A 55147-nucleotide genomic window follows, 5' to 3' on the forward strand; every position below is an offset into this window, starting at 1 on the left:
CTCGAGCAGCCGCGACATCGTGGTCGACTCGCCACCGGGCAGCACCAGACCGTCCACTTCGGACAGTTCCGCGGCGCGGCGCACGGGCACGGCCCGCGCCCCCGCTTCGGCCAGCATCGCGACGTGCTCGCGCACGGCACCCTGCATGGCGAGCACACCGACGACCGGTTCCGACACCCGACCTCCCGAAAGACCTTCCCACCAGCCTAGACGTACGGGCTCCCCGCCTCCACGGCAGGTCAGCCCCGGTCCGCGAACGTCATGAAAGGGTCGTTCACCGCGTCCGGTGACAGGAAAGAGTCGTTCACGTCATAGCTGCGCGGCTCAGGGGATCCCGGCCAGCCTCAGCAGCGCCGCCGTCGCCGCGGCCGCGACGACCACCAGCGCGAACGGCGCCTTCCGCCACGCCAGCACGCCCGCCACCAGCACCCCGGCCGGCCGCGCGAAGCCCGCGAAGCCGTGCCCCTCGGTCAGCGCGCTGACCGCGACGAGCGCCGCCAGCAGCACCACCGCGGCCAGCGCCATCAGCCGCTGGGCCTTCGGCGACAGCTTCACCCGGCTGCGCAGCACCGGGCCGGCGAACCGGAAGGCGAACGTCCCCAGCGCCAGCACCACCGTGCCGGCCAGCAGCTCCACGCCGTCCATCAGCGCGCCTCCTGCAGCTCGGGCTCTTTGGCCGCGACGCCCACCAGGACCCCCGCGAGCGCCAGCAGCACCGGCAGCCCGGCGGGCAGGAACGGCGTCGCGGCCAGCGCGACCACCACCCCGGTCAGCACCGGCAGCCGCGCCGCCCGGTCGCGCAACGCCGGAAGCACCAGCGCCAGCAGCACCGCCGGGAACGCCGCGTCGAGGCCGAAGACGTCGGTGTCGCTGATCGCCTGACCAGCGAAGGCCCCCGCGACGACGCCGACGTTCCAGCAGGCGAACAGGCCGATTCCGCAGGCCCAGTACGCCGCGCGGCGCTGGTGCGCCTCGCGCTGGGCCAGCGCGAACGCGACCGATTCGTCGATCATCAGGTGGCTGCCGATCAGCCGGGAGGGCCACCGCTTGCCCAGGACGTCACCGATCGCGAACCCGAACGGCAGGTGCCGCGCGTTGGCCAGCAGCCCGGCGAGCACGGCGGCGAAGGGGTTGCCGCCGGCCGCCACGATCCCGACGAACATGAATTGGGACGCGCCGGCGAACACCAGCAGCGACATCAGCATGGGCAGCCACAAGGGGAACCCGGAACTCACCGCGATGGCACCGTAGGACACACCCACGAGACAATCGGCGGCACAAACCAGGCCGATGTCCCGGGCGAGGCCCCGATCGAGTGTTCGCCAGATCGAACGCATGTGTTCTATAGTGAACACCCGGACCGGCGTTCGTCAAGGCGAACAAAAAGACCGATGGAGCGAACGGAATGGCACCACCCCCCACGGGCGCACCCCTCGACATCATCGCGGCGTCGCTGCGCCGCGAACGCACCCGCGCCGGCCTCTCCCTGACCGAGGTGGCGAAGCGCGCGGGCTTGGCGAAGTCGACGCTGTCGCAACTCGAGTCCGGCACGGGCAACCCGAGCGTCGAGACGCTGTGGGCCCTCGGCGTCGCCCTCGACGTCCCGTTTTCACGACTGGTCGAGCCGGAGCGGCCGAAGGTCCGAGTGGTCCGCGCGGGCAAGGGCCCGACGGTCTTCGCCGAACACGCCGACTACGCGTGCACCCTGCTGTCGGCGTGCCCGACGGGCGCCCGTCGCGACATCTACATCGTCCGCGGCGAGCCGGGCACCCCGCGCCGCTCCGACCCGCACATGACGGGGGTGGTCGAGCACATCGTCCTCTGCGCGGGCCGGGCGCGGGTGGGCGTTTTGGACGAGCCGGAGGAGCTGCTGCCCGGGGACTACATCTCTTATCCGGGCGATGTGCCGCACATCTTCGAGGCCCTGGAGCCGGGTACTTACGGGGTGGAGATTTCGGAGTACGTCTGAGCCGTCACCGGCCCCGCTCGGCAAGCCGGTACACCTCCGCCAAGACCGAAAACCGAGGGTCCTTGATGCCGAAGCCTGCCGAACGCCCACCCGGGCTGCACCCGGCCCTATCCCTGCGCCAAGGGTTCGCCCTCCTCGAGGAAGCGGAATCGGCGCGCAACCTGATGCGCGACTCGATCCACGCGATCAGGAACATTCGGTACGTGCGCACCGACGGCGACGCCGTCTTCTCGCTCGGGAGCATCCGCACCGAAAAGACGATGAAGGTCATGCTCGGGTGCAAAGCGGTCGAGGACACCGGAAAATGGCCTACCAAGCAGCAGCTCAGGGACTGGGGCCACGACATCGAGAAGCTGAACGCGCGCGTGCTGGCCGCGGTCGGCGACGACGTGGATCGAACGACGGCCACTGGGTACGCCACTCAGCTCGGGAAGCACATCGCCGAGAGCACGGTCATCCCTCTCGTCTTCGCGGCGTTCGCCCGGTACGGGAAGTCCGGGCGCTTCCACCACCTGGACATCCTCGCGACCGACGAGCCCGGAGAGCTCGACCAGCCGTACGACTACTGGGAACGAGTGGAATTGCACGTCAGGGAGACCTCACCTGAGTTCCGAGAGATCCCGTACGGCGACAACGGCGAGCTCGACGCCTACAAAGAGCGGCTTCGCGGGTTCATCGCGGACGAGCTGGACGCCTGGTGGTTCTGCGTCCACCGGCTTGGCGTCCAGGGCTGCTTCGGCGAGCTGGGAAAGACGATCGGGCGGGAGGTCTGGGAGCCTGGACGGCCCGAACCGAGCGCCGTGAAATACCAAGTCATCTAGTCTCAGTAACGAGACTTCTCCATCGTCTGAGCTCACGCCGCCGAACATCGGCGGCGTGAGCCCGAATCATCTCGTTTACCAGCGTCTACCAGCCGCGCTCGGCCAGGCGATGCGGCTCCGCCAGTTCCTCCACGTTGATCCCCACCATCGCCTCGCCCAGTCCGCGCGAAACCTTCGCCAGCACGTCCGGGTCGTCGTAGAACGTCGTCGCCTTCACGATCGCCTCCGCGCGCTGGGCCGGGTTGCCGGACTTGAAGATCCCCGAGCCGACGAACACGCCCTCCGCGCCCAGCTGCATCATCATCGCCGCGTCGGCCGGGGTCGCGATCCCGCCCGCCGTGAACAGCACCACCGGGAGCTTGCCCGCCTGTGCCACCTCCCGGACCAGCTCGAACGGGGCCTGCAGCTCCTTCGCCGCGACGAACAGCTCGTCCTCCGGCAGGGACTGGAGACGACGGAGCTCGCCGCGGATCTTGCGCATGTGGGTGGTCGCGTTGGAGACGTCGCCGGTGCCCGCCTCGCCCTTGGAGCGGATCATCGCCGCGCCCTCGGTGATGCGGCGCAGGGCCTCGCCGAGGTTGGTCGCGCCGCAGACGAAGGGGACCGTGAAAGCCCATTTGTCGATGTGGTTCGCGTAGTCGGCCGGGGTGAGGACCTCGGACTCGTCGATGTAGTCGACGCCCAGGGACTGCAGGACCTGCGCCTCGACGAAGTGGCCGATGCGGGCCTTCGCCATGACCGGGATCGAGACGGCCTCGATGATGCCGTCGATCAGGTCGGGGTCGCTCATCCGGGCGACGCCGCCCTGGGCGCGGATGTCGGCGGGCACGCGCTCGAGGGCCATCACCGCGACCGCGCCGGCGTCTTCGGCGATCTTGGCCTGGTCGGCGGTGACCACGTCCATGATCACGCCGCCCTTGAGCATCTCGGCCATGCCGCGCTTCACCTTGGCGGTGCCGGTGACGGACTGGACGGTGGTCTGCTGCTCGGACACGACTGCGCCTTTCCACAAGAAGAACAGAGGGTGACGAATCCGAGGGTAGGTCGGCGGTGGACCCTTCAGGCAGGCCAGTGCGCGGCTATCTCAGCAGTCCACTTCCGGCACGCCGCCGACCAGGACTTCCGCCGCCCGGGTGCGTGCGTAGAGCACGTGACGTCCGGCACGGTGCCCGCTGACCAGGCCCGCGGCCTTCAACGCGCTTAGGTGCTGCGACACCGCGCCGGCGGTCAGCCCGGTCCGGCGGGCCAGTTCCGCGGTGGACGCCGGCGCGGCGAGCTCGGTCAGCAGCATCGCCCGGCCGCGGCCCACGACCCGGGCCAGCGCCGCGGGCGCGGCGGCCGTGCCGGTCTCCCACAGCGTCGCGATCCCCCGTGGCGGGTAGCGCAGCACCGGCTGCCAGCGCGGGTCGGTCTTGGAGAACACCCGCGGCCAGACGAACGCCGACGGCACGAGCACCAGACCGCGCCCGTCCAGCGGCACCGCGGCGTGCAGGTGCCGGTGCGCGACCGTGAGCGTGCCGCCCTCCCAGCGGACCAGCGGGGTGAGGTCGTTGAACAGCTCGGCGGCCCCGCCCTGGGCGAGCAGCCGCGACCGGTGCAGCACGTCGGCCTCGAGCAGCGCCCGGATCCGCGGCCAGTCGGGTGCCAGCACGAGGTCCCAGTACCGCTCCATCACCGTCGCGAGCCGCTCGAGGCCGGCTTCGGGGTCGCGGTGGAAGCGGTTCAGCGCCGTCGACCGCGGCCCGGCCATCGCGTCCAGCTCGCGCCGGACGAGGCGGGCGGGGACGTCGCGCAGGTCGGCGAGCTCGTCGGCCAGCTCGGGCAGGGGCGTCGCCGGCGTGCCGGCCAGGAAGCCGGGCAGGTGCCGCAGCGGGACGAGGTCGCGCAGCAGCCCGATGTCCAGCCCGGCCTCGTCGAGCGCCGCGGTGGCGCGCTTGACCCACGGCAGGTGCAGCGCGTGCGCGCCCGGCTGGTTGAGGACGCGGACGCTCGCGACGATCTCCCACGCCGGGGAGAACGCGAACCGGGTGTGCGCCAGGTCCTCAGTGGAGAATGCCAGATCGAGCACGCGCTGCCTCTCTGCCGAAATTCCGCGCGGTGAGGCTTGTTCAGCCGTCGCCTCAGTCTAAGTCGCTCCGATGTGGACGGTCGAGCGGGGCTCCGAAAGTCCTTGCGGGAAAGCGAAAATTCCTCGCGGGTCGTACTTCCGGGCGACGGTGCGCAGCCTGGGCAGGTTCACCCCGTAGTACGCCTCGGCCCAGTCCGGCAGCTCCGGGTCGAGGTAGTTGACGTACCCGGTGGTGCCGAACTCCGGCCCGAGCCCGTCGCGCACCGCGGCGAGCGCCCGCCGCGCTCCCGCTTCGCCGCCGTCGGCGGGCGCCGCGCCGTGCAGGAACTGGAAGCTGGCCAGTGCGCAGCGGTGCGGGAACGCCGTCTCGCGCGCGCCGACGCGGGCGATCGCGCCCCCGGCGGAGTCGATGAGCGTGCCCACCTTCGGGTCGGCGACCAGCAGCTCGACGACCGCGGCCGGATCGGTGGCCGGCCGCAGCAGCATCCGCGACGTCCCGACGTACGCCGCCCGCACCGCGGCCGCCCCCGGCCGGGCTTCCGGCTCGTCGAACGACCGCATCGCGCTCACGTGGTCGAGCACGCGCGCGCCCCGCTCGGCGGGTGGCGTGCCGACGCGGCTGACCAGGTCGTCGAGCAGCTCCTTCAGCCGGGCTTCGGTGCCGAGGAACGTGCCGCTCGCGTTCGCGGTGACCGCGTCGATGTTGACCCCGCACCACAGCTCGTCCGGCTGCGCGGGCAGCCAGTCCTGCCACGCGGCGAACAGCGCGGTCTGCGTGCCGTCCGGGAAGGTGAGCTCGAAGGTGGCGACGTCGGCGATCGGGACGGTCCGGAAGGTGAACCCGGTGACGATCCCGAAGTTGCCGCCGCCCCCGCCGCGCAGCGCCCAGAACAGATCCGGCTCCGCCGAGCGCGACACCGTGCGCGCCCGGCCGTCGGCGGTGACGATCCGCGCGGCCTCCAGGTGGTCGCACGTCAGCCCGTACGCGCGGTCGAGCAGGCCGACGCCGCCGCCGAGGGCGAGCCCGGCGATGCCCACCGTGTCGCAGCTGCCCGCCGGGAGCACCCGCCCGGCCGCGGCGAGCGTCGTGGCGATCGGGCCCAGCCGGGCACCGGCGCCGATCACCGCGCGGCCGTCCGGGCGCACCTCGACGCCCGAAAACCGGCTCAGGTCCACGACGATCCCGCCGTCCACTGTGGAATAGCCGGGGTAGCTGTGCCCGCCGCCGCGGGCCGCGACCGGCAGCCCGTGCCGCGCCGCGAAACCGAGAGCCGCCTGGACGTCTTCGACGCGCGCGGCCCCCACCACCGCGGCGGGCATCCGGTCGTCGTACATCGTGAAGAAACCCTGCCTGGCCTCGGTGTACCCCGGGTCGGCCTGCCGGAACAACGGCCCCGAGAGCCGCTTGCGCAGCCGCTCCCAGTCGTCCGGCGGCGGCCACCCGGCCAGCCCCGCCACCGGTACCGCTCCGGAAACCCGCAAGAAAGTCCGCCTGTCCACGTCACTCCCCCTGCCCCGTGTCCCCCCGGGCATTCGGCTGGTCCCGGGAGCCCTGCCTTGCCGTGACCAGGGTAGCGGGTGTGTGATCGAGGACACATCCCGTACACCAGCCGTTCGCCGAGGAGTCGTCATGGCAGACAGACAAGCCAAGAACGCCGACACCGGGGCCGCCGTCGCTGTGGACGACCCCGCGAAGGTCCGCAACGTCGTGCTCGTCGGCCCGTCCGGCTCGGGGAAGACGACCCTCACCGAGGCCCTGCTCGCCGCCTCCGGCACGGTGCCGCGCGCGGGTTCGGTCGTCGACGGGACCACGGTGTGCGACCACGACCCCGCGGCGGTCCGCCAGCAGCGCTCGGTCGGCCTCTCGGTGGCCCCGGTGCTGCACCAGGGCCACAAGATCAACCTGATCGACACGCCGGGGTACGCGGACTTCGTCGGGGAGCTGCGGGCCGGGCTGCGCGCGGCCGACGCGGCGCTGTTCGTCGTCTGCGCCGCCGAAGGGGTGGACGCGGCGACGGTCGCGGTGTGGGAGGAGTGCGCCGCGGTCGGGATGCCGCGCGCGGTCGTCGTCTCCCGGCTCGACCACCACCGGGCCGACGCGATGGCCGAGATCGCCGCCTGCCGGGCCGCGTTCGGCGACGGCGTGCTGCCGCTCTACTTGCCCGCGGGCAACGGCCTGGTCGGGCTGATCACCCAGCGGTACTTCGACTACACCGGCGGGCCGCCGCCGAAGCCCGGCGAGCCCGACCCGGCCGAGCTCGAGCGGATGGCCGAGGCCCGCAACGAGCTCATCGAAGGGATCATCGCCGAGAGCGAGGACGAGTCCTTGATGGACCGCTACCTCGCCGGGGAGGAGATCTCCGAGGACGTCCTGATCTCCGACCTCGAAACCGCCGTCGCGCGCGGCTCCTTCCACCCCGTCATCCCGGTCTGCTCGACCAGCGGGATCGGCCTGACCGAGGTGCTCGACGGGATCGTCCGCGCGTTCCCCTCGCCGCTGGAGCACAAGCCGCCCGACGTCACCACGCCGGACGGCGGGACGCACGCCGCCCTCTCCGCCGACCCCGCGGGCCCCCTCGCCGCGGAGGTCGTCCGGACGGCGGTCGACTCCTACGTCGGCCGGGTGTCGCTGGTCCGGGTGTTCTCCGGGACGCTGCGCCCCGAGCGTCCGGTGCACGTGTCCGGGCACGGTCTCGCCGAACGCGGCCACGAGGACCACGACGCCGACGAGCGCGTCGCGCACCTCTACTCCCCGCTCGGCGCGAACCTGCGGGAAGTGCCCTTCTGCGTCGCGGGCGACCTGTGCGCGCTGACGAAGGTCGGCTCGGCCGAGACCGGGGACACCGTCTCCTCCCCGGACGACCCGCTGCTGATGGAGCCGTGGGCGATGCCGGAGCCGCTGCTGCCGGTGGCGGTGGTCGCGAAGACCCGCAGCGACGAGGACACCCTCGCCCGCAACCTCTCCCGGCTGGTCGCCGGCGACCCGACGCTGCGGCTGGACCGCAACGCCGAAACCGCCCAGCTGGTGCTGTGGTGCATGGGCGAGGCCCACGCCGACGTCGTGCTCTCCCGGCTGCGCGCGGGCGGCGCGGACGTCGACACCGAACCGGTGAAGGTCAGCCTGCGCGCGACGTTCGCCAAGCCGGCCAAGGGACACGGGCGGCACGTCAAGCAGTCCGGCGGGCACGGCCAGTTCGCCGTCTGCGACATCGAGGTCGAGCCGCTCCCCCGCGGCGGCGGGTTCCAGTTCGTCGACAAGGTCGTGGGTGGTTCGGTGCCCCACCAGTTCATCCCGAGCGTGGAGAAGGGCGTGCGGGCCCAGCTGCAGCGCGGGCTGGCCGACGGGCACCCGGTGGTCGACGTCAAGGTGACGCTGGTCGACGGCAAGGCGCACAGCGTCGACTCCTCGGACGCGGCGTTCCAGACGGCCGGCGCGCTGGCCCTGCGGGAGGCCGCCGCGAACGGGCACATCACGATGCTCGAGCCGCTGGAGGAGGTGGCGATCCGGCTCCCGGACGAGCACCTCGGCACGGTGCTGGGCGACCTGTCGTCCCGGCGCGGCCGGGTGCTGGGCACCGAAGCCTGCGACGGCGGCCGGACGGTGATCCGGGCCGAAGTCCCGGCGACGGAACTGCTGCGGTACCTGATCGACCTGCGCTCGATGACGTCGGGCACGGCGTCGTTCACCCGCCGCCACGCCCGCTTCGAGCCGATGCCGGAAGGGATGGCGGTCCACTGAACGCCGCGCCCCGGGTCGTGAGTGTTCAGGGCGGTTCTAACCGCCCTGAACACTCACGACGGCCGGGGCACGTCAGAAGTCGAAGCCGCCTGGGCGGTTGTTGCGGTCGGCCAGCAGGCCGGCGAGCGTGGCGATGGCGATCTCCGGCGGCGTGCGCGAGCCGATGTTCAGCCCGACCGGCCGGTGCACGCGGGCGATGTCGGCCTCGGGTACGCCCAGCCCCTGCAGCGCCGCCACGTGCGGGCCCGGGTGCCGCGGGTTGCCGAGCACGCCGATCCAGCGCGGCTCGCCCGCCAGCGCGGCCTTCAGCACCTCGCCGAGCTCGGGCCGGTGGTGGTCGGTGACCACGACGTCGGCGGTGCCGTCCAGTGGCGGCAACGTCGTGTCCGCCTCGACGCCCTCGGGCCCGTCGGTCGCCCGCGCGGGGTTGGGTTCGTACAGCGCGACGTGGTAGCCGAGCTCGCGCGCGAACACCAGCAGGTGCCGCGAAACCGGCGACGCGAACACCGCCACCAGGGTCCGCACGGCGGGGTCGGCGGGCGCCGCGCCGTGCGCGACGTCGCAGGTCTCACTCATGCGCCCAGTCTGTCAGCCGCCGGCCTGCTCGCCCACCGTCACGCGGAACTGCCACACGTCGGTCTTGCCCTTGACCAGCACCAGGTACCCGTCGGTCACGCGCAGCACGACCCGCTTCTGCGGTGACGACGGCCGCGGCGGCCGGTGCTGCTTGGCCAGCAGGTGCGCCTCGTCGAACGCGGTTTCGCGGTCCGCGTACCCCGCCGCGTCGGCGACGCCCCAGCCCCGGCCGTCGCCCATGCCGCCCTGCTCTTCGATGACCACCCACCACGTACTCATGCCGCTCCGACGCGGCCGCGGGCGAGCCGGTTTCAGATCTCTTCGAGCACGCTCAGCCGGAAGTGGAACGTCGAGGTCCGGCCATCGACGATCACCAGGTACCCGCCGACGCCCCGCAGCACCTTCCGCGACCTCGGCGACCACGGGTAGACCGGCTGGTACTCCCGCGCGAGCCGCTCGGCCTCGGCTTCGGCGGTCGCCTGGTCGGCGTAGGAGAAGGTCTCCGACAACGACCAGCTCCGGCTGTCACCGGCGCCGCGTTGCTCCTCGACGACCACCCACCAGCTCATGCCGGGGCTGCCACGGTCTCGCCGAGCGTCACGCGGAAGTGGAACGTCGCGGTCCGGCCGGTCGCGATGACCAGGTAGCCGTCGCCGACCCGCAGCACCTTCCGCTCCTTGACCGCCGACGGGTGGACGGGTTCGTGCTCGAACGCGAGCCGCCGCGCCACCTCGTCGGCGTGCTCCCGGTCCCCGCCCGCCGGCTTCGTCTTGGTGACGTTCCAGTGGCGCCCGTCCCCGCCGCCGCGCTGCTCCTCGACGACCACCCACCACATCGTCAGACCTCCGGCTCGGCGAACTCGAAGTACTCCGGCAGCGGCGCCGTGCCCGCCAGCTTGAAGTACCGGACCTTGCGCCGCCGCCGCAGGCGCAGGGTGTCGCGGACGGCGTCGTTGTGGACGCGGCGGGCGATCACCACCCGGTGCTCGGCGTCGGTGAGCTCCTCGGCCAGCTCGGCGGGCAGGCCCGCCCGGTCGACGCGGCTCAGCTGCAGCGTCAGCTCGTTCTCCTCGGCCTCGCGCTCGGCCCGCGGCGCCGTCTCGGCCCGCTCGGCCAGGGTGCGCAGGCCGGTGTCGTGCAGCAGCACCGCGACCGCGCGCGCCACCACCGCCCGCCGCGCCAGCGCTGCGTCGAGGGCGGCCCAGCCCGCGTCGGTCCGGACGTGCAGCCGGTCGAGCCGGTTCGCCGTCGCCACCAGGAACAGCCCGCCCGCCACGACGACCAGGGCCAGCAGCGGCAGCAGCCACTCGAACACCGTCACCGGGCGAACTCCCGCTCCGGCGCCGCGACCCGCCGGGGGTCGGCGGCGATCGCCGTCTCGTAGACGCGCAGCACCTGGGTGGCCACGACCGACCAGTCGAACACCGTCACGTGCTCCCCCGCCGCCGCGGCCAGCGACGCCCGGCGCGCCGGGTCGCCGAGCAGCTCGCGCAGCCCGTCCGCGAGCGCCGCGGGGTCACCGGTCGCCGTGAGCATCCCGGCGTGGCCGTCGTCGAGCACCCGCCGGAACGAGTCCAGGTCGCTGGCCAGCACCGCCGTGCCCGCCGCCATCGCCTCGGTCAGGATCATCCCGAAGCTTTCGCCGCCGGTGTTGGGCGCGCAGTAGACGTCGACGCTGCGCAGGGCCTGCGCCTTGACGAAGTCGTCGGCCTGGCCGAGCAGTTCGAGGTGCGGCGCCAGCTCCGGGCCGGCGTCGCGGCGGAGCTGGTCCTCGTCCCCGCGGCCGACGACGACCAGCCGCAGGTCTTCGAACTCCGGGAGGATCCGCCGCAGCGCCTCCAGCAGCACGCCCATCCCCTTGCGCGGCTCGCCGAAGCGGCCGACGAACCCGACCGTCCCACCGGCCCGCGGGTAGCCCGGCAACGGCGTCGCGGAGGAGAAGAACTCGACGTCGACGCCGTTCGGGATCTCGACGGCGTCGCCGCCCGCGTGCTCGACCTGGACCCGGCGGGCGAGCGCGGACACCGCGATCCGCGCGGTGATCTTCTCCAGCAGCGGCCGCAGCACCGGCTGGAAGGCCGACAGCGTGCGCGAGCGCGTGGTCGCGGTGTGGAACGTCGCCACGATCGGGCCGTCGGCGATGAGCAGCGCCAGCAGCGAAAGGCTGGGCGCGGCCGGCTCGTGCAGGTGCAGGACGTCGAAGTCGCCCTCGCGGATCCAGCGCCGCACGCGGGCGTAGGACACCGGGCCGAACTGCAGCCGCGCGACCGAGCCGTTGTACCGGATGCCGAGTGCCTTGCCCGCCGGGTGCACGAACTCCGGCAGGTCGGCGTCGTCGTCGGCGGGCGCGAGCACGGAGACCTGGTGCCCGCGGGAGAGCAGCGCCTTCGTCAGGTCGATCACGTGGCCCTGGACCCCGCCGGGCACGTCGAACGAGTAGGGGCAGACGATCCCGACCCGCATCGGGCGCGCGGCCACGCTCAGCTCGCTTCTTCGAGGGGGGTCTGCTCGCCGGCCTCGAGGTCGGCGGGCCAGAACTTCTGCAGCATGTGCCAGTCGGCCGGGTGCGCGGCGATGTCGCCGGCGAAGATGTCGGCCAGCGCCTGCGTGGCGGCCGGGACCTCGGCGCGCGCGGTGACGCGGATGCGCGGGTGCAGCCGGATCTGCCAGCCGTCCTCGGTGAACCAGCAGCCGGCCGGGATCAGCGCCGCGCCGGTGGTGGCGGCCAGCCGCGCCGGGCCGCCCGGGAAGCGGGCCTGCTCGCCGAAGAACTTCACCGGGATACCGCTGGTGGTCAGGTCGCGGTCGCCGACCAGGCAGACCGCCTTGTTCTCGCGCAGCCGCTTCAGCAGCACGCGCATCGCGGAGCTGTCGCCGGTCAGCGGCACGATCTCGAAGCCGAGCGACTCCCGGTACTCGACGAACCGCCGGTACAGCGACTCGGGCTTGAGGCGTTCGGCGACGGTGGTGAATCCGCCGAGGTAGCCGGCCAGCCAGACGCCGGCGATGTCCCAGTTGCCACTGTGCGGCAGCGCCATCACCGCGCCGTTGCCCTCGGCGAGCGCCGCGTCGAGATTCTCGACGCCGGTGATGGAGGCCGCGACCTTGTCGCTGACCTCCTTCTGGTCCATCGACGGCAGCCGGAACGTCTCGTGCCAGTAGCGGGCGTACGAGCGCATCGCGCGCCGGGTCAGCTCGTCCATCTCGACCGGGTCGGCCTGCGGGACGACGCGGGCGAGGTTGGCGCGCAGCTGCCGCACACCGCCGCCGTCGCGCTTGACGGCGAGGTCGGCGCCGAGCGAGAAGACCGTGCCGCCGAACCCGGCGGGCAGCCAGCCGGCCAGCCGCCAGCCCGCCGCGTAGCCGAAAGCGCTCAGCCGCTCGGTCAGGTCGCTCATGCCGGCTGCTCCCCGGCGGCGGCCTCGCGTGCCGCTTTGGCCACGGCGGCGAAGCGCTGCAGCAGGGTGATGACCGACAGCACGGCCAGCAGCCAGAGCGAGACGTCCACGGTGTACGGGACGCCCAAGCCGTGCAGGCCGGTGCCGACCAGTGCGATGATCAGCCGCTCGGCGCGCTCGACGAGCCCGCCGTCGACCGGCAGGCCGGACGCGTCGGCGCGGGCCTTGACGTAGGAGATGACCTGGGCGAGCACCAGGCACAGCAGCGCCGCGGCGGCGGCCGGGTGGTTGTCGTCGACGACGAAGCACCACCAGGCGATGGCGGCGAACAGCGCGCCGTCGACCAGCCGGTCGCAGGTGGCGTCGAGCACCGCGCCGAACGGGGTGCCGTAGCCGCGGGCGCGGGCCATCGCGCCGTCCAGCAGGTCGAGCATGGCGAAGCCCCACACCGTGAAGGTGCCCCAGAGCAGGTAGCCGTTCGGGAAGAAGGCCAGGGCGCAGACGACGGCGCCGGCGGTGCCGAGCACGGTCATCACGTTCGGGGTCAGCCCGACGCGGACCAGCGCCTGGCCGATCGGATCGGTGACGCGGGAAACGGAGGCACGCGCGAAGATATTGAGCATCGTTTCGTCAGAGGCACCTGGCTACGAGGGTCGGGTGGGCGAATGCAGCCTATCCACCCGGCACGACGGCACCGACGCGCCGCCCCGCGTCAGCCCGATTTCGAGAGCTCGCCCTCGCGTTCCCGCGCCTCTTCCGCGGCCTGCGCGGCGGCGCACTTCGGCGAGAGGCGCTGCCGGATCGCGGCACTGATCTCCCCGAGCGCGGCGACCTGCTCCGGCGTCAGCGGGTCGAAGAGGCTCTCGCGGACGGCCTCGACGTGGCCGGGCGCGGCCGCTTCGAGCGCGGCGAAGCCCTCCTTCGTGAGGACGGCCCAGGCCCCGCGCTTGTCGGTCGGGCAGGCCTCCCGGCGCACCCAGCCGTTGGCTTCCAGCCGGGCGACGGCGTGCGAGAGCCGGCTGCGCGACGCCTGGCGGGCGTCGGCGAGCTCGCTCATCCGCAGCCGGCGGCCTTCGGCCTCGGAAAGCGCCACGAGGACTTCGTAGTAGGTGTGCGGCATGCCCGAGTCGTGCTGCAGCTGGCCTTCGAGGTGCGCGCTGAGCATGCGGGTGGCCGCGTTGAACTCACGCCAGACGCGCTGCTCGTCGTCGCTGAGCCATCGGGTTTCGGACATACGTCCATCATACCCTCGGTTGAACACTCAATCACGGTTTGCCGGTTACGGCGTTCGAGCGTTTTCCGAACGGTTCACCACGCGTCGGCGAGCAGGTCCCGCGTTTCGCTCAGCAATTGCGGGAGCACCTTCGTCTGCCCGATCACCGGCATGAAGTTCGCGTCCCCGCCCCACCGCGGCACCAGGTGCTGGTGCAGGTGCGCGGCGATCCCCGCGCCCCCGACCACGCCCTGGTTCAGGCCGATGTTGAAGCCGTGCGCGCCGGAGACTGCGCGGATCACCTTCATCGCGTGCTGCGTGTATTCGGCGACCTCCAGCGTCTCTTCCACCGTCAGCTCGGTGTAGTCCGCGACGTGCCGGTACGGCACCACCATCAGGTGCCCGGGGTTGTACGGGTACAGGTTCAGCACCGCGAACACGACGGTGCCGCGGGCGACGATCAACCCCGTTTTGTCGTCCAGGGAAGGGATGCGGCAGAACGGGCAGCCGGTGTCTTCGTCGCCGTCCGGCTTGTCCTGGCCCTTGATGTAGGCCATCCGGTGCGGGGTCCAGAGGCGCTGGAACGCGTCCTGGACCCCGACGCCCTGCTGCTCGACGAGTTCGGGCGGCTCACTCACCGAACGACCGTCTCCAGCGCCTCGGCCGACGGCGACGCGTTCTCGCGGCGCCCGACCCACTCCGCGATCGCCTCGACCGCCTTCTCCACCGGCACGCCGTTGATCTGGCCGCCGTCGCGGAAGCGGAACGACACCGCGCCCGCCTCGACGTCCTTCGCGCCGGCCAGCAGCATGAACGGCACCTTCTGCGTGGTGTGCGTGCGGATCTTCTTCTGCATCCGGTCGTCGCTCGCGTCGACCTCGGCGCGGATGCCCTTGGCGCGCAACGCCTTCTCGATGCCCTGCAGGTGCTCGACCTGGTCGGCGGTGATCGGGATGCCGACCACCTGCACCGGCGCGAGCCACGCCGGGAACGCGCCCGCGTAGTGCTCGGTCAGCACACCGAAGAAGCGCTCGATCGAGCCGAAGAGCGCGCGGTGGATCATCACCGGCGTCTGGCGCGAGCCGTCGGGTGCGGTGTACTCGAGCTCGAACCGCTTGTTCTGGTTGAAGTCCAGCTGGATGGTCGACATCTGCCAGGTGCGGCCGATGGCGTCCTTCGCCTGCACGGAGATCTTGGGGCCGTAGAAGGCCGCGCCGCCCGGGTCCGGGACCAGCTCGAGACCGGAGTCGACGGCGGCCTGCCGCAGCGTCTCGGTGGCCTCCTCCCACTCCCAGTCCTCGCCGATGAACTTGTCCGAGTCGCCGCGGGTGGACAGCTCGAGGTAGAAGTCGGCGAGGCCGTAGTCGGCGAGCAGGTCGAGGACGAACTTCAGCAGCGACCGGAGCTCGCCCGGCATCTGCTCCTTGGTGCAGTAGATGTGCGAGTCGTCCATCGTCAGCCCGCGTACGCGGGTGAGGCCGTGCACCACGCCCGACTTCTCGTAGCGGTAGACGGTGCCGAACTCGAACAACCGCAGCGGCAGCTCGCGGTAGGACCGCCCGCGCGAGCGGAAGATCAGGTTGTGCATCGGGCAGTTCATGGCCTTGAGGTAGTAGTTCTCCTCGTCGAACTGCACCGGCGGGAACATCGTGTCCGCGTAGTACGGCAGGTGGCCGGAGGTGTGGAACAGCTCGCCCTTGCTGATGTGCGGGGTGTTCACGAACTCGTAGCCGGCCTCTTCGTGGCGGCGGCGCGAGTAGTTCTCCAGCTCGCGGCGGATGATGCCGCCCTTGGGGTGGAACACCGGCAGGCCGGAGCCGATCTCCTCGGGGAAGGAGAACAGGTCCAGCTCGGCACCGAGCTTGCGGTGGTCGCGGCGCTCGGCCTCGGCGATGCGCTCCAGGTAGGCGTCCTGCGCTTCGGCCGACTCCCACGCGGTGCCGTAGATCCGCTGCAGCTGCGGGTTCTTCTCGCTCCCCCGCCAGTACGCGGCGGCGACGCGGGTCAGCTTGAACGCCGGGATGAACTTCGTGGTCGGCACGTGCGGACCGCGGCAGAGGTCACTCCAGACACGTTCCTTGGTGCGCGGGTCGAGATTGTCGTAGATGGTGAGCTCGCCCTCGCCCACCTCCATCACCTCGGCGGTGTCCACTTCGGACTTGAGGTCGACCAGTTCGAGCTTGAACGGCTCGTCGGCGAGCTCTTTCTTGGCCTCGTCGACGGAGTCGAAAACGCGCCGGGAGAACTGCTGGGCGCCCTTCACGATCTGCTTCATGCGCTTTTCGAGCGCCTGCAGGTCCTCCGGGGTGAACGGAGTGTCGACCGCGAAGTCGTAGTAGAAGCCGTCTTTCACCGGCGGGCCGATGCCGAGCTTGGCGTCCGGGAACTGCTGCTGGACGGCCTGGGCGAGCACGTGGGCCGCCGAATGGCGGATGACGCTGCGCCCGTCCTCGGTGTTCGCGGCGACCGGCTCGACCTCGGCGTCAGCCTCGGGGGCCCAGGCGAGGTCGCGCAGCTTCCCCTCGGCGTCGCGCACGACGACGATCGTGTCCTCGCCCTTGGTCGGCAGGCCGGCTTCGCGGACCGCCGCGCCCGCCGTAGTGCCCGCCGGTACCGCCACACGGGAGGCGGCCACGGGGGAAACGGGGGGCGACTGGGACACGATCGGCTCCTCAAGCTGGAGTGACAAAGACGACCCCGTCGATGCTAGTCGGCGGCTCGCGCGCGCCTCACCCGCGTCCGGGAACGCGGAACGGGCCGCCCCGGGTGCCCGGAGCGGCCCCTCCCGAGAGCGTCAGAGGGTCTCGACGACCTGGTCGAAGTCGAGGCGCGGCAGGCGGTCGAACCACGGGTTCTCGCCCGGCTTGCCGACGTTCACCACGACCAGCGAGCGCCACTTCTTGCCCGCGAAGAACTCGTCGTCGACGCCCTGGGCGTCGAAGCCGGTCATCGGGCCGGCGGCCAGGCCGGCGGCGCGGACGCCGATGATGAAGTAGCCGACCTGCAGCAGCGAGTTGAGCTTGGCGAACTCGACGCGGCCCTGCTCGTCGGAGAAGTTGTCCTTGACCCCCGGGTTGTGCGGGAAGACCTGCGGGATGTTTTCGTGGAAGTCGACGTCCGCGGCGAGCACGACGGTCAGCGGCGCGGCTTCGGTCTTGTCCCGGTTGCCCGGGGCCAGGTGCGGGAGCAGGCGGGCCTTCGCCTCGGCGGTGCGCAGCACCAGCGCGCGCAGCGGCTGGGTGTTCATCGACGTCGGGGCCCACTTGACGAGGTCGTAGATCGCGCGGACCTGCTCCTCGGTCACCGGCTCGGAGCTGAAACTGTTGGCCGTGCGGGCCTCGCGGAAGAGGAGGTTCTGGACGTCCGCGGGGACCTGGAGGCCTTCGGTCTGCTCGGCAAAGGTGGTCATGGGGCTGGGTTCCTTCCGTTGGTCGGTACCCGGTGCAACTAGGTTGAGCGTTGAACTATTTCGCGTTCAACCAGTTGCGTGGATCACAGCGGGGAGCGAGCAACGGTCACCCGATCGGGTCGCGGGCGCTTCGGCCCCGGAACGAGCACGGCCGCCGACCCCCTCCAGCGGGGTCGGCGGCCGTGGTGCGAAGCGCGCGGTCGGTCGGCTCAGTAGGCGCCCTGGCCGCCCATCACCGCGCGGAAGGTCTTCCAGAGGATCACCAGGTCCAGCGCCAGGGACCAGTCCTCGACGTAGCGCAGGTCGAGCCGGATGCTCTCGGCCCACGTGAGGTCGCTGCGGCCGCTCACCTGCCACAGGCCAGTCAGGCCGGGCTTCACCAGCAGGCGGCGTCGGGCGTCGGGCGCGTACTGCGCCGTTTCCTCCGGCAGCGGCGGGCGCGGACCGACGAGCGACATCTTCCCGGCCACGACGTTGAACAGCTGGGGCACCTCGTCGAGCGAATACCGGCGCAGGAAACCACCCACGCGGGTGATCCGCGGATCGCGCTTCATCTTGAACAGCGGCCCCGCGCCTTCGTTGTCCGCGGCCAGCGTCTGCTTGATCTGATCGGCGTCGGTGACCATCGTGCGGAACTTGAGCATGGTGAAGACGGCGCCGTCGCGGCCGACGCGGCGCTGGCGGTAGATCACCGGGCCCCGGTCGTTCAGCTTGATCGCGAGCGCGATCACCAGCAGCAGGGGCGAGAGCACGGTCAGCAGCAGCGCCGAGCCGCAGCGGTCGACGATCTCCTTCACCACCCGGCGCCCGCCGGTGAACATCGGCGCCGTGACGCGCAGCAGGGGCATCCCGAGCACGCCGGTGACGTTGAGCCGCGGGCCGGCGACCTCCATCAGCACCGGCGCGACGACCATCTCCGCACCGGTCCCCTCCATGTCCCAGGCCAGCCGCTGCAGGCGCTTCGGCGTCCAGTACTGGTCCGCGGTGATGGCCACGACCCGGTAGCCGCCGCGGCGCACGTGGCGGGACAGCTCCTCGAGCCGTCCCACGACCGGGACGCCGTCGATCTCGCCGCTGTCGCGCTCTTCGCCGTGGCCGCTGAAGGTGCAGACGGCCTCGACGCGCCAGCCGACGTGCACTTCCGAGCGGGTGCGGGCGATCAGGTCGGCGACGGTCTCCGGGCTGCCCGCGGCCATGACCGGCAGCAGGCAGAGCCCCTTGGCGCGCTTGCGGTGCAGCACCTGGCGCAGCAGGTACCGCTGCGGGAACGCGACGAGCGCGATGGCCGGCACGACGACGAACACCCAGACCTGGACCTCGAGCGCGCCGAACAGCAGGCCGCCCAGCGCGACCAGGACGGCGGCGGTGATGAAGCCCCGGCCCAGCGTCCGGTACTCCTCCGCGCCTTCGCCGAGCACGCGCGGGCTCCAGGCCCGGCTGACCGGCAGCGAGACGAAGATCGCCAGCATCGTGCCGAAGGCGTGCATGTCGTGCGGGGCAACGCGATCGATGACGAACGCGCTGATCGCGATCACCAGCAGCGTGATGAACACGTCGCTGCCGATGACCCAGGCTCTGTATCTCGCTTCCCAGGCCGCCGGCAACGCCTTGGGGGACGGTGTCGCCGTGGGGCGCTCGTCCTTCTTGGCGGGACGCGGGATGGCCTGGAGGTCGATGTGCGGCGGTGGCTGGCTCACCGTGTACGAAGGCCGCACCGACTCTTCCATCTGACCTCCCGTGAACAGGGTCCGGTTGATCTCACAGGCACGCTGCGTCACCGACGGTGATTTCGGAGAGTCATCGAGACTCAGCTGTCGCGCAGTGCCCGGAGAGGCTTCACACGGCAAGGTATCGGCGACTCTCTCAGCATCGTTACAAGGATTTCCAGCCACATGCTGCGCGTCTTCCCCGCCAGAAAATCGCCGCAAGATAACAAGATGATGACGATGGGTAATAGGGCGTATCCCCACGAATATTACAATCCGTAGTCGCAACCGGCGTTGCCCGCACCCGGGTGGACCACGCGCTGCCGAACGGCCGAACGGGACCCCGGAAATCTACTGTGGACACTGCGTCCCCGTCGACGTCCACAGTGGACCAGGCCGCGGCGCGGACGGCGGCGCGAGGACGGCTCATGCGCGGACGGTGACGTTCTTCGTCACACCGTCACACGCGCCGGTTTTTGTCGCACGTGGCCCGCCGCACCGGCCACCCGCGCGTGCCGAGGATCACATGAGCCCTCCCACGGGGTCCGGTTCGACAGAAGTCCGCCGCGGCGGCAAGTTCCCGAGGCGGTTCCGGCAGCCCCTCCCGGCGGGGGCGCGAACCGCTCTACCGAACAGATACGGCCGGCCCGAACGGACCGTTCACTCCGGTTCGGCCGGGCCGCGCGCGCGGCCCGGAAAGCCGAGCCGACCTGGGGGCGGGTGAAAACGCCGAAGGCCCCGGACGGATTCGTCCGGGGCCTTCGGCGTCGAGCTTCGGTGGGCGATACTGGGATCGAACCAGTGACCTCTTCGGTGTGAACGAAGCGCTCTCCCCCTGAGCTAATCGCCCGCTCGCGGTGGTACGGAAACTTTAGCGTACGACTTCCGGGCGCCTGCAAACGGGTGGTCCTCGCCGACCACACTCCGCTTACCGGCGAGTACGGAACGAACAACCCCGAGCTAGCCGGGGTTGTCGCGGCCGGGGGCCGCCCGACGCCACGTTCGACATCCGTGCGACGGTGCTATCGCCCGGCGACTAAACCGCGCAGTATGGAGGCGTGGGCCCCCGCGGGGTGCGCGGTCACACGCGCGCCGTGGGGTGGTCACGGACGGCAGACGGCGGCTCATGGGCCCGGACGGGTGATCTGCGGCGCACCCGCGACGGAAACGGCCTCCCGAAGCGTCCCACTTGGTGACGCCCTCGGCCGGGCCGGGCCGGGAAGGGAGACGAAGGGTAGGACGATGCGCAACGATCACGTGACGCTCCGCTCGACGGCGGTCTTCGACCTGCTGGCGCCGCGGACCCCCGCGGTTCCGGTGAAGGTGGAGCTGCGCTACGACACACGCGACCCGTACGCGGTCGTCGCCGCCTTCCGCACCGGCCGCGCCGGCTGGGTCGAATGGGTGTACGCACGCGACCTCCTCGCGGACGGCCTCCTGGCCGACGCGGGTGACGGGGACGTCCGCATCCGCCCGTCCGTCGAAGACCCCGAGTCCGTGCTGATCGAGCTGAACTCGCCCTCCGGGCACGCCATGTTCGAGGCATCCGCCCAGGAGCTGGCCGACTTCCTCGACCGCACGTACGACGTGGTCCTCCCGGGCAACGAGCACCTGTGGGTCGACGTCGACGACGCGCTCACCCACCTCATCCCCCACGATCTGGCCTGATGACGGGCTTGCAACGGCGGAGTGACACCCCGGTGTCGCCGCCGTTTTCGGGGTCCGATATGGTTTTCCCACACCACGGCGACGGGGGCACAGACCTCCGGAGCTGCGGAATGCGGATGTAGCGCAGCTGGTAGCGCATCACCTTGCCAAGGTGAGGGTCGCGGGTTCGAATCCCGTCATCCGCTCGGTAGGCTCTCGAGCCTGTCACGGTGGAGTGGCCGAGAGGCGAGGCAACGGCCTGCAAAGCCGTGTACACGGGTTCGAATCCCGTCTCCACCTCGCGCGATTAGCTCAGCGGGAGAGCGCTTCCCTGACACGGAAGAGGTCACTGGTTCAATCCCAGTATCGCGCACCACCTGATTTCGCAGGACTGAAGCCCTGTTCCTCCTCGGAGGGGCAGGGCTTCAGTCGTTCGCCGGCGGCGATCCGGCGTCAGTGCCTCGTAGAGCACCGCGATACCCGGACGCGATCACGGGGGCCCCGCGACGAGGGTCATGATCCGGCGGACGCGCTCGCGCAGGAGTGCGTGCGTCCGGTCGTGGTGGTTGCGGGGGTGCCAGGCCATGCCGAGCACCACTTCCGGCACCGCTACGGGAAGCGGGAACGTCCGCAGTCCCAGCGTTTCCAGCATCGGCCGGCCCAGTCTGGCCGGGGTCACGCACACGACGTCGGTTCCGCGGGCCACGTGCAGCGCGCCGGCGAAGCTCGGCAGGACGGCGACCACCCGGCGGTTCAGCCCCAGCTCGGCCAGCCGCTCGTCGATCGGGCCGTGCGCGCGGCCCCGGCGGGAGACGACGATGTGGTCGGCCGCGGCGAACCGCTTCGGGGTGACGGTCTTGACCTTCGCCAGTGGGTGATCCGGGCGGATCGCGCCGACGAGGGTTTCGGTGACGAGCGTTTCCGTGTGGACTTCGGGGTCGCCCGGGCGCAGCGTCCCGAGCTCCAGGTCCACGAGTCCTTCCCGCAGCGCCGGGACGTCCTGGAGGTTTTCCGGTCGCAGCCGCAGGGAGATCCCCGGCGCCTGGGTCCGCAGGTCGTCGATGAGGGACGGGATGAACGTCGTGGACAGCATGTCGGTGACCTGCAGGTCGAACCCGCGCACCGCGGTCCGCGGGTCGGCGGCCGTCGACGGGCCGAAGAGCGCACGGGCCCGGGCGGCGATCGCGTGCACCTCCCCGCGCAGCTCCAGCGCCCGCGGGGTCGGCACGAGATCGCGGCCGGCCCGGACGAGCAGCGGGTCGTCGAACGCGCGCCGCAGCCGGGCCAGCGTGCGGCTCATCGCCGGAGCCGACGTGTGCAGGCGCTCCGCCGCCTTCGTCACGCTGCTTTCGGTGAGCAGCGCGTCCAGCGCCTCGATGAGGTTCAAGTCGTGGTCCACGCGCCGATTATCACAGGTGGAATGAGTAGGTACCAACGTTGCACTGGAGTTAACCGGAGACGGTCCTTAACGTCGGGTTCAGACGACGGAGGAGGACAGCGATGCGAGCTGTGGTGATCGGCGGCGGGATCGTGGGACTGACGAGTGCTCTCGCCTTGCGCCGCAACGGAATCGACGTGGTGGTCCACGAGCACGCGCCGGAGATCCGCGCGGCCGGCGCGGGACTGGGGCTGTGGGCCAACGCACTGGCCGTGTTCGACGAACTCGGCGTCGGCGACCAGGTGCGGGCTGTCGGCAAACCCGGGGAGATGTACTTCCACGACACGGCCGGACGGCTGCTCGAAACCCCGGAGTTCGGCGTCGAGGACCACCGGTTCCTGCTGGTGCACCGGGCGAAACTCACCGATCTGCTCGCCGACGCCGTCGGCCGGGACGACATCCGCCTCGCCACCGGGTTCGCCGCGTACGACGAGCACGCCGATCGCGTCACCGTCCGGTTGACCGACGGCAGCGAGGACACCGCCGACGTGCTCGTCGGGGCGGACGGCGCGTACTCGGCGGTGCGCGCGCAGCTGGTGCCGGGGAAGCCGGCGGAGGAACACCCCGGGCACCACGCGTGGCGCGCGGTGCTCCCGGACCCGGGTCTCGCCCTGACCGGGAACCGGGTCATCCTCGGCGGCGACCGCTGCCGCGGCGGGTACGTGCGCACCCACGACGGCGGCGTCTACTGGCTGGTGAACCAGTTCGACACGCCGGAACCGACCGGCACCCTCAAGGAGCAGGCCCTGGCCCGGGCCGCGCACCTGGACGACGGCGAGCACGGCGGGGTCCTCACCGAACTCATCCACGCCACGCCCGAGGAACTGATCCTGCACAACCAGATCATGCTCGTGCCGCCGTTGCCGCACTGGACGTCCGGGCGCGTCGTGCTCGCCGGCGACGCGGCGCACGCGATGTCGCCGCACATCACCGCCGGGGCGACGCTGGGCGTCGAAGACGCCGCGCTGCTCGGCCGCCTGCTCACCCCGGGCGGGGACGTGCCCGCGGCGCTGGCCGCCTACGAGGCGGATCGGATCCCGCGGTACGCCCGCGTCGCGGAACTCTCGGCGGCCGTGGAGCACTCCCCCACCCCGCAGGAGTTCGCGCGGCACTACGCCGCGTTCAGCCACTGGATGCTCACATCGTCCGCCGAAAACCCGGTGACGGCATGACCTTCACGGTGGAGGTCGACGTGCCGGTGCCGATGCGCGACGGCGTCGAGCTCGCCACCAACGTGTGGCTTCCGGACGGACCCGGGCCGTTCCCCGCGTTGCTGGTCCGCACGCCCTACGGCAAGGACGACGCCGGGCTGTACGGCAATCCGAAGCTCCCCGACGTGTTCGCCCTCGTCGGAGCGGGATACGCCGTGGTGGCGCAGGACGTCCGGGGTACCTCCCGCTCGCCCGGGACGTTCGTGCCGCACACCCACGAAGCCCCGGACAGCGTCGACACCCTCGCCTGGCTCACCGCGCAGCCGTGGTGCGACGGCGCGGTCGGCATGTGGGGCGGGTCGTACATGGGCTTCAGCCAGTGGCAGGCCGCCGCGCACGGCGTTCCGGCGCTGCGGGCGATCGCGCCGGTGATGACCTCGGCCGACCCGTACGCGGCACCGTGGCGCTCCCCCGGCGGCGCGCTGTCCCAGGACGCGGTCCTGACCTGGGGCACCCTTTCGGCCGTGCGCAACCTGCGTCGTGGCCTCGGCGAGGGGAGCGGTGACCCCGCCGACGCCGGAGCGCTGCTGTCCGGCCTCGCCGAGCCGCGGTCGCTGCACGAGCCGTTGCCGATCGCCGGCCGCGCCGCGGTGACCCGGTCCCTGCCCTGGTTCGCCGACGTGCTCGACCACCCGGAACGCGACGCCTTCTGGCGGGAGATCGCCGCGACCGACCACGGCGAGCGGATCACCGTCCCGGCGCTCCACATCGGAGGGTGGTACGACGTGTTCGTCGGTGAAACCGTGCGGTCCTACCGGATGCTGCGCCGCCGCGGTGGCACTGCCGCCGCCCGCGACGGCCAGCGGCTGATCATCGGCCCCTGGTCCCACCCCGACGGCACCGATCTCGGCACCTACCCCGACCGGTCGTTCGGGCTCGCCGGCAGCATCAAGACCGCCGGCATCACCGAAGCGCACCTGCGGTTCTTCGACCGCTGGATCCGCGGCCGCGAGCTCCCCGACGACACCCACCGGGTCCGGATCTTCGTCATGGGGGCCGACGAGTGGCGCGACGAGCCGGACTGGCCGCTGCCGGACACCCGGTACACCGATTTCTTCCTCGACGGCGGCGGCCGCGCGAACACCGCCGGCGGCGACGGTGTCCTCAACTCCGCCACCCCGCCCGCGGACGCCACCGACACGTTTCGCTGCGACCCGCGCAATCCGGTGCCCAGCCTGGGCGGCACCGTGCTCGCCGCCGCGCCGGGGACCCACCCCGGACCGGCCGACCAGGCCGCGGCGGAAGCGCGCGAGGACGTCCTGTGCTTCACCACTCCGGTTCTCGAGCGTCCGGTCGAGGTCACCGGGCACGTCACCCTGGTGCTGCACATCCGATCGTCCACACCGGACACCGACTTCACCGGCAAGCTCGTCGACGTGCACCCCGACGGCCGGGCGATCCTGCTGTGCGAAGGCATCCAGCGCGTCCGCTACCGGAAGTCGCTCACCGAACCCGCGCTCCTCGCGCCGGGCACGGACGCCGAACTCACCCTCGGCCTCGGCGTCACCGCGAACGTCTTCCGGCCCGGGCACCGCATCCGGCTCGAGGTGGCCGGCAGCAACTTCCCCCGCTACGACCGCAACACCAACACCGGCGCGACGATCGCCACCGACGGCACCGGCGACGTGGTGGTCGCCGTCAACCACGTCCACCACGGACCCGCGCACCCCAGCCGGCTGGTCCTGCCGGTGATCGACCGCCCCGCGTCCGAGGAGCCTCGACCATGAACGCACTGCAGGACCTTCTCGACCGCGCGGCCATCGCCGACGTCGTCGCCGGGCTCGCCCACGCCCAGGACGACCGGGACTGGGCCGCCCTGCGGCGGCTGTTCGCCGACGAGGTGACGCTGGACCTGTCGACGCACTACCACGGCAGGCCGCCGACGACGGTGACCGCCGACGGCCTCGTCGAGCTGGCCCGCGCGACCCTGGAGGGTTTCGACAGCACCCACCACACCGCCACCGACCTCGTCGTGCGGCCCTCCGGCGACGATGCCACGTGCCGCGCGCACGTCGTCGCCTACCACCACGTCCCCGCCGGTCCCGGCGTCGTCGACCACTGCACGATGCGCGGCCACTGGGAGGTGAAGCTGCGCAAGCTCAGCGGCCGGTGGCTCATCGAGCGCTGGACCGTGGCGCGCACCGCGCCGTGGGAAGGCTCCCCCGACGTCTACGCGCTCGCCGCCGCCCGCCGCTCTTGACCGCCACGAGGGAGTACCACCGATGTTCTACGAGATCCGCACCGAGCACGCCCGTCCCGGCCGGGGCGCCGAACTGGCCCGCTACCTGGACGAGACCGTCATCCCGCTGCACCAGGAACTGGAGATGCGCGTGGTGGGCTCGTTCACCGTGGCCGGCGACGAAGACGCCGTAGTCTGGATCAGGCGCTTCGAAAACGACACCGACCGCGAACACATCCTGAACGCCGTCCACCGCGATCCCCGGTGCGCGGCCCTGGCCGGAACCGTTGCCGCGCTGACCGCGGCGCCCGCGTCCACGGTGCGCCTGGCGCCGACCGCCGGGTCCCTGCTCCGCTGAACGTCCGCACCGGAAAGGAAAACCGTGGCCGAGCACCAGCTTCCCGCGACGCGGGAGACCACAGTGGACGTCCTCGACCGGGCCACCCCGCCCGTGCTCACCGTCGATCCGGGCGACTCCGTCCTGGTCGGCTCGCTCGACGCCGGCGGCTACCTGGACCGGCGAGTGGACGGCCCCGCGATGTACCCGGAACGGCGCGGGCACTGCCTGACCGGGCCGATCGCGGTGCGCGGCGCCGAGCCGGGCATGGTCCTGGGCGTGCACTTCACGTCGATCGCGCCCGGCGACTGGGGCTGGACCACGGCCGGGGTGAAGGACACCGCGCTCAACCGCGGGCTCGGCGTCGCCGACGGCCCGGGCACGTGGCTGACGTGGGACATCACCGGCGAAACCGCCACCAGCGACCTCGGCCACACCGTCGGCGTCGCCCCCTTCCTCGGTGTCGTCGGCGTTCCACCGGCCGAGCCGGGACCGCACTCGACCATTCCGCCGCGGGCGCTCGGCGGCGGCAACCTCGACTGCCGGGACCTGGTCGCCGGGTCGACGTTGTTCCTGCCGCTGACCGTTCCCGGCGCGCTGCTGCACCTGGGCGACGGGCACGCGGCCCAGGGCAACGGCGAAGTCGGCGGAACGGCGATCGAGTGCCCGATGACCACGGAGGTCACCCTCACCCTGGCGGCGAACGCGGCGGTCCCGGGTATCCACGCCGAAACCCCCGAAGGCCGGGTCACCTTCGGCTTCGGCGCCGGCCTCGACGAGGCCATGGCCGACGCGCTGGCCGCCATGGTGACCTGGCTGCAGCGGATCCACGACCTGGACCGGTCCACCGCGCTCGCGCTGGCCTCACCGGTCGTCGACCTGCGGATCACCCAGGTCGCCAACGAGACGTGGGGCGTGCACGCCGTCCTCCCGCACGGCGCGATCCGCTGAGGGCACCCGGCGCGGTTCCGGGCCGCCGCCGATCGGGTGCCGCGCTCCGGCCGCTTCAGGTGACGCGGAAGACGGGCCAGCCGATCTCGGTGCGCCACGCGGCGGGATCGCTCGAGTCGCGAGGGCCGGCGACGTAGACCTCCCGCACCGGCCCGGACACCGACATCGCGTTCTCCACCACCCAGGTCCCGAGTTCGCCGTAGGTGACCTCGATGCCGTCGTGCTCGCCGACGTGGGTGGTGACGGCCAGTTCCGCGGCCGGGAGAACCGCGGGGTGCACGCGTCCGGTGCGAGGTGGCGCGGCGGTCGGCAGGTAGACGAGCGCGTGACCGCGCTCCTGTTCGAAAAGGGCGTTGTCGTAGCAGCCGCCCGGCGGCCCGGTCGCGGCGGCGCCGACGGCCGCCTCCAGCTCGGCCATCGCGCCCGCGAACCAGGCCTCGACATCGCCGTGCCCGACCACGGCCTCCACCGCCGCGACCGTCCGGGCGGGCTCCGCACGCAGCTCGACATCGATCGGCGCGGGGTCGGGCCGCAGCAGGCGCCGCAGCGACACGACCGCGGCCCGGGTGCGGTCGAGCACGTCCTCGAGGCGTTGCAGGTGGTCCGCGACCAGGGCCGCCCGGACACCGGGGTCGGGAGTCCGCAGGATTCGCTGCACATCGCTCAAGGGGACGTCGAGTTCGCGGAGCCGGTGGATGACCTGCGCGGCCGGGATCTGGTCGAGGCCGTAGTAGCGGTAACCGGTGGTCTCGTCCACCACGACGGGCTCCAGCAGGGCCGCCTCGTGGTACCGGCGCAGGGTCCGCACGCTCAAGTGGGTCAGCCGCGAGAACTCCCCGATGCTCAGCATGCCTCCATTCTGGACTCTCCCCCGGGGAGAGAGTCCACGGCTTGACCCTCCCACGCCGCGAGGTCACACGATGGCCGCATGACACAGCACACCGATCTCCCGTCCGATCTGCTCCCGACCCCCGTGCGCGGGTTCTTCGCCGCCCACGTCGTCCGCGACGCCGGCACCGCCTCGTCGTTCCTCACCGAGGACGCGGTGCTCGTCGACCAGGGCGAGACCTTCCGCGGCCGGGAGACGGCCCACGCGTTCCTGCGGGACGCCGGGTCCGAGTTCGAGTACACGACCGAGCAGCTCGGCGCCCGCCGCGTCGACGACACCCACTGGGTGGTGACCGTGCGGCTCGAGGGCACCTTCCCGGGTGGCGTCGCCGAGCTCGACTACCGGTTCGCGGTGCGGGACGACCTCATCGCCGAACTCGTCATCGCCAACCACCCGGCCTGACCGGATCCGCCACGCCGATCTTCACTGGAGAGAAAAATGTCTAGTTCAGACCGTGATCGTCTCGACGGTCGCCGGGCACTGGTCACGGGCGGCTCGAAGGGCTCGGGCAAGGCCGTCGCGGAGAGGCTGCGAGAGCTGGGTGCCGACGTGTACGTGACGGCGCGAACGATGCCCGCCGGGTACGAGCACCCCGACCGGTTCATCGAAGCGGACGTGACGACGATCGAAGGCACCGACGCGGTGGCCGCCCGGATCGCCGAGGCCGGCGGCGCACTCGACATCCTGGTGCACGTCGTCGGCGGCGCGTCGACGCCGGCCGGTGGATTCGCCGTCATCACCGATGACCAGTGGCTCACCGAGCTGAACCTCAACTTCCTGGGAGCGGTGCGGCTCGACCGGGCTCTGCTCCCGGCGATGATCGAGTCCGGGGCGGGCGTGGTGCTGCACTTCACCTCGATCCAGCGGGAACTACCCCAGTACGACGCGTCCCTGGCATACGCGGCCGCGAAGGCCGCTCTGCGCACGTACAGCAAGGGACTCGCCAACGAGCTCGCGCCGCGCGGCGTGCGGGTCAACGCGATCAGCCCCGGCGGGATCGAGACCGAAGCCTACGAAAGGTTCGTGGACCGGATCGCCGAGGGCAACGGGCTCACCCGTGAAGCAGCCAAGCAGACCATCTACGACTCCCTCGGCGGGGTACCGCTGGGACGGTTCGCGAACACCGGGGAAATCGCGGACCTGGTCGGGTTCCTGGTCTCGGACCGCGCCTCGGCGATCGTGGGCGCCGAGTACGTGATCGACGGCGGAACTGTGCCGACCGTCTGAGCGAGGAGGGGTTCCGGCAGTTCGATCCGGCTGCCGAACCCCTCCTGCGCAAGCAGAACTCGAACGCTCGGCTCGGTTGTCTCAAGGAGAACACATGACCGCGCAAGTCACGGACCGGTCCGCCACCCGGCCGGTCGGACCGCCACCACCCTTCGATCCGGAACTCGCTCCCGTGGTCGAGGTGCTGACCGGCCTGCGCCCTCCCGACGCGTACCGTCCGGACACCATCGTCGAGATGCGCGAGCCGGTCCCCGGGGTGGAGACCCCGACCGACGAGATCCTCTCGCGCGGTGGCGCCTACAGCGTGCAGGAGCGGGCGGTGCCGGGGCCGGCCGGGGAACCGGACATCTCGCTGCTGATCTGCCTCCCGAAGCACGCGGCGGCCCCGGCCCCGGCGATCTACCACGTCCACGGGGGCGGCATGATCGTCGGGGACAACCGGTTCGGCCTGGTCGAGATGCTGGACCTGGCCGAACCGATGGGCATGGCCGTGGTCTCGGTCGAGTACCGGCTCGCACCCGAGACGCCCCACCCGGGTCCCGTCGAGGACTGCTACGCGGGCCTGGCGTGGGTGTCGGAGCACGCCCCCGAGCTGAACATCGACCCCGAGCGCATCGTCATCGGCGGCGCGAGCGCCGGCGGCGGCCTCGCAGCGGCTGTCAGCCTGATGGCACGCGACCGCACCGGCCCGGCCATCCTGGCCCAGCTGCTCCTGTCGCCGATGCTGGACGACCGCAACGACTCGCCCTCCGCGCGGCAGATGCGCGGCCTCGGCATCTGGGACAGCTCCTCGAACGAGACCGGCTGGAACGCGCTCCTCGGCGACGGCGTTCGCGGAGGACCGGACGTTTCTGCGTACGCCGCGCCTTCCCGCGCCGCAGACCTCTCCGGACTGCCGTCCGCGTTCGTCGACGTCGGGTCGGCCGAAACGTTCCGGGACGAGGACGTCGCCTACGCGAGCCGCTTGTGGCAGGCGGGCTGCGACGTCGAGCTGCACGTCTGGCCCGGCGGGTTCCACGGGTTCGACGTCGTGGTTCCCGATGCCGTGCTCTCGCGGGACTCCGTCGCTGCTCGAGCGGCATGGCTGCGCCGTCAACTGGGGCGTACTCCCCCGGTGAGGGGCTGAGCTGGAGTGTTCGCGTAGGCGTCCGGCACGCGGTTGGTGCCGGACGCCATTCGCTTACCGCGAAGCGCTGGTTCAGCGCATCGGCGTCTGGCGGCTTCGCCCGACGAACACGGGTCAGAACAGGTGACCCACTTCCCTGACACGGAAGAGGTCACTGGTTCAATCCCGGTGTCGCGCACCACCTGGGCTGCTGCGTCCCTGCCCGTCAAGGTCAGGACCTTCGGCTACCACGAGCGTGTGCGCGGCCCGAGCCACCGACCCACCCGGGTTGCGCGCGGTCGAGGGCCAGGAGCGGGGCTTGGTGCCACAAAGAATGCGAGAGCCGCGATCCAAAGCAGACAGCACGCCGTCGTCCGCAGTGCCACGGACCCCACGCGCTCCGCTTCGCCACCCCATCACCCCAATATACGGACGGGAACGAGCTCTGCCGCGCCACTCAGGACGGCGGTAGCTCCTCGAATACACCCACCCCGGAGCCCGTCGCCTCAGTGTTCCTCCGGCTCGGCGCCGATCCGGTAGGACACCGGCTGCCCGTCGGAGTCCCGTACCGGGACCGGGCGGCCCTGCGCGTCCACGATCTTGCCGTCGACGACCTTGTCGCCGTTCTCCAGCCGGGAAAGGACCTTGAGGTCCGAGTAGTCGATCACCCGGGTCGCCGTCGCGAAGACCGACGGCTCGCTGCCCGCCTTGCCCGGCTTCAGGTGGTTGAACACCAGGTTCAGCACGACGGCCAGGAGCGCGGCGGCGCTGATCCCCGAGTGGAAGATCGTGCCGACCCACGCCGGGAACCGGTCGTAGAAGCCGGGCACCGCGATCGGGACCATGCCCAGGCCCACCGAAGCCGCGACGATCACCAGGTTGAGGTTGCCGTTGTAGTCTACTTTGGACAGTGTCTTGATGCCGGAGGCCGCGACCGTGCCGAACAGCACCAGGCCGGCGCCGCCCAGGACCGGGTACGGGATGGCCGCGACCACCCGGCCCAGCACCGGTAGCAGGCCGAGGACCACCAGGACCCCGCCGCCGGCCGTCACCACGAACCGGCTCCGGACGCCGGTGATCGCGACGAGGCCGACGTTCTGGGCGAAGGCGCTCTGGATGAAACCGTTGAAGATCGGTGCGATCGCCGAGGAGGCCATGTCGGCGCGCAGGCCGTCGCCGATCCGGCGTTTGCCCACCTTCGTGCCGACGATCTCCCCCACCGCGAGGATGTCGGCCGTGGTCTCGGTCAGGGTCACCAGGATGACGATGAACATCGACACGATCGCGGCGACGTCGAAGGTCGGTGCGCCGAAGCCGAACGGGGCCGGCACCGCGAAGATCGGGCCGTTCCCCACCTGGGAGAAATCGGCCTTGCCGAGCACGGCGGCCAGCGCGGTGCCGACCACGATGGACAGCAGGATCGAGAGCCGGGAAATCGCCGGCACGGCGATCTTGCTCAGCAGCAGCACGATCGCCAGCGTCGCCGCGGCCAGCCCGATGTTGGAGACCGACCCGGAATCCGCGGCCTTGGTGTCGTTGCCCATCGCCCACCGGGCCGCGACCGGCATCAGGCTGAGCCCGATCACCGTGATCACCGTGCCGGTCACGACCGGCGGGAAGTACTTCACCAGCCGGGAGAACACCGGCGTGATGAGCAGGCCGAGCAGCGCGGACACGATCACCGCACCGAACACCGCGGGGAGCCCGCCGTCGGCCACGATCGCGGTCATCGTCGCCACGCCGGCGAAGGAGGTGCCCTGCACCAGCGGCAGCCGGGAGCCGAAGAAGGGCACGCCGTAGGACTGCAGGATCGTCGCCAGCCCGCCGATGAACAGGCACGACGCGACGAGCAGCCCGATCTCGGTGGGCGAGACGCCCGCGGCGCCCCCGATGATCAGCGGGGGCGCGATGATCCCGCCGTACATGGTCAAGACGTGCTGGACGCCGTAGGCGAAGCTCTTGCCGATCCCGAGCCGTTCGTCCTCGGGCCTGCCTGCCGCGGCCGCCACGTCACCCGTCTCCGGCGTGCTCTCCGCCATCGAATCCGCCTCTCGGTAGGAGCGAGCGACGGCCCGCCACCCGGCCTTCCACAGTTTCGTTCTGCGGAGACTAACTTCCGCATGGCAGAACAAGCAACAGCCGGATCGCCCGGTGCTACTTCAGGACGCTGACCGCGCGGGCGATGACCAGCAACGACGTCAGCAACGCGGCGACGCTCTGCACCGCCATCAGCACCTTCGCCCGCGACGACAGCGGCATGGTGTCGGTGGGGCTGAACGCCGTCGAGTTGGTCACCGACACGTACAGGTAGTCCACCAGCGTCGGCACCCAGTCGGCCTTGACGCTGGACCCGTCGGCGACCTCCTCGACGGTGTCGGCGTTCTCGTCCTGGGAGAACCGGAAATCGGCCAGCGGGAGATCGGCGCGGCCGGACTGGGTGCGCTTGACCGGGCCGCCCCGGTCGAGCTCCCAGTAGGCCAGCCCGAACGCGATCACGTTGGTCAGCCAGACCTGCAGCGCGCCGAGCAGCAAGGCCTGGCCGTCGCCGGCCGCACCGGCGACCAGGTCGTGGATGAGCAGCGCCAGCGCTCCCAGGTTGGTGACGCCGATGACGACGACCAGCGACAGCGACAGGACACGGGAGATCCTGGTCTGCCGGGTGACGCGCCGCGGGTTGATAGCGACCAGCGGCACCAGCAGCAGGATTTCCAGCGCCGGCACGACGAACCGGGGCGCGACCAGCAGCTGTTCGGGCAGGGCCAGGTAGAGCGCGATGGCCACGAGGGTCGCGACGGCGGCCGGCAGCCGGGCCTCGCCGCGGCGCTGGTGACGGGGGTGACGGGTCCGGGCCTCGGCCCGATCGGCTGGCATGGCGGCGGCTCCTCGCGCACGGCCGCGGACCGGCCCCTGGTCATGAGGCCGCCAGCCTAGTCCCCCGCCACGGCCGCGCATTTCGGCGAACGATCGCACGCTTTGCCGTGCTCGCGCCCACCTCCGCCGAAATGCGACCCGACCGGAATTGCCCGTGCCACGCACGAATGGCGGAGCGGTTTTCCGGCGGCCCGTTTCAGCAGCAGGCCGCCGGAGCGCCGCCGATCAGTACGGGTGGGGTGCGTAGACCGTTTGGACGGTCGTGGTCGAGTAGGTGACGTTGTTGTAGGTGGCTTGCTGTTCGCAGGTCACGGTCACCGCCGCACCCGGCGGGACGCTGCCGGTGTTGTAGGTGACGGTGGTCTTGGTGGCCTTGTCCTCGTGGTCGGAGCCGGAGCCGCCGTAGGTGTCGTGGCAGGACACGCGGGTGTCGCGCGCGTCGAGGCCGTCGCCGTTGGCGCGTTCGAACCGGATGTAGCTCTGCACCCGGGCGGACTTGACCGGGCTGCCGCCGGAGTAGGAGTCCCAGCGCAGCACGGTGGTGTAGGCGTGGACGCGGTAGCCCGTGCCGCAGTCCGGGGTGTAGGACGTCACCGATCCGCTGTAGACGGGCGTGCCCTGGTTGGCGCAGGTCGTCGGAGCGGGCGTGGTGGGCGGCGGCGTACCGGGGTCACCCGGGAGACCGGGATCGCCGCCGCACCCCTCTTCGGGACACTGCGGCTCCACCGTGGACGCTTGGGCCGCCGGAAGGGTGACCGCGGTTTCCAGACCACAACAGATCATCGCCGCGGCGACAACCGCGGCCAATCGCGTAATCGAAGTTTTCACGGTTCTGCATTCGCAGAGGATCATGAACGCGTTACACAACTTCTTGCCGATTTCAGCCGATCTCGTCGCGCATTGGCGGAGTACTCCGAATGGGTGCGGGCAAAAATTGTCGTGGCGGCAAAAGCACCGTGGGCGCGGGCCGCGCGGTCGGGCACGGTCGTGGTTCACGAACCGAGTGGAGGCTCACCGTGCCGCGTCGCCGTCTGCCCGAACGCGCCACGCCGGAGGGCGCGGGCCGGATCTTCCTGCCGGTGATGCTGGTCGTCTTCGGCCTGGGCACGATCGTGCTGCTGATCGCCGGGATCTCGGTGCTGTCCGGCGACCTCGCCCACGGCGGTGAGACCTCACCGTGGTTCCTGCTCGCCCTGTTCGCGACCGCGGTCCAGCTGATCGCACTGGTGGCCCTGGCTTTCCGCCGCCGGTGGGGCGCCCGGGTGTTCGGCGCGGCGTTCGTGACCGGCACAGCGCTGGACCTCTTGTCCTTCAGCGGGGTGAGCGGTGCGCTGGTCGCCGTCAAGATCCTGGTCGCCGGGGTCCTCGCGGCGGCGATCCTGGTCCGCTGGGACGACCTCGTCGCCTGAGCCACCGGCTCAGGCGCGGCCTTCACCTCGGGGAGCGCAACGCCTGAGCGGCTTCGCCGGCCAGCGTCAGCAGCTCGTCCAGCACTTCGGCCGCGAGGTCGGCCAGCGACCCCTCCTCGCGCAGCCACCGGCTGAACGCGATCCCGAACACCGTGGCCCCCGATTCCGCCGCGAGGGTGGCCGCGGGCTCGCCGACGCCGCGGGCGCGCAGGGCGTCGGCGACCGTCGTGGCCAGCGTCGTCAGCTTGTGACGCTCCCGTTCCTGCAGGGCGGGGTGGCGGTCGATCACGGACTGCCGCGTGCGGGAGTGCGGACGGCGCTCGTCCGGGAAGAAGGCCGACGACGACCGCAGCGCCGAGGCGACGACCTCGAGCGGTGACGCCTCCGGCGGGGCCGCGGCGATGCCGTCGAGGAAGGCCTGGACCAGCAGTTCCTGCCCTTGGAAGAGCACTTCGCGCTTGTCGCTGAAGTGCCGGAAGAAGGTGCGCTCGGTCAGGCCGACGGCCTGCGCGATCTCCGCGGCGGTCGTCTGCTCGTAGCCGCGGGTGGCGAACAGTTCGAGCGCGGCCTGCTGCAGCCGCTCCGCGGTCCCGGGTTCCCAGCGCACCATGCCGCCGAGTCTAGTGATGACAGCGCCTGACATGAAGGCGTACGGTAGCGATGTCAGCGACTGACGTCGGTCACTGACATCACATCTTCCTCGAAGGAGTTCACGCCATGCGCGTTTTCGTCACCGGAGCCTCCGGCTGGATCGGCACGGCCGTCGTCGGCGAACTGCTCACCGCCGGCCACGAGGTCACCGGGCTGGCCCGCTCGGCCGCGTCCGCCGCGAAGCTCGAAGCGGCCGGCGTCCAGGTCCGGCGCGGCGACCTCGACGACCTGGCCGGTCTCCGCGCCGGCGCCGAGGCGGCCGACGCGGTCATCCACCTGGCCAACAAGCACGACTTCGCCGACCAGGCCGCCTCCAACGCGGCCGAGCGGGCCGCCGTCGAGACCATCGGCGACGCACTCGCCGGCACCGGCCGCCCGTTCCTGCTGGCCTCGGGGGTCGCGGGCCTGGTGCAGGGCAAGCCCGCCACCGAAGCCGACGCGTCCCCGTTCCACGGCCCGGACTCCCCGCGCGGCGGCGCCGAGAACCTCGCGCTCGGGTTCACCGACCGCGGCCTGCACCCGGTGAGCCTCCGGTTCTCCCCGACCGTGCACGGCACCGGCGACCACGGGTTCATCGCGCACCTGTCCGCGATCGCCCGCGAGAAGGGCGTGGCCGGCTACCCCGGCGACGGCACCAACCGCTGGGCCGCGGTGCACGTCGGCGACGCCGCGCGCATGGTCGTCCTCGGCTTGGAGAAGGCCCCGGCGGGCAGCCGCCTGCACGCGGTCGCCGAGGAAGGCGTGCCGACGAAGGTGATCGCCGAAGCGATCGGGCGGGCGTTCGACCTGCCGGTCGCTTCGATCGACGCCGACGACGTCCCGGGCCACTTCGGGTGGATCGGCGCGTTCTTCGCGATGGACCTGGCGGCCACGAGCACCGCCACGCGGGAACTGCTGGGCTGGACGCCGACCGGGCGCACGCTGATCGAGGACCTCGACGGCGGCGCGTACTCGGGCTAGCCGTAGCGGCGCGGCCGGCTGACGGCGGGTTGCGGCGGCGGGGGCGGGGCAGCTGCCCGCCGCAACCGTGGTTTTGGTGAACGTGGTGCCGCAGCCGGGCTTCACCGCTGGTTCGTCCACTGTGGCCGATCGGCGACCCGCGACAGCCGTCCGCACCACGGGTCCGGGGCGGGGCGCCGGGAAACGGGCCCCGGCCGGGTTCCGGAGCCGGGGTCCTGCGCCGACGCGGGCCCGGCCGTCAGCGGCGCTCCGCCGCCTGCGAACGGGACTACCGCTCGCCTGCCGGAAGCGTCGGCCCGCGGTGGACGAGCCGCCTGCCGCATTCCGCTGGACGAGGATGCGGTGGAGGTGTTCGCCCCCGAGGGGGGCGCCCAGGTCAACGGTGGCATCCTGGTACGGGTGTCGCGGTTCCTGACACCGGACCAGGCGAAGGAGTACCAGGCGACGCTGGGCGGCCGAGCCCGATGCGCCCGGGTCCGGACGAATCCCCCATCTGCGTACGTATTCCCCGTTATCGCCGTTCTCGACCTGCGCTCGACCGGCGACGCGGATAGCTTCGATCCGTGGTCGGATTCGGTGCGGTAGCCGTCCTGTCGCTGCTCGCCCTGGGCGCCGCCGCGGTCGCCTGGGTTTTCGGTCCCTGGTGGTGGCTCCTCGCCGGGCCGCTGCTCGCCGTGGCCGGGGTAGGGGTCTGGGATCTGCTCCAGCGCAAGCATTCGGTCCTGCGGAACTACCCCGTGCTCGGGCACCTGCGGTACTTCCTCGAAGACCTGCGGCCCGAGCTGCAGCAGTACTTCGTCGAGCGCAACTTTGACGGCCGGCCCTTCGACCGGGACGTCCGCAGCATCGTCTACGAACGCGCCAAGGGCACCGATGCCGAGGAGCCCTTCGGCACCGAACGCGACGTCTACGCCGACGGCTACGAGTCCCTCGTGCACTCGATGGCCCCGGTGGCGCCGCCGGACGAGCCGCCGAGGATCCGGATCGGCGGGCCCGACTGCACGAAGCCCTACGACATGGCCTTGCTCAACGTGTCCGCGATGAGCTTCGGCTCGCTGTCCGCCAACGCGATCCTGGCCCTCAACAAAGGCGCCGCGCTCGGCGGCTTCGCCCACGACACCGGCGAAGGCGGCCTGTCGGAATACCACCTGCGCCACGGCGGTGACCTCGTCTGGGAGATCGGCACCGGCTACTTCGGCTGCCGGACCGGCGACGGCGGCTTCGACCAGGCCGAGTTCGCCGACAAGGCCGCTCACGACGCGGTGAAGTGCGTCTCGCTGAAACTGTCCCAGGGCGCCAAACCCGGCATCGGCGGCGTGCTGCCCGGCAGCAAGGTCAACGCCGAGATCGCCCGCGTCCGCGACGTCCCGCAAGGCAAGACCGTCATCTCCCCGCCGTACCACCGGGTCTTCGCCACCCCGCGCGAACTGGTCCGGTTCGTCGCCGCCATGCGGGAGCTCTCCGGCGGGAAGCCCACCGGCTTCAAGCTCTGCGTCGGGTCGCGGCGCCAGTTCCTCGCCGTCTGCAAGGCCATGCTCGACGAGGGTGTCACGCCCGACTTCATCATCGTCGACGGCGCCGAAGGCGGGACCGGCGCCGCGCCGCTGGAATTCGCCGACCACATCGGCACGCCGCTGACCGAAGGTCTCGTCACCGTCCACAACGCACTGGTCGGCACCGGCCTGCGCGACCGGATCAAGCTCGGCGCCAGCGGGAAGGTCGCCACCGGCGCCGACATCGTCAAACGCCTGGTGCAGGGCGCGGACTACACCAACGCCGCGCGGGCGATGATGTTCGCCGTCGGGTGCATCCAGGCCCAGCGCTGCCACACCAACACCTGCCCGGTCGGGGTCACCACCCAGGACGCCCGGCGTGCCCGCGCGCTGGACGTCGCGGACAAATCCCTGCGCGTGGAACGGTTCCAGCGCGCCACCGTCGCGGGCGCCCAGCAGATCATGGCGTCGATGGGCGTCCGGTTCCCGGCCGAGCTGCGGCCGCACATGCTGCGCCGCCGCGTCGACCCGCACCGGGTGCGCTCCTACGCCGACCTCTACGACTGGCTCGGCCCCGGGCAGCTGCTGGCCGAACCCCCGCCGGACTGGGCCCAGGACTGGGCCGCGGCCGATCCCGACCACTTCACCGTCTGACGCCCGGGGGATCGCCGGGCCGGACACGGCCGAGGTCAGCGCTCTCGACCGTGTCCGGCGGCCGTCAACGCCCGTCGTTGAGCTCGCCGATGCTGCGGCGCACCGCGGCACGCAACGTGGGATCACCGGCTTCGGCCGCGGCGGCCGTCGCCACGTGCGCGCCGGTGACCGGGCCCGCCACCGGGAAGACGCGATCCTCGCCGGGCAGCGGCACTCCGGGGCAGGTGACCGAACCCGGCCGGGAGTTCGCCGTCAGGAACACGTTGACCATGCCGTCGACGCAGGGGTTGCCGCCCAGCGCGTACTGGCCGTGGAACGCCGCGTCGTCGACCGAAACCAGCGGGACGCCGGCGGTGCGGACCGCCGAACGTGCTTGCTCGTAGCCGGTTTGCGGGTCGAACTCGCCTTGGACCACCAGGACGTTGGCCGCGGCTTCGGCCGGGAGCCCGGCCAGGAGCTGACGGGGCCGGTCGGACCAGAAGCCGCACGGCTCGGTCAGTCCGTAGGCCCAGCCGAAGATCGGGTAGCGCGGGCCCTGGCGGTCGGACAAGCTCTTGTACCAGCCGGCGGTCCTGGTCGGCTGGTCGCCGCACGCCACCGCGTACCGCGTGCCGGAAACCTTGCGGTAGTCCGGTTCCACCGCGGCCAGCCCGGCGACGACGTCGGCGCCGCTCAGCTGCGCCAGCCGCTTGCCGAACACGGCCGCGGACCAGGTGTCCAGCTGCTGCGCGAGCGCCGCCGGGGCCTGGGCGGGCTTGCCGTCGAGCTCGCCGGCTCCGGCGATCAGAACGGCGGCGTCGAGGATCCACCGGATCTCGTTGCCGTTGCCCACGAACAGGGCGTCGAACTGGTCCGGCGCCACGCCGAGCCCGGCGTAGAACCCGCGCAGCCGCTCGATCTCCTGCTTCACCTCGGCCGGGGTGGCGCCCAGCTGGGCGGGGAACTGGCGGGCCAGCCACGGCACGAAGACGTCGTCGGTCTGCCGCTGGCCGATCTGCGGGAACGCCTCGAAGTCCGCCTGCAGCCGGCCTTCGAAGTCGACGCTGGAGTCGAGCACGACCTTGCCCGCGCGGGCCGGGAACAACGACGCGTACTTGGCGCCGAGCCAGGTGCCGTAGGAGTACCCGAGGTAGTTGAGCTTCTCGTCGCCGAGCAGGGAGCGGATCAGGTCCATGTCGTGCGCGGTCTGCCAGGTGGTGATGAACGGCGCGATCGCGTCGCTCTGGCACGCTTCCGCGATCGCCCGCGGCGTCTTGCGGTGCTCGGCGATGCTCGTCGCCGAACGGTCACGCGCGTCGAGCGGCCCCTGCGGCAGCCGTCCCGTCGGTACCTCGCAGACGAAGCCGGTGTCCGGGGTGCCTTCGTGCCCGGTGCCGCGGGGATCCATGCCGATGAAGTCGTAGCGCTCGTTCACGCTCGGTTCGAGGCCCGCCAGCGCACCCGCGAGGGAACTGCCCTGGCCGCCGGGACCGCCCGGGTTCACCAAGAGCGCGCCGGTCCGCTCCCCCGTCGCCGCGACCCGGCTGATCGACACGCTCAGGTCCACCCCGGAATCCGGGTTCGCCCAGTCCCGCGGCACGGTGATCACCGCGCATTCGGCCGGCTTCGCCCCTTCGGCGACCGGGAACGGGCACGCTCCCCACGTCACCTGCTGGCCGGTGTAGCGGTCCGGGATGGCCGCGGCGGCGGTGGCCGCGGGGACCGCCGGAACCGCGAGCAGGACGGCGGTGGCCAAGAGCCGGGTCGCTGTTTTCTTTTTCACATGACGCCCCTCGTCCGGGTGAATGATCACCCGGAGTATGGCGCGGGATCCCGGCGCCGGGATCAACCGAAAGTACGAGGAGATCCGGAGCGGTGCTCGACGCCGGCGCGCACCACGACGGTCCGCGCCACCAGGTCGCCGAGCCGCTGCCGCCGCGCGGTCACCACGATGCTGACGACGGCCACCAGTCCGAACAGCAGCCCGTCGACGGTCATCAGGAGCCACCGGAACAGGTACGCGCGCGCCTTCGGCCGCCCGCCGCGCAGGGTTTCGACCCGCAGCCCCATCACCAGCATGCCCGGGGTGACGCCGCCGCGGCGCAGCGGGACCCAGATGTGGATCGCGGCGTCACACGCGTAATCGACGGCGAAGAACGTGATCGCCGGGGCCCACAGGATCGTTTTCGGCGGTACCAACCCCCACCGCAGCAAGGGAATGACGACGAGGCCGGCCGCGAGCGCGGCGAGCATCCCCAAGCCCATGGCGAGCGCTTGGTCCAGCACCACCTGCACCACCCTGCGGCCCGCCATCCTCAGCCCCTCCGGCACTTCTCGCCGTCCGGCCGGGATGGTCACCGCGCTGACCGCACACTCGGCGAGTTTCGCACACCGGTCAAGTGGTGGATCACCCCAGCAACCCGCGCTGCCACGCCCAGACGGCGATCTCCGTGCGGTTCCGGAGTTCGAGCTTGCGCTGCACGCTCGCCAGGTGCGTCTTGACCGTCGAAAGGGAGACGCGGAGGTCGTCGGCGATCTCCGCGTTGGTCCGGCCGCGGGCGACCGCGAGCACCACATCGGACTCGCGGTCGGTCAGCAGGCCCGGTGTCCCCTGCGCGCGCTGCCGCGCCTGCTCGGTGAACCGGGCGAGCAGGCGCACGGTCACCGAAGGCGACACCATCGCCTCGCCGTGGGCCGCCGCGCGGACCGCGTCCACCAGCAGCCGCGGACCGGCGTCCTTGAGCAGGAACCCGCTGGCCCCGCCGAGCAGGGCGGCGTAGACGTTCTCGTCCGCGTCGTAGGTCGTCACCACCACCACGCGGAGCGGGTGCGCGACGGCCGGCCCGGCCAGCAGCTCGGTGGCCCGCAGACCGTCCACCTTGGGCATCCGGATGTCCATCAGCGTGACGTCCGGCCGCAGTTGCCGCGCCAGCCGGACCGCGCTTTCCCCGTCGGCGGCTTCGGCGATCACTTCGATGTCCGGCGCGGCGTCCAGCACCAGCCGGAAGCCGGTGCGCACCAGCACCTGGTCGTCGGCGACGAGCACGCGGATGGTCATCAGAGGCCCCTCGGCAAGGCGTCGAACGGCGAATCCTCGCCGGCGAGCGGGAACCGCGCCGCGACGCGCCACCGGCCACCGGCTGACGGCCCCGCGGTCAGGCTGCCGCCGAGCATGGCCAGCCGCTCGGTCATGCCGGTGATGCCGAACCCGCCGGGCGCGGAACGGGGCGTCGCGGGGACCCCGTCGTTGACCACCTCGAGCACGAGGTCGTCGGCCTCGACGCGAACGGAGACGACCACCTCGGTCGCGGCCGGCGCGTGCCGGCGGGCGTTGGTCAGCGCTTCGGTCACGACGCGGTGGACGGTCGTGGCCACCTGGGACGGCACCGGCAGCTGGTCCAGTTCCTCGGCGACGGCCACGCGGGCGGTGGAGCCGGCGGCCGCGCGCACCGCGTCGCCGAGCACGGCGCCGGAAAGCGGTGTCACGTCCCGGGTGTCCCGCAACATCCCGACCAGCCGGCGCGCGGCGGCCAGCGCCGCACCGCCGGCCTCCTCGATCTCGCGGTAGACCGCCGCGTGCCCGCCGACGTCAGCGTTCGCTTCGGCGATCGCGCGGGCGGCCTGCGTGCGGACGACGATCCCGCTGACGTGGTGGGACACCAGGTCGTGCAGTTCCCTGGCCAGTTGCAGGCGTTCCTGGCCGCGCACCCGGTCCAGCGCGTCCCGCTGCCTGGCGTCCGCCGCCCGCAGGATCAGCCCGACGCCGACGCACGCTCCCCAGTACGCGGCGGCGGCCACCGCCAGCAGCGTCTCCGGCTCGCCGGCGCCGTAGCGCAGCAGCGGCGCGGCGATCATCACCGCACCGAGTGCCGGCGCCAGCGCGGCCGCGTGCCTCGGCTCGAGCGTGCGGCCGGCCGACGCCGTGAGCAGCCCGGCGGCGACGATCTCCGCGATCGGCGGCTGGCTCCGGGTGTGCGCGGTGAGCGACACGACCGTGCTGATCGCCGACAGCGCGGCGACGATGCTCCCCAGCACGCCGACGTGGCGGGGGAAGCGCCGCCGCAGCACGGCCAGCACCGGGATCGCCGTCCCGGTCGAAGCCAGGACCCCGGTCAGCGGCGCGGCCCAGCCACTGCTTCCGCCGGGCACGCGCAGCACCAGCACGACGTCGGCGACGAGCGCCGCGGCCAGCGCCGCGAGCTCGGTGCCGAGCATGCCGCGCCGGGCCAGGACCCCCGCTCTGCGCATGGCCGTCATGATCCCGCGATCCGGTTCAGCCCGCGCGCCGGATCCCGGCGATGTAGCGGTTGGACGGCGCCAGGTAGCTGAGCACGGTCGCGACGACGGCCACCCCGCAGCTCAGGTAGCCCGCCCACGACGGTTCGGTGGTGAGCAGCGAAGCGGCCTGCAGCAAGGTGAAGACGGTCAGCGTGACGCGGGCCCAGTTGCGGCCGGCCTTGAGCTTGAACGACAGCCACAGGTAGACCAGCGCGATGACCACGGCGATCGCGACCGGGACGGCCTGCCCGACCAGGGTGAGCCGGTCGAGCTGGTCTTGCGGCATCGCCGGGTTCGCCCGGCGCAAGGCCGCCGCGATTTCGTCGCGCGCGCTCAGGACGAGCAGCCCACCGGCGATCGCGGACACCGTGGACACCAGGAAGCCGAAGAAGGCGGCGATGATCGTGCTCGGCGGGTTCTCCCGCACCGTTTCGGTAGTCATACCGGGAAGTTAGGACTCGCCGCGCCCCGGCACCGGTTGAGCCGAGCCCGCCTCGTACTTTCGGCCGAGGAAGGCCTCAGGCGACGGACAGCCGTTCCGCGAGCAGCTCGAGGTCCGCGCCCATCGACGTGCCGGCGCTCCAAACGGCTTCGTAGGAGATCCGGACCGCACGGCCGGCCGCGAGCAACGGACGGTGCCGGACCCCGGCCGAGGTGAGTTTCGATCGCGGCAGCATCGCCGCTCCCAGGCCGAGTCCGGCCCATTCCTCCAGCACCCGGTAACTCGCGGCTTCGTCCGGGTAGGCCCGCAACGGCAGTTCGTGCTCCTGGAACAGCTGCGTGGTGAACGTGGTCAGGCCGCACGAATCCGGGACCAGGATGAACTCTTCGCGGCCCGCCTCCCCCAGTTCCAGCGGCCGGTCGTCGACGTCGGAGCCGACCACCACGATCGGCTCGGCCTCGACGACGCGGTGCTCGAACCGCGGCAGCGGCGCGACGGCCGGGACCAGGATGATGTCGAGGTCACCGGTGAGCAGCCCGGTGCGCAGGTTCTCCATGCCGGCCTCGCGCAGCACGAGATCCCGGGGCGTGGGGAGCGCGCGCACGGCGCTGAAGGCACGGGCGACGAGGTGCCCGCCGATGAGCGGCGACACGCCCATGCGGATCTTCCCGGCGGCCGGCTCGGTCAGCCGCCGCGCTTCGGCGGCCACCGCGTCCAGGCCGGCCAGCGCCTGGTCGATGAGCGGCAGCAGCCGCGCCCCGAACTCCGTGCGCGTCACCCCGCGCGGGGACCGGTCGAACAGCTTGCCGCCCAGCCGCTCCTCGAGCTTGGCGATCCCGTTCGACAACGCCGGCTGGCTGACACCGTAGGCACGCGCCGCGGCGCTGAACGACTGGGTCTCGGCGACCGCCCGCGCGTACCGCAGCGCCTCGACGCTCAACCGCTCAGCCACGATCGGGCCCTGTCACCGGCGCCTCCATTGCCTTGTTGAACTGCGCAGACTCTTGCGACTTGCCCGGTACGCCGGACCGCAGCTCGGCCGGTGTCGCTTCGGCGAGCCGCGGCCACCGCCGTGCGCACGGCTGGCCGGAACGCGCCGGTCAGGTGCACCGCCGAGGCGACCGCGGCCCGCGCCGCCGGGTCAGCGGGACGCTGCGGTGGTGCGGTCATGCCGGCTCGGTCAGCCGAGGGGTGCGAGGACCAGGTAGCCGTCCAGGCGGCACACCTGGCCGGTGTCGGGGTCGGGTGGCAGCGCGTGCCCGAGGGCCTGCGCGCGGACTTCGCCGATCCACTGGTCGTGCTGGTACTCGTGGTTGACCAAGGCGGTCAGCAGGTGCGTCGCGACGATCGCCAGCTGGCCCGGCGCGCCGACCCGCCCGCCGGCGATGGCGGACATGCGGGCGTGCACCCGCTCGGCGACGGTTTGGCGGAACGCGGTGAGCCGCTCGACCGTGGGCAGGGCGCCGCGGAACTCCTCCGGGTTCGCCGAGTCCATGAGGCCGTCCAGCTCGGGGTCGGGGCTGGGTTCGGCCGCGGTGAGGTTGCGGACCATGAAGTGCGCGACGTGCGCCTGGTGCCCGAGGTGCCAGCCGATCGCGCTGGAGTTCTCGTGCGGGCGCCACGTGATCTCGTCCGGACTGAGGTCCTTCCACAGCTGGTCGGTGTAGGCGCGGGCGCGGTCGTATTCGCGCAGCAGCGCGTCGACGTCATGCATGGCTGACCTCCCGGTGGCGGGTGATGGCTTCGAACGGCGCGGTGCTGCTCCCCGTGACCACTCCTGAGAGCGCCGGAACCCGGTTTCCCCGGCCCCGCGCAAAACCGAACACGTCGGCAGGAGACCACCGTGAATGCCCGGATAGCCGGACGTTATAGCCATCAAAGGTGTGCGGCAAGAGGCCATCGTAATCCGTTATGACCCCATCACGTTTAATTTTCTACCAAGAGCTCCGCTAGTCCAGCCGTGTTCGCCAGCCTTCCGCTCCACCCGAAAGGATGAGGTTGGATCCATTGTGAAGCGGGACGACGATTTCTATAGTCGATAACGGTGCTCCTCTCGCACCCGACCCAGGAAGGGTTTATTCCCAATGAAAAAGTCTTTGGCGTTTGTCGTGTCGGTGATCATGGTCGGATTTCCTTGCGTCGCTCTCGGAGACGAACGCGCGCCCGATGCCGGAAAGGGGACGCGGTTCGAAGCCGAATGGAAGACCCTTTCGGCCCTTGACAGCGATTACGAGGTGATCCAGCTCACCACTTCCAGATCGCTCGACAACAAGATGTACCTCGACGTGAACCCGTACGTACCCTCGCTCAATTCCGTCATGTTCATGTCGGAGCGGGACGGCGGGCACGAGAACCTGTACCTCATGTCGCTCGACAACGGCAAGTTCGTGCAGCTGACCGATTCCGATCACATCGACGGCGACCACGCGAACGTCTCACCCGCGACCGAGCAGGCGTTCTTCGTCGAAGACCGGACGTTCACCAGCGTCGGCCTGCGCGCCCCGTACCAGGAGAAGAAGATCCGCACCGTGCCGGACAAGTACGACGTCAAGGGGATCGTCGCACTGACGTCGGACGGGAAGACGATCGTGTCGTCCCTGTACGACGAGGACGAAAAACGCTCCTCGCTCGTCACCATCGACGTGAAAACGGGGCAACTCGAAACGATCAAGAAGATCGACGGGACCGTCGACCACGTGCTGATCAACCCGGTGTACGGGGACACCCTCCTCTACCACGTGCTCGACAAGAACGAGATCGGGCTCGTCGACATCGGAACGAAGAAGCGGACACTCCTGACCGGGCCGGAAGACCACGGCGTGCACCCGTTCTGGGAGTCCACCGGCAAGGACGCCGCTTTCGCGCAGCGGAAGCAGGGTGACACACCGGAGCAGGTGGTGACCTACAACATCCGCAAGGAGCGATTCTTCAGCTACGACATCCGGGACTACAGCAACCACTTCGCCATGAACCCGTCCCAGACGATCATCGAAGGGGACGGCGGGACCGACGATTCGCGGTACATCTACTACTATTACATCAAGCCGGGCACCGACAAGGTCGACACCGTGAAGATGTTCAAGCACCGAAGCTCATCGTCCTCGGAATCGGTGCACCCGCACGGCGCCTTCATCAACGACACGGACCTGATCTTCAACAGCGACGCGGACGGCGACGGCAACGTCTACCTGCTGCGGGAGAAATAGCCATCCACCACCGTGCCGCCGCGGCCGGGTCCGCAGGAGCGACCCGGCCGCGGCCGGCGCGAGCCGTCCTCAGGGCAGCCGGACCGCCTCGATCTCGACGTCGCTCAGCAGTGCTTCGGCCAGGCGCGATCTCGGGGTCGTCGTACAAGATTCCGGCGTCACCGAGCTTCCCGCCCGCACGTGGAGGTTCTCGAAGTCGGCAGCGTCCAGGTCTCGCGGTCCAGGCTTCCTTCGGTGGGCGGGACGATGCCGAGCGGCCAGCTGCCTTCCTTCTTGACCGAGGGGAAGCAGCGGTACGACGGAAGCAGGCCGTCGGGGACGACGGGGTCGCCGGTGCCGCCCGCGCATGCCGCGCCCGCGGTTCCCCGTGCCGATGGTGCTCGGCAGGTGCTCCACCCGTTCTCCGCGACGGCGAGAAAATGCCGTGGTCGGCCCGCCCGGCTAGGGTCGCCTGTTGTGGATGACTTCAAGATCGGCGAGACGGTCCGCATCACCGGCCGCACCATGACCGGCAGTGTCGGCACCGTTGTTCACCTGGATGAAAAGCGCGGGAAGTACCTCGTGCGGGTCAGCGACGTCCTTCAAAACTACTTCACGGCGGAAGAGCTGGAAGTGTTCTCGAGCTAGCGGGCCGGGGCACCGGGGCGACGGGCGGGGCCACCGGGGATCATCTGTCCATGCCGACGTCATCGCCCCAGGCACGGGTCCAGCGGACCGAACGCTGGTTCCTCCGGCGCGGAACCCCGACGATGATCGCCGGGTACGGCTTCACCGAGCACGTGCTGCCCCGGATGCTGCCCGCGCTCGTCTTCGTCACCCTCGCCAGCCTCGCCTGGCTCGTCCCGCTCAAGACCGCGGGCTCCGGCCGGTGGGTTCTGCTCGGTGTCGTCGTCGCGGTGACCGTCGCGGCCTGGGTGACGATCTCCCTGTTCGTCCGGCGCCTCCCCCGCTTCTCCCGCGCCACGACCATCGCCATCCTGATCGGCTACGCCGCGATGCCGATCGCCGTCCCGCTGCTGCAGCTCGCCTTCGACGGCGCCATCACCCTCCCCGGCGCCCGCGCGCTGGGCGTTCTGGCGTTCCTCGTGTTCTTCGCCGCCGTCTTCGCGGCCACCTACGTCGCCACCACCTACGGCTTCGGCACCCTCCTGCGCCAGGGCATCAAGCAGGCGGTCACCGATCTCCGCAACAGCGTCCAGGTCCTCGGCCGGGCCCTGCCGGTGCTGCTGTTCGTCACCCTGTTCCTCTTCTTCACCGGCGAGCTCTGGCAGCTGATGAACCAGCTCGCCTGGTGGCGCCTCGCGCTGGTCGTCGCCCTCTTCGGCGCGGTCACCGTCCTCGCCGCGGCCGCCCGTCTCCGCGAGGAAATCGGCCGCGTCGAACAGGACTTCAGCCCGCCCATGCTCACCGCCGCCTGCGCCGGGACCCCGCTCGCCGCCGTCACCCTCGACGCCCCCGTCCGCGCGGTCAGTCTCAACGGACGTCAGAAGCGCAACCTGCTGCTGATGCTCGCCACCCGCCAGCTCGTCCAGGCCGCGGTCATCGGCCTCGCCCTGTTCGCCTTCTTCGTCCTCCTCGGCGTGATCATCGTGACGCCCACCGCGGCCGAGCAGTGGATCGGCACCACACCGGCGATCTCACCGCTGCTGCCCGGCGTCCCGGTCGCCCTGCTGCGCAACGCGACCCTGCTCGCCGGGTTCGGCAGCATGTACTTCGCCGTCACGTCGATGAGCGACACCGAGCACCGCAAGCAGTTCTTCGCCCCGATCATCGACGAAATCGAGCGCACCCTCGCCGTGCGCGCCGTCTACCTCACCTTGCAGACGGACGCCGTCAAGGCGTGATCGGGCCGGGGCCAATCGAGTGAACCGGTCGTCCGGGGTTCAACCGCATCCCCGCAGTGGGCGTGTCCGCGGATGACCACATCCGGACCGGCACCGCCGCACCGAAGGGGAGTCAATTCATGGACAACCACGGAAGACGTCTTTCCCGCGTGGGAAGAATGCTGAGCACCCGGCGACGGATCGCGTCGATCGTCGCGGTCGCCGGCCTCGTGGCCTCCGCCGTGCTCGGCGGCGCGGCGACGGCATCCGCCGCTGTTCCGGGTGCCTTCACCTGGGTCAACGCCAAGACCGGCAAGTGCATGGCCGTGTCCGGCGGCGTCATGACCGGTGGGACACCCGTCATCCAGTGGGGCTGCAACGGCAACATCGACCAGTACTGGCTGGAGGTCGACTACTCCGGGGCCGAGATCTACTCCGAATTCCGGAGCGCCAAAGATCCTCGCTTCTGTCTCGCGGTCCCCCACGACACCACGCAACGCGGTGTTCAGCTGATCATCTGGCCGTGCGGCGGTCAGCTGGGGCAGTTCTGGGACCCGGTGCCCGTCCAGCTGGGTTCCGGCGTGCGGTGGTTGCTGCACAACTTCGGCACGGGCAAGTACGCCGCCGTCTCGGGCGGGCTGCCCGACCCCGATGTGCCGATCATCCAGTGGGACGCCACCGGAAACCTGGATCAGTACTGGTTCCCCCGGTACTGACGCGCTGCCCCCGGGTTGAGTCTCCGCCGAGAGGAGACTCAGTCCTCGAGGTGCACATCCGGGTGCGCGAACCGGAAATCGCCCCCGCGGGAAATGGACCTGACAGGCGGCCCAGCGCGCCGACGGCGACACCACCGGCCTGCACCACGATCCGCGCGTGACGCGGTACTGGCAGCTGGTCGCCACCATCGGCGGCCGGCCGCCGCTCCCGGGTCCGGAACCGGTGTTCGCTGGGTTCGGCCAGGCACTGCGCGCTCGGCTGGACGACCGGCGCTGACGCCCGGTGCGCCGCCGGAGCCCCCATGGTTGGGGACAGCGGGTACGGGGTACCAGCGCAGTCCGCTCACCGACCAGCACGACCGAGGACGAGCATGCCTGAGCCGATCACGCCCGAGCCCCTGCCGGCCGAGCTGCGGGCGCTGGCCGCCGACGCGGAAGCGCTCGCGGCGCGGACCGCGGAAGTGGCCGCCCGGCTGGAGACCGCGCCCGACGGCAGCCTGCAGCGGCTCGCCCGGCCCATCGCGAAGGCGACCCACGACCTGAGCGACTACACCGACGAAGTCGTCCGGACGGCCGAAAACCTGGCCCGGGTCCGGGTGTCGCGCGACCCCGGCCTGTGCGACGTCCCGTGGGGCGTCTGCCCGGCCCACGGCGTCACGCTGCGCGCGAGCGGGGACCGCGCCTGGTGCACCCACCCCGGCTGCGCCGGCGAATGGGACTACGACCGGCTCCGCACCCCCTGCACGGAGCCGGCCACCGCGGTCGTCACCGACGAAGACGGCGTCACCGGCCGGCTGTGCGCGGCGCACGCCCGGGACGCCGGCGACCGGCTGGCCGGCTGCACCGTCTCCGACCTGGACCACCCGGGCGCATGACGCTCGGCGTGCGGCCGGTTTTCCCGGCGCCTAGGGTCGAGATCGTCTTCGCCGCGGCGGCCGACGTCGCCCACCCCTTCGATCGGAGGTGCGCCATGTCCGCCGTCCCGCCGCACGTCCTGGTGGTTTTCGGGGCCACCGGGGACCTGGCCCGGCGCATGCTGTTCCCCGGCCTCGGCCGGCTGCACCGGGAAGGCCTGCTGCCCGACGGCTTCCGCGTGCTCGGGTCCGGGCGGCACTCCCCCGGCAGCGACGACGAGTTCCGCGAGAGCCTCGGTGACGCCATCAGCGGGTTCGAAGACCGCGTTTCGTTCGTGGTCTCCGACAGCGACGACGGCGCCGAGCTCGCGGCGGCCGTCCGGGAAGCCCGCGCTGAGCTCGGCGACGGCAGCCGGACGCTGCTCTACCTCTCGGTCCCGCCCGCCGCGATGGGCCCGATGGTGCGGATGTTCGGCGACACCGGCCTGGCCGAGGACGCGCGGCTGATCCTGGAGAAGCCGTTCGGCCACGACCTCGCGTCGGCGAAGGAGCTGAACGAGACCGTACGCGGGGTGTTCCCCGAGGACCGCGTGTTCCGGATCGACCACTTCCTGGGCAAGACGGCCGTGCGTGAACTGGCCGGCGTCGTCCCGGACGCCTCCTCGGTGCGGATCGACGTGCCCGAGGAGATCGGCATCGAGGGCCGCGGGTCGTTCATGGAGGCCACCGGCACCTTCCGGGACATGGTGCCCACGCACCTCTGCCAGGTCCTGGGCGTGCTCGCGGCGGCGCCGGGCCAGGAGAAGCTGGACGTCTTCCGCGCGCTGCGCCCCTTCGATCCCGGGCGGGCGGTGTTCGGCCAGTACGAGGGCTACCGCGAAGAAGACGACGTCGACCTCGGTTCCGACCGCGAAACGTTCGTCGCGCTGGAAGCCTTCGTGGACGACGACCGCTGGCGTGGCGTGCCGTTCTTCCTGCGCACCGGCAAGGCCATGGCGGAGACCCGCGCCGAGGTCGCCGCGGGCTCGCTGCACGTCGACCTCACCGACGAGGACGAAGGCGAGCCGTACGCGCGCCTGCTGCTCGAAGCCATGCAGGGCGACCGGTCGTGGTTCACCGGTGCCGACGAGGTCGAACGGCTGTGGGAGGTGTGCGCGCCCCTGCTCGACGCGCCGCCCGCGACCCAGCGGTACGCGCGGGGCTCGTGGGGACCGGCGGACGCGGACCGCCTGCTCGGCGGGAAGCCGGGCGGATGAGCGAGCGGTACCCGCCGATCGCCGAGCACGGGCTGATCGGCGACCTGCGCACCGCCGCCGTCGTCGGCACCGACGGCCGGATCGATTGGTTCTGCGCGCCCCGGTTCGATTCGCCGAGCGTGTTCGGCGCGCTGCTCGACGCCGACGACGGCGGCCACTGGGGCCTGCACCCGGTGTGCGAGGTGACCAACCGCCACCAGTTCTACATCCCCGACTCCAACATCCTCATCACCCGCTTCCTGACCGAGGACGGCATCGTCGAGGTGCAGGACTTCATGCCGGTCCTGCGCCCGCGCGACCCCGGGCACCGGCAGCGGCTGGTGCGCCGGGTCGTCAACGTCCGCGGCCGCATCCGGCTCGCCACCGACGTCCGGCCGCGGTTCGACTACGCGCGGGCGGCGCACCGGACGGAATCCACCGATGACGGCGTGCTGTTCGAGGGCGCCGGCCTGCGGCTCGGGCTGCGGACGCCGGTGCCGCTGAAGGCGGACGACGGCGGCGTCACCGGCGAGTTCGAGCTCGGACCCGGCGAGACCGCGCTGTTCGTGCTGGAGGTGCTGGACGGCGAAGCGCCCGCTGGCCCACACGGTGACCTCGGCGACGAGGTCGAGGAGCTGTTCCGCGCGACCGCGGCGTTCTGGCGGTCCTGGCTCGGCCGGTCCACCTACACCGGCCGCTGGCGCGAGATGGTGCACCGGTCGGCGCTGCTGCTGAAGCTGCTGACGCACGAGCCGTCCGGCGCGATCATCGCCGCGCCGACGTGCGGGCTGCCGGAGCAGGTGGGTGGCGAGCGCAACTGGGACTACCGGCACGTGTGGATCCGGGACGCCGCGTTCTCGCTGTACGCGTTGCTGCGCCTGGGTTTCACCACCGAGGCCGAGGACTTCTTCGGCTGGCTCACCGGCCGCATCGAGGGCGGCGGCGACGGCGACCTCGGCCCGCTGCGGGTGATGTACACGATCGACGGCGAACCGGCGCGCGAGGAGGAGGTGCTCGGCCACTGGGAGGGCTACCGCGGCTCGGCGCCGGTCCGGATCGGCAACGCGGCGGGCACCCAGCTCCAGCTGGACATCTACGGCGAGCTGATCGACTCGGTCTACCTGTTCGACAAGCACGGCGCCGGGATCTCGTACGAGGCGTGGCGCGACCTGACCCGGGTGCTCGACTGGCTGCTCGACCACTGGGACCAGCCCGACCAGGGCATCTGGGAGACCCGCGCGGGCCGCCAGGACCACACGTTCTCCCGGCTGATGTGCTGGGTGGCGATCGAGCGCATGGTCCGCGTGGCCCGCCGCCGCGGCCTGCCAGCCGACCTCGCGCGCTGGACGAGCGTCCGCGACGAAATCCACGAGCAGATCCAGACGCGCGGCTGGAGCGCGTCCGACGAAAGCTTTTCGCGCCAGTACGGCGAGTTCGTGCCGGACGCGTCACTGCTGCTGATGCCGCTGGTGAAGTTCTGCGTCCCGACGGACCCGCGGTTCACTTCGACGCTGCGGGCGATCGAGCGCACGCTGGTGGTCGACAGCCTGGTGTTCCGCTACGACCCGGAGCAGGCGCCCGACGGCGTGGACGGCGACGAAGGGACGTTCTCGATCTGCTCGTTCTGGTACGTCGAGGCCCTCGCGCGCAGCGGCCGCGTCGAGGAGGCGCGGCTGGCGCTGGAGAAGGTGTTCACCTACGCCAACCACGTCGGCCTCTACGCGGAGCAGATCGGCCTGACCGGCGACCAGCTGGGCAACTTCCCGCAGGCGTTCACCCACCTGTCCCTGATCAGCTCGGCGATCAACCTGGACCGGGCTCTCGACGGCTAGCTAGCGTCCCAGGCCGTTGAGGACCTCGGTGAGCCGGCGCTCGGTGTCGTTGCCGAGCTTCTCGAACACCACCTTGCCCAGCGGTGCCGCCAGCTTGGCCGCTCCCTTGAACTGCAGCTCGTTGGTGTAGGTGATGCTCGAGCCCGACCCGCTGGGGCGGACCTCGATCGTCTCGGTGGACGTCGCGGTGTCGTTGCGCCCCACCAGCACGACGCGGTCGGCCGTGAGCTGCTCCAGCGTGTAGGTCAGCTCGGTGCTGATCCCCGCGATCTTCGAGGTGTTGTGCCACGAGGAGCCCACCCCGACCGGGCCGGTGTCCTCGCGGGTGCAGCTTTCCGTGCCGGGGTCCCACGCCTCGGCGTGGCCGAAGTCGGCCAGGTACGGGACGACGACGTCCGGAGCGGGGTCGACGGTGAAGGTGCGCGAAACGGAAGTCATCCTCGCGGGTACCCGCTAATCCGCGGCTCACGCCCACGGCACCGGCGAAGTCCACATCGGACGTCGCGTGCATGACCGGCGGCCCGGCGGGGTAACCGGTCACCCCGGCGTCCGGCCGGGACGAGCGAGAGGAACCGACGTGAGCTTGAACGACGACGACATCTCCACGACTTCCGGTGGCGGGCCCGAGGGCCCGGCCGACTCCGGCGCCGGTGAAGGCACCCCGGGCCAGCACGACGGCGGGGCCGACGGCGGCGCGGACAGCGGCGCCGAGGGCCCGGCCGACTCCGGCGCGGGCGAAGGCACGCCCGGCCAGCACGACGGCGGAGCCGACGGCGGCGCGGACAGTGGCGCACGCTGATCTCGGCGAGCCCGTCGCCGGCACCGGGGACCCCGCGTTCTCGGTGCCGGCGGGTGCTCGCCCCACGCTGCGGCGGCTGGTCGGGCCGGACGTCGAGGGCTTCGCGGCGCGGCACTGGGGCCGCGAGCCGCTCGTGCGGGCCGGAGCGGGCGCGACCGGTTTCCCCGACCTGCTCGACCTCGACGGCGTCGACGAACTGCTCTCGCGCCGCGGCCTGCGCACGCCGTTCCTGCGCCTCGCCCGCGACGGCGCGGTGCTCGACTCCGGGTCGTTCACCGGTGGTGGCGGCGTCGGCGCGGAGATCGGTGACCAGGTCCGCGACGACCAGGTGGCCGCACTCTTCGGCGACGGCAGCACGATCGTGCTGCAGGGCCTGCACCGCACCTGGCCGGCCATCGCGGACCTCGCGGTCTCCCTGACCGGCGAGCTCGGCCACCCGGTCCAGGCCAACGCCTACATCACTCCCCCGTCCTCGCAGGGCTTTTCCGCGCACTACGACGTGCACGACGTGTTCGTCCTGCAGCTGGCCGGCCGCAAGCACTGGCGGGTGCACGCCCCCGTCCACGAAGCCCCGCTGCGCAGCCAGCCGTGGGCGGAGCGGGCGGAAGCCGTCGCCGCCCGCGCGCGCGACGACGTCCCGGCGATCGACCGGGTGCTCGAGCCCGGCGACGTCCTGTACCTCCCGCGCGGCTGGCTGCACTCGGCCACCGCCCTCGGCGACGTCTCCGCCCACCTGACCATCGGCGTCCACGTGGTCACCCGGTACGCCCTGGTCGAGGCGCTCGCCGCCCTCGTCGCCTCCGACGAGCGGCTGCGCACCTCCCTGCCGCTGGGGGTCGACGTCGCCGAGCCCGCCGATCTCACCGCCGACCTCGACGCGGTGCGGACGGCGCTGGCCGACGCGCTGACCCGCGTCACGCCCGACGACGTCGCCCGCCACGTCCGCGCCCGCGTGTGGCCGGGCGGGCGGCCGGAGCCCGTCGGCCCGATCGCCGCCGCGCGGTTCGCCCACGAGCTCACCCCCGGCGACACCGTGCGCCGCCGGCACGGCCTGCGCCACCGCGTGCAGGACACCGAGGACGGGCGGGTCGCGCTGGAGCTGGCCGACCGCCGGATCACGCTCCCGGCGTCCACCGCCGCCGCCCTGCGCGCGGTCCTCGACGGGCAGCCCCGGCGCGTCGGCGCGCTCCCGGAGCTGTCCGAAGCGGACCAGCTCGTACTCGTCCGGCGGCTGCTGCGGGAAGGCGTGCTCGTAGCCTGCACGCCATGACCCGCGCCCCGCTCACCGGACCGCCGCGCTGCGCGGACCTCGCCGACGCCGGCGGCGACGCCCGCGAAGGCACGGCGCCCCCGGCGGACCGGTGGCTGCTGATCGAGCACGCGGGCCCGTGGGAACGCAACGCCCTCGCCGTGTTCGACGCGGACGTACTCGCGGCGCTCACCCGCTGGGCGGGCCGGACCCGCGGCCGGATCGTGCTGATCCGGCGGCCGGGACGCCGCACCCCGCGCGGGGACGCCCCGCGCCGGTGGTTCCGCGTCGACGCCCGCCCCGGCCACGAGGAGATCCGGACCGGCGAATACCGCGGCGACGCCGAGCTCGCCGCCGTGGGAGACCTGGCCGGGCACCGGTCGGCTCGGCCGCTGACGCTGGTCTGCGCGCACGGCAAGCACGACACCTGCTGCGCGGTCCGCGGCCGCCCGCTCGCGGCGGCGCTGGCCGCGGCCGACCCCGAAGGCACCTGGGAGTGCAGCCACATCGGCGGGTGCCGGTTCGCCCCGGCCGTCGTGCTGCTGCCCCACGGGTTCACGTTCGGGGGCGTCGGACCGGCCGAAGCGGTTTCCCTCGTGCGCGGCTACGCGCGGGGAACGCTCGCCCCGGACACCCTGCGCGGGCGGTCGTCGGTGCCCCCGGTCGTCCAAGCGGCCCAGCACCACGCGCGCGCCGCCACCGGCGCGACGGGCGTGGACGACCTGAACCCGGTGGCCTGTGCCAGTGAGGACGAAGGTGTCTGGCGCGTGACGCTGACCCGGCCCGAGTGCACGGTCCTGCTCCGCGAACGGCT

General features: G+C 71.8%; 58 protein-coding genes and 4 tRNA genes (2 of these 62 running past the window's edge). 28 read left to right on the top strand and 34 right to left on the bottom strand.

All coding sequences use genetic code 11. The features are described 5' to 3' along the window. The 3 genes from pdxT to ACLJQM_RS24695 all read right to left on the bottom strand — a co-directional run. Positions 1–177 carry the beginning of a pyridoxal 5'-phosphate synthase glutaminase subunit PdxT gene (gene pdxT, locus ACLJQM_RS24685; RefSeq protein WP_281506305.1) on the bottom strand. The gene continues 438 nt to the left of window position 1, outside the view, so the window shows 177 of its 615 coding nt (coding positions 1–177); the start codon lies at positions 175–177; its stop codon lies off the left edge, out of view. A 147-nt stretch (positions 178–324) separates the two neighbouring features. Next, on the bottom strand, positions 325–645 hold the full coding sequence (locus tag ACLJQM_RS24690; RefSeq protein WP_370962658.1) for an AzlD domain-containing protein: 321 nt from the start codon (positions 643–645) through the stop codon (positions 325–327). Then, entirely contained in the window at positions 645–1337 is a 693-nt protein-coding gene (locus ACLJQM_RS24695; RefSeq protein ID WP_410632921.1) for an AzlC family ABC transporter permease, read from the bottom strand. Before ACLJQM_RS24695 ends, ACLJQM_RS24690 begins: the two co-directional genes overlap by 1 nt. Before the next feature lie 68 nt (positions 1338–1405). On the opposite strand from ACLJQM_RS24695, the gene ACLJQM_RS24700 reads away from it, so the two are divergent. Both ACLJQM_RS24700 and ACLJQM_RS24705 read left to right on the top strand, forming a co-directional pair. Beyond that, positions 1406–1969, top strand: coding sequence for a helix-turn-helix domain-containing protein (locus ACLJQM_RS24700; RefSeq protein WP_247023927.1), 564 nt, complete (start codon positions 1406–1408; stop codon positions 1967–1969). A 203-nt stretch (positions 1970–2172) separates the two neighbouring features. Then, positions 2173–2790, top strand: a complete 618-nt coding sequence (locus tag ACLJQM_RS24705) for a hypothetical protein (protein WP_410632922.1) — start codon at positions 2173–2175, stop codon at positions 2788–2790. An 85-nt stretch (positions 2791–2875) separates the two neighbouring features. On the opposite strand, the gene pdxS is transcribed toward ACLJQM_RS24705, so the two are convergent. From pdxS to ACLJQM_RS24720, 3 genes are all read right to left on the bottom strand, one after another. Then, on the bottom strand, positions 2876–3784 hold the full coding sequence (gene pdxS / locus ACLJQM_RS24710; protein ID WP_281506306.1) for a pyridoxal 5'-phosphate synthase lyase subunit PdxS: 909 nt from the start codon (positions 3782–3784) through the stop codon (positions 2876–2878). 90 nt (positions 3785–3874) lie between these two features. Further along, positions 3875–4858, bottom strand: a complete 984-nt coding sequence (locus tag ACLJQM_RS24715; protein ID WP_410632923.1) for a DUF5937 family protein — start codon at positions 4856–4858, stop codon at positions 3875–3877. A 57-nt stretch (positions 4859–4915) separates the two neighbouring features. Continuing rightward, the gene (locus tag ACLJQM_RS24720) at positions 4916–6358 is read right to left on the bottom strand and encodes an FAD-binding oxidoreductase (RefSeq protein WP_410632924.1); all 1443 of its coding nucleotides are present in this window, start codon (positions 6356–6358) and stop codon (positions 4916–4918) included. 130 nt (positions 6359–6488) lie between these two features. Here ACLJQM_RS24720 and ACLJQM_RS24725 point away from each other — a divergent pair, with 130 nt between their 5' ends. Further along, positions 6489–8597, top strand: a complete 2109-nt coding sequence (locus tag ACLJQM_RS24725; RefSeq protein ID WP_410632925.1) for an elongation factor G-like protein EF-G2 — start codon at positions 6489–6491, stop codon at positions 8595–8597. Between the two features lie 72 nt (positions 8598–8669). On the opposite strand, the gene ACLJQM_RS24730 is transcribed toward ACLJQM_RS24725, so the two are convergent. From ACLJQM_RS24730 to ACLJQM_RS24795, 14 genes are all read right to left on the bottom strand, one after another. Beyond that, positions 8670–9173, bottom strand: coding sequence for an XdhC family protein (locus tag ACLJQM_RS24730; protein WP_410632926.1), 504 nt, complete (start codon positions 9171–9173; stop codon positions 8670–8672). 12 nt (positions 9174–9185) lie between these two features. Beyond that, positions 9186–9452, bottom strand: a complete 267-nt coding sequence (locus ACLJQM_RS24735) for a hypothetical protein (protein ID WP_410632927.1) — start codon at positions 9450–9452, stop codon at positions 9186–9188. A 32-nt stretch (positions 9453–9484) separates the two neighbouring features. After that, positions 9485–9742: a hypothetical protein gene (locus tag ACLJQM_RS24740; protein WP_410632928.1), complete on the bottom strand. Its 258-nt coding sequence runs from the start codon at positions 9740–9742 to the stop codon at positions 9485–9487. Further along, on the bottom strand, positions 9739–10008 hold the full coding sequence (locus ACLJQM_RS24745) for a hypothetical protein (protein ID WP_360784300.1): 270 nt from the start codon (positions 10006–10008) through the stop codon (positions 9739–9741). The genes ACLJQM_RS24740 and ACLJQM_RS24745 overlap by 4 nt, the downstream gene beginning before the upstream one ends. Before the next feature lie 2 nt (positions 10009–10010). Then, positions 10011–10493 carry an NUDIX hydrolase gene (locus tag ACLJQM_RS24750; protein ID WP_247023936.1) on the bottom strand — a complete coding sequence of 161 codons (483 nt, stop codon included), beginning with the start codon at positions 10491–10493 and terminating at the stop codon, positions 10011–10013. Beyond that, positions 10490–11635 carry a glycosyltransferase family 4 protein gene (locus ACLJQM_RS24755; protein ID WP_360784358.1) on the bottom strand — a complete coding sequence of 382 codons (1146 nt, stop codon included), beginning with the start codon at positions 11633–11635 and terminating at the stop codon, positions 10490–10492. The genes ACLJQM_RS24750 and ACLJQM_RS24755 overlap by 4 nt, the downstream gene beginning before the upstream one ends. A 17-nt stretch (positions 11636–11652) precedes the next feature. Continuing rightward, positions 11653–12570 carry a phosphatidylinositol mannoside acyltransferase gene (locus ACLJQM_RS24760; RefSeq protein ID WP_247023937.1) on the bottom strand — a complete coding sequence of 306 codons (918 nt, stop codon included), beginning with the start codon at positions 12568–12570 and terminating at the stop codon, positions 11653–11655. Continuing rightward, complete coding sequence (gene pgsA, locus ACLJQM_RS24765) at positions 12567–13193, bottom strand: phosphatidylinositol phosphate synthase (RefSeq protein WP_247023938.1); 627 nt, start codon at positions 13191–13193, stop codon at positions 12567–12569. Before pgsA ends, ACLJQM_RS24760 begins: the two co-directional genes overlap by 4 nt. An 89-nt stretch (positions 13194–13282) precedes the next feature. Then, a complete protein-coding gene (locus tag ACLJQM_RS24770; RefSeq protein ID WP_360784306.1) occupies positions 13283–13804 on the bottom strand; it encodes a MarR family winged helix-turn-helix transcriptional regulator in 522 nt (173 codons plus the stop codon). A gap of 74 nt (positions 13805–13878) precedes the next feature. After that, the gene (locus ACLJQM_RS24775; protein ID WP_410632929.1) at positions 13879–14421 is read right to left on the bottom strand and encodes an HIT family protein; all 543 of its coding nucleotides are present in this window, start codon (positions 14419–14421) and stop codon (positions 13879–13881) included. Beyond that, a complete protein-coding gene (gene thrS / locus ACLJQM_RS24780; RefSeq protein ID WP_410632930.1) occupies positions 14418–16445 on the bottom strand; it encodes a threonine--tRNA ligase in 2028 nt (675 codons plus the stop codon). Before thrS ends, ACLJQM_RS24775 begins: the two co-directional genes overlap by 4 nt. Before the next feature lie 132 nt (positions 16446–16577). Further along, a complete protein-coding gene (locus tag ACLJQM_RS24785; RefSeq protein WP_360784311.1) occupies positions 16578–17192 on the bottom strand; it encodes a malonic semialdehyde reductase in 615 nt (204 codons plus the stop codon). 209 nt (positions 17193–17401) lie between these two features. Further along, positions 17402–18919 (bottom strand): sugar transferase, encoded by a 1518-nt coding sequence (locus ACLJQM_RS24790; protein ID WP_360784314.1) that lies wholly within the window; start codon positions 18917–18919, stop codon positions 17402–17404. Between the two features lie 757 nt (positions 18920–19676). Beyond that, a tRNA-Val gene (locus ACLJQM_RS24795) sits at positions 19677–19748 on the bottom strand. A gap of 392 nt (positions 19749–20140) precedes the next feature. On the opposite strand from ACLJQM_RS24795, the gene ACLJQM_RS24800 reads away from it, so the two are divergent. The 4 genes from ACLJQM_RS24800 to ACLJQM_RS24815 all read left to right on the top strand — a co-directional run bounded on the left by ACLJQM_RS24800 (position 20141) and on the right by ACLJQM_RS24815 (position 20921). Beyond that, the gene (locus tag ACLJQM_RS24800; RefSeq protein ID WP_033293569.1) at positions 20141–20566 is read left to right on the top strand and encodes an SsgA family sporulation/cell division regulator; all 426 of its coding nucleotides are present in this window, start codon (positions 20141–20143) and stop codon (positions 20564–20566) included. Positions 20567–20678: 112 nt separating this feature from the next. Next, positions 20679–20751: transfer RNA gene (locus tag ACLJQM_RS24805), tRNA-Gly, on the top strand. A gap of 23 nt (positions 20752–20774) precedes the next feature. Further along, positions 20775–20845, top strand: a tRNA-Cys gene (locus ACLJQM_RS24810). Position 20846: 1 nt separating this feature from the next. Then, positions 20847–20921, top strand: a tRNA-Val gene (locus ACLJQM_RS24815). Positions 20922–21035: 114 nt separating this feature from the next. On the opposite strand, the gene ACLJQM_RS24820 is transcribed toward ACLJQM_RS24815, so the two are convergent. Beyond that, the gene (locus ACLJQM_RS24820; RefSeq protein WP_410632931.1) at positions 21036–21944 is read right to left on the bottom strand and encodes a LysR family transcriptional regulator; all 909 of its coding nucleotides are present in this window, start codon (positions 21942–21944) and stop codon (positions 21036–21038) included. Between the two features lie 101 nt (positions 21945–22045). Here ACLJQM_RS24820 and ACLJQM_RS24825 point away from each other — a divergent pair, with 101 nt between their 5' ends. Genes ACLJQM_RS24825 through ACLJQM_RS24845 form a run of 5 tightly spaced genes read left to right on the top strand, consistent with a single transcriptional unit; the run spans position 22046 to position 26661 of the window. Then, a complete protein-coding gene (locus ACLJQM_RS24825; protein WP_410632932.1) occupies positions 22046–23155 on the top strand; it encodes an FAD-dependent monooxygenase in 1110 nt (369 codons plus the stop codon). Further along, positions 23152–24921: a CocE/NonD family hydrolase gene (locus ACLJQM_RS24830; protein WP_410632933.1), complete on the top strand. Its 1770-nt coding sequence runs from the start codon at positions 23152–23154 to the stop codon at positions 24919–24921. Before ACLJQM_RS24825 ends, ACLJQM_RS24830 begins: the two co-directional genes overlap by 4 nt. Further along, complete coding sequence (locus ACLJQM_RS24835; RefSeq protein ID WP_410632934.1) at positions 24918–25394, top strand: nuclear transport factor 2 family protein; 477 nt, start codon at positions 24918–24920, stop codon at positions 25392–25394. Before ACLJQM_RS24830 ends, ACLJQM_RS24835 begins: the two co-directional genes overlap by 4 nt. A gap of 22 nt (positions 25395–25416) precedes the next feature. Continuing rightward, positions 25417–25731: an NIPSNAP family protein gene (locus ACLJQM_RS24840; RefSeq protein ID WP_410632935.1), complete on the top strand. Its 315-nt coding sequence runs from the start codon at positions 25417–25419 to the stop codon at positions 25729–25731. A gap of 24 nt (positions 25732–25755) precedes the next feature. Continuing rightward, positions 25756–26661, top strand: a complete 906-nt coding sequence (locus ACLJQM_RS24845; RefSeq protein ID WP_410632936.1) for an acetamidase/formamidase family protein — start codon at positions 25756–25758, stop codon at positions 26659–26661. Between the two features lie 55 nt (positions 26662–26716). Here ACLJQM_RS24845 and ACLJQM_RS24850 read toward each other — a convergent pair whose 3' ends face one another. After that, complete coding sequence (locus tag ACLJQM_RS24850; RefSeq protein WP_410632937.1) at positions 26717–27511, bottom strand: MerR family transcriptional regulator; 795 nt, start codon at positions 27509–27511, stop codon at positions 26717–26719. Between the two features lie 78 nt (positions 27512–27589). On the opposite strand from ACLJQM_RS24850, the gene ACLJQM_RS24855 reads away from it, so the two are divergent. From ACLJQM_RS24855 to ACLJQM_RS24865, 3 genes are all read left to right on the top strand, one after another. Then, complete coding sequence (locus ACLJQM_RS24855) at positions 27590–27952, top strand: nuclear transport factor 2 family protein (RefSeq protein ID WP_247023958.1); 363 nt, start codon at positions 27590–27592, stop codon at positions 27950–27952. 36 nt (positions 27953–27988) lie between these two features. After that, the gene (locus ACLJQM_RS24860) at positions 27989–28777 is read left to right on the top strand and encodes an SDR family oxidoreductase (RefSeq protein ID WP_360784337.1); all 789 of its coding nucleotides are present in this window, start codon (positions 27989–27991) and stop codon (positions 28775–28777) included. 94 nt (positions 28778–28871) lie between these two features. Further along, positions 28872–29903: an alpha/beta hydrolase gene (locus tag ACLJQM_RS24865; RefSeq protein ID WP_410632938.1), complete on the top strand. Its 1032-nt coding sequence runs from the start codon at positions 28872–28874 to the stop codon at positions 29901–29903. A 485-nt stretch (positions 29904–30388) separates the two neighbouring features. On the opposite strand, the gene ACLJQM_RS24870 is transcribed toward ACLJQM_RS24865, so the two are convergent. From ACLJQM_RS24870 to ACLJQM_RS24880, 3 genes are all read right to left on the bottom strand, one after another. Beyond that, a complete protein-coding gene (locus tag ACLJQM_RS24870) occupies positions 30389–31921 on the bottom strand; it encodes a nucleobase:cation symporter-2 family protein (RefSeq protein WP_360784343.1) in 1533 nt (510 codons plus the stop codon). A 115-nt stretch (positions 31922–32036) separates the two neighbouring features. After that, on the bottom strand, positions 32037–32753 hold the full coding sequence (locus ACLJQM_RS24875) for a hypothetical protein (protein WP_360784346.1): 717 nt from the start codon (positions 32751–32753) through the stop codon (positions 32037–32039). Between the two features lie 225 nt (positions 32754–32978). Next, positions 32979–33560, bottom strand: coding sequence for a hypothetical protein (locus ACLJQM_RS24880; protein WP_410632939.1), 582 nt, complete (start codon positions 33558–33560; stop codon positions 32979–32981). A gap of 209 nt (positions 33561–33769) precedes the next feature. On the opposite strand from ACLJQM_RS24880, the gene ACLJQM_RS24885 reads away from it, so the two are divergent. Beyond that, positions 33770–34162 (top strand): hypothetical protein, encoded by a 393-nt coding sequence (locus tag ACLJQM_RS24885; protein ID WP_247023964.1) that lies wholly within the window; start codon positions 33770–33772, stop codon positions 34160–34162. Between the two features lie 22 nt (positions 34163–34184). On the opposite strand, the gene ACLJQM_RS24890 is transcribed toward ACLJQM_RS24885, so the two are convergent. Further along, positions 34185–34772: a TetR/AcrR family transcriptional regulator gene (locus ACLJQM_RS24890; protein ID WP_360784353.1), complete on the bottom strand. Its 588-nt coding sequence runs from the start codon at positions 34770–34772 to the stop codon at positions 34185–34187. Between the two features lie 107 nt (positions 34773–34879). On the opposite strand from ACLJQM_RS24890, the gene ACLJQM_RS24895 reads away from it, so the two are divergent. Both ACLJQM_RS24895 and ACLJQM_RS24900 read left to right on the top strand, forming a co-directional pair. Beyond that, positions 34880–35773 (top strand): SDR family oxidoreductase, encoded by an 894-nt coding sequence (locus ACLJQM_RS24895; RefSeq protein WP_410632940.1) that lies wholly within the window; start codon positions 34880–34882, stop codon positions 35771–35773. 563 nt (positions 35774–36336) lie between these two features. After that, complete coding sequence (locus tag ACLJQM_RS24900; RefSeq protein ID WP_410632941.1) at positions 36337–37920, top strand: FMN-binding glutamate synthase family protein; 1584 nt, start codon at positions 36337–36339, stop codon at positions 37918–37920. Between the two features lie 64 nt (positions 37921–37984). On the opposite strand, the gene ACLJQM_RS24905 is transcribed toward ACLJQM_RS24900, so the two are convergent. The 7 genes from ACLJQM_RS24905 to ACLJQM_RS24935 form a co-directional block, all read right to left on the bottom strand. Continuing rightward, positions 37985–39682 (bottom strand): alpha/beta fold hydrolase, encoded by a 1698-nt coding sequence (locus ACLJQM_RS24905; protein WP_410632942.1) that lies wholly within the window; start codon positions 39680–39682, stop codon positions 37985–37987. A gap of 62 nt (positions 39683–39744) precedes the next feature. Next, the gene (locus ACLJQM_RS24910; protein WP_410632943.1) at positions 39745–40212 is read right to left on the bottom strand and encodes an RDD family protein; all 468 of its coding nucleotides are present in this window, start codon (positions 40210–40212) and stop codon (positions 39745–39747) included. A gap of 94 nt (positions 40213–40306) precedes the next feature. Beyond that, positions 40307–40957: a response regulator gene (locus ACLJQM_RS24915; RefSeq protein ID WP_247023969.1), complete on the bottom strand. Its 651-nt coding sequence runs from the start codon at positions 40955–40957 to the stop codon at positions 40307–40309. Beyond that, entirely contained in the window at positions 40957–42147 is a 1191-nt protein-coding gene (locus ACLJQM_RS24920) for a sensor histidine kinase (protein WP_410632944.1), read from the bottom strand. Before ACLJQM_RS24920 ends, ACLJQM_RS24915 begins: the two co-directional genes overlap by 1 nt. A gap of 25 nt (positions 42148–42172) precedes the next feature. Continuing rightward, positions 42173–42619, bottom strand: coding sequence for a hypothetical protein (locus ACLJQM_RS24925; protein ID WP_410632945.1), 447 nt, complete (start codon positions 42617–42619; stop codon positions 42173–42175). A gap of 76 nt (positions 42620–42695) precedes the next feature. Next, positions 42696–43571 carry a LysR family transcriptional regulator gene (locus tag ACLJQM_RS24930; RefSeq protein WP_360784202.1) on the bottom strand — a complete coding sequence of 292 codons (876 nt, stop codon included), beginning with the start codon at positions 43569–43571 and terminating at the stop codon, positions 42696–42698. Positions 43572–43799: 228 nt separating this feature from the next. After that, positions 43800–44333 (bottom strand): DinB family protein, encoded by a 534-nt coding sequence (locus ACLJQM_RS24935; RefSeq protein ID WP_410632946.1) that lies wholly within the window; start codon positions 44331–44333, stop codon positions 43800–43802. A gap of 520 nt (positions 44334–44853) precedes the next feature. Here ACLJQM_RS24935 and ACLJQM_RS24940 point away from each other — a divergent pair. The 7 genes from ACLJQM_RS24940 (at position 44854) to ACLJQM_RS24970 (ending at position 52285) form a co-directional block, all read left to right on the top strand. Continuing rightward, positions 44854–45825: a TolB family protein gene (locus ACLJQM_RS24940; RefSeq protein ID WP_247023974.1), complete on the top strand. Its 972-nt coding sequence runs from the start codon at positions 44854–44856 to the stop codon at positions 45823–45825. A gap of 456 nt (positions 45826–46281) precedes the next feature. Further along, positions 46282–46452: a hypothetical protein gene (locus ACLJQM_RS24945; RefSeq protein WP_410632947.1), complete on the top strand. Its 171-nt coding sequence runs from the start codon at positions 46282–46284 to the stop codon at positions 46450–46452. 50 nt (positions 46453–46502) lie between these two features. Then, positions 46503–47669, top strand: a complete 1167-nt coding sequence (locus ACLJQM_RS24950) for a hypothetical protein (protein ID WP_410632948.1) — start codon at positions 46503–46505, stop codon at positions 47667–47669. A gap of 158 nt (positions 47670–47827) precedes the next feature. After that, complete coding sequence (locus ACLJQM_RS24955) at positions 47828–48364, top strand: RICIN domain-containing protein (protein ID WP_410632949.1); 537 nt, start codon at positions 47828–47830, stop codon at positions 48362–48364. Between the two features lie 371 nt (positions 48365–48735). After that, positions 48736–49239 (top strand): hypothetical protein, encoded by a 504-nt coding sequence (locus ACLJQM_RS24960; protein WP_247023978.1) that lies wholly within the window; start codon positions 48736–48738, stop codon positions 49237–49239. Positions 49240–49334: 95 nt separating this feature from the next. Continuing rightward, a complete protein-coding gene (locus tag ACLJQM_RS24965) occupies positions 49335–50474 on the top strand; it encodes a glucose-6-phosphate dehydrogenase (protein WP_410632950.1) in 1140 nt (379 codons plus the stop codon). Next, positions 50471–52285: a glycoside hydrolase family 15 protein gene (locus tag ACLJQM_RS24970; protein ID WP_410632951.1), complete on the top strand. Its 1815-nt coding sequence runs from the start codon at positions 50471–50473 to the stop codon at positions 52283–52285. The genes ACLJQM_RS24965 and ACLJQM_RS24970 overlap by 4 nt, the downstream gene beginning before the upstream one ends. On the opposite strand, the gene ACLJQM_RS24975 is transcribed toward ACLJQM_RS24970, so the two are convergent. Beyond that, positions 52286–52723: an SRPBCC family protein gene (locus ACLJQM_RS24975; protein WP_360784181.1), complete on the bottom strand. Its 438-nt coding sequence runs from the start codon at positions 52721–52723 to the stop codon at positions 52286–52288. A 139-nt stretch (positions 52724–52862) separates the two neighbouring features. On the opposite strand from ACLJQM_RS24975, the gene ACLJQM_RS24980 reads away from it, so the two are divergent. The 3 genes in view from ACLJQM_RS24980 to ACLJQM_RS24990 are tightly spaced (each overlapping or abutting the next) and all read left to right on the top strand, a layout consistent with a single transcriptional unit that may run on beyond the window. Continuing rightward, positions 52863–53084, top strand: coding sequence for a hypothetical protein (locus ACLJQM_RS24980; RefSeq protein WP_247023980.1), 222 nt, complete (start codon positions 52863–52865; stop codon positions 53082–53084). Then, on the top strand, positions 53071–54354 hold the full coding sequence (locus ACLJQM_RS24985) for a cupin domain-containing protein (protein ID WP_410632952.1): 1284 nt from the start codon (positions 53071–53073) through the stop codon (positions 54352–54354). The genes ACLJQM_RS24980 and ACLJQM_RS24985 overlap by 14 nt, the downstream gene beginning before the upstream one ends. Then, a protein-coding gene (locus ACLJQM_RS24990) for a sucrase ferredoxin (RefSeq protein WP_410632953.1) crosses the window boundary here: on the top strand, positions 54351–55147 show its 5' portion. Its footprint extends 106 nt past the window's final position; 797 of the gene's 903 nt are visible here — the first part of the coding sequence; it begins with the start codon at positions 54351–54353; its stop codon lies off the right edge, out of view. The genes ACLJQM_RS24985 and ACLJQM_RS24990 overlap by 4 nt, the downstream gene beginning before the upstream one ends.

Source organism: Amycolatopsis sp. cmx-4-83 (assembly GCF_046548815.1).
Lineage (GTDB): Bacteria > Actinomycetota > Actinomycetes > Mycobacteriales > Pseudonocardiaceae > Amycolatopsis > Amycolatopsis pretoriensis_A.

Coding starts and splice junctions, on each gene's coding strand:
- ACLJQM_RS24965 (WP_410632950.1), top strand. CDS start 49,335: ATGTCCGCCGTCCCGCCGCACGTCCTGGTGGTTTTCGGGGCCACCGGG.
- ACLJQM_RS24890 (WP_360784353.1), bottom strand. CDS start 34,772: ATGGTGCGCTGGGAACCCGGGACCGCGGAGCGGCTGCAGCAGGCCGCG.
- ACLJQM_RS24855 (WP_247023958.1), top strand. CDS start 27,590: ATGACACAGCACACCGATCTCCCGTCCGATCTGCTCCCGACCCCCGTG.
- ACLJQM_RS24955 (WP_410632949.1), top strand. CDS start 47,828: ATGCTGAGCACCCGGCGACGGATCGCGTCGATCGTCGCGGTCGCCGGC.
- ACLJQM_RS24925 (WP_410632945.1), bottom strand. CDS start 42,619: ATGACTACCGAAACGGTGCGGGAGAACCCGCCGAGCACGATCATCGCC.
- ACLJQM_RS24840 (WP_410632935.1), top strand. CDS start 25,417: ATGTTCTACGAGATCCGCACCGAGCACGCCCGTCCCGGCCGGGGCGCC.
- ACLJQM_RS24790 (WP_360784314.1), bottom strand. CDS start 18,919: ATGGAAGAGTCGGTGCGGCCTTCGTACACGGTGAGCCAGCCACCGCCG.
- ACLJQM_RS24910 (WP_410632943.1), bottom strand. CDS start 40,212: ATGGCGGGCCGCAGGGTGGTGCAGGTGGTGCTGGACCAAGCGCTCGCC.
- ACLJQM_RS24755 (WP_360784358.1), bottom strand. CDS start 11,635: ATGCGGGTCGGGATCGTCTGCCCCTACTCGTTCGACGTGCCCGGCGGG.
- ACLJQM_RS24960 (WP_247023978.1), top strand. CDS start 48,736: ATGCCTGAGCCGATCACGCCCGAGCCCCTGCCGGCCGAGCTGCGGGCG.
- ACLJQM_RS24735 (WP_410632927.1), bottom strand. CDS start 9,452: ATGAGTACGTGGTGGGTGGTCATCGAAGAGCAGGGCGGCATGGGCGAC.
- ACLJQM_RS24770 (WP_360784306.1), bottom strand. CDS start 13,804: ATGTCCGAAACCCGATGGCTCAGCGACGACGAGCAGCGCGTCTGGCGT.
- ACLJQM_RS24895 (WP_410632940.1), top strand. CDS start 34,880: ATGCGCGTTTTCGTCACCGGAGCCTCCGGCTGGATCGGCACGGCCGTC.
- ACLJQM_RS24860 (WP_360784337.1), top strand. CDS start 27,989: ATGTCTAGTTCAGACCGTGATCGTCTCGACGGTCGCCGGGCACTGGTC.
- ACLJQM_RS24700 (WP_247023927.1), top strand. CDS start 1,406: ATGGCACCACCCCCCACGGGCGCACCCCTCGACATCATCGCGGCGTCG.
- ACLJQM_RS24785 (WP_360784311.1), bottom strand. CDS start 17,192: ATGACCACCTTTGCCGAGCAGACCGAAGGCCTCCAGGTCCCCGCGGAC.
- ACLJQM_RS24800 (WP_033293569.1), top strand. CDS start 20,141: ATGCGCAACGATCACGTGACGCTCCGCTCGACGGCGGTCTTCGACCTG.
- ACLJQM_RS24915 (WP_247023969.1), bottom strand. CDS start 40,957: ATGACCATCCGCGTGCTCGTCGCCGACGACCAGGTGCTGGTGCGCACC.
- ACLJQM_RS24920 (WP_410632944.1), bottom strand. CDS start 42,147: ATGCGCAGAGCGGGGGTCCTGGCCCGGCGCGGCATGCTCGGCACCGAG.
- ACLJQM_RS24850 (WP_410632937.1), bottom strand. CDS start 27,511: ATGCTGAGCATCGGGGAGTTCTCGCGGCTGACCCACTTGAGCGTGCGG.
- ACLJQM_RS24865 (WP_410632938.1), top strand. CDS start 28,872: ATGACCGCGCAAGTCACGGACCGGTCCGCCACCCGGCCGGTCGGACCG.
- ACLJQM_RS24875 (WP_360784346.1), bottom strand. CDS start 32,753: ATGCCAGCCGATCGGGCCGAGGCCCGGACCCGTCACCCCCGTCACCAG.
- ACLJQM_RS24745 (WP_360784300.1), bottom strand. CDS start 10,008: ATGTGGTGGGTGGTCGTCGAGGAGCAGCGCGGCGGCGGGGACGGGCGC.
- pgsA (WP_247023938.1), bottom strand. CDS start 13,193: ATGCTCAATATCTTCGCGCGTGCCTCCGTTTCCCGCGTCACCGATCCG.
- ACLJQM_RS24725 (WP_410632925.1), top strand. CDS start 6,489: ATGGCAGACAGACAAGCCAAGAACGCCGACACCGGGGCCGCCGTCGCT.
- ACLJQM_RS24740 (WP_410632928.1), bottom strand. CDS start 9,742: ATGAGCTGGTGGGTGGTCGTCGAGGAGCAACGCGGCGCCGGTGACAGC.
- ACLJQM_RS24825 (WP_410632932.1), top strand. CDS start 22,046: ATGCGAGCTGTGGTGATCGGCGGCGGGATCGTGGGACTGACGAGTGCT.
- ACLJQM_RS24870 (WP_360784343.1), bottom strand. CDS start 31,921: ATGGCGGAGAGCACGCCGGAGACGGGTGACGTGGCGGCCGCGGCAGGC.
- ACLJQM_RS24760 (WP_247023937.1), bottom strand. CDS start 12,570: ATGAGCGACCTGACCGAGCGGCTGAGCGCTTTCGGCTACGCGGCGGGC.
- ACLJQM_RS24975 (WP_360784181.1), bottom strand. CDS start 52,723: ATGACTTCCGTTTCGCGCACCTTCACCGTCGACCCCGCTCCGGACGTC.
- ACLJQM_RS24950 (WP_410632948.1), top strand. CDS start 46,503: ATGCCGACGTCATCGCCCCAGGCACGGGTCCAGCGGACCGAACGCTGG.
- ACLJQM_RS24935 (WP_410632946.1), bottom strand. CDS start 44,333: ATGCATGACGTCGACGCGCTGCTGCGCGAATACGACCGCGCCCGCGCC.
- ACLJQM_RS24830 (WP_410632933.1), top strand. CDS start 23,152: ATGACCTTCACGGTGGAGGTCGACGTGCCGGTGCCGATGCGCGACGGC.
- ACLJQM_RS24970 (WP_410632951.1), top strand. CDS start 50,471: ATGAGCGAGCGGTACCCGCCGATCGCCGAGCACGGGCTGATCGGCGAC.
- ACLJQM_RS24695 (WP_410632921.1), bottom strand. CDS start 1,337: ATGCGTTCGATCTGGCGAACACTCGATCGGGGCCTCGCCCGGGACATC.
- ACLJQM_RS24730 (WP_410632926.1), bottom strand. CDS start 9,173: ATGAGTGAGACCTGCGACGTCGCGCACGGCGCGGCGCCCGCCGACCCC.
- ACLJQM_RS24835 (WP_410632934.1), top strand. CDS start 24,918: ATGAACGCACTGCAGGACCTTCTCGACCGCGCGGCCATCGCCGACGTC.
- ACLJQM_RS24690 (WP_370962658.1), bottom strand. CDS start 645: ATGGACGGCGTGGAGCTGCTGGCCGGCACGGTGGTGCTGGCGCTGGGG.